Genomic DNA, 46,084 nt, shown 5'->3' with positions numbered 1-46,084 from the left:
CGCGCAGCGTATCCGGTATCACGCCGGACACGCTGTTCCCCTGCACGATGACGCTATAGCCGGTCGGCGAAGCGGGCACCCGGATGGCCCGCGAGCAGCCGGCGCTGGCCGGCTGCGGCAGCAGCGTAGCGGCCACCAGGGCCAGGATGGGCAAGGACATTTGCATCCGCCCATTCTACCTGCGGTAGCGTTTTGCCAAGAAGGACGAAGAGGGGCTTGGCAAAACGAATTTTGGTTTGTATAATTGCGGGCTCTTGGCCTGGTAGCTCAGTTGGTAGAGCAGAGGATTGAAAATCCTTGTGTCGGTGGTTCGATTCCGCCCCGGGCCACCAAGAACATATTCGACGCACGCCCACTCACGCAAGTGGGCGTTGTCGTTTCTGGCGTTCGTGCCATTCGAGGCAGTGCGCCGGCAAGAAAAATTCGCCGCGGGATGCCGAACTGCGCTATGGTGATGTTTTCATATTGCAACTTTTCGCATGAATGCTATCCTTCGCACCCTGGCAGTGGCCGCTTGCGTTGCAGTGCCGCTGGACGTCGCCGCCGCCGAGACCGGGGCCACGGCGCCGATTCCGCTCTCCACCTTCTTCAAGAAATCGGCCACCACCGGCGCCGCCCTGTCGCCCAACGGCCGCTTTGTCGCGCTGCGCATGCTGTCGGCGCATGGGCGCACGATGCTGACGGTGTTCGACGTGGCCACGCGCAAATCGCAGGCGATCGCCAACTTCCGCAATGCCGACATCGACATGTTCTCCTGGCTCAGCGACGAACGCCTGGTCTTCACCCTGGTCAACGTCGACCATGAAGGCGACGCCGGCAGGCCTGGCGCATACGCGGTCAACCGCGATGGCAAGGAGCGCATTTCCCTGACCGAGATCCTGGTAGCCAAGCGATCGTTCGCCGACAGCGATCCGGTCAATCACGATTATCCGACCCAGTTCTCCCGCCGTGGCTTCCCGCTCAGAAAAGGGGAAACCCTTGACGCCATCGAACATGATGGCGACGATGAAGCGTCGCTGGTAAGGCTCAACAGCCGCAATGCCCGCCGGTTCCCGGTCCGGGCGCCAAGCGGCACATACAACTGGCTGACCGATGCCGATGGCAATCTGCGCGTCGCCACCGCCAAGCGCGGTGGCCGCGTGCTCAACCTCTATCACGACAACGGCGACTGGCGCCAGCTCGACAGCCGCGACGCGCAGGCCGAATCCAGCTTCGATCCGCTGCTGTACGTGGACGGCGTGCTGTATGTCCGCTCGCGCAACGGCGGCGATGAAGCGCAGGTCTACCGCTACGACCTGGTGCACAACGCCATCGCGGCCAAGCCGCTGATCACCGCCCCCGGCTTCGACACGGACGGCTATTTCATCATCAGCGACAAGCAGATGCTGGGCTTCCGCTTCACCACCGACGCCGAGGTCACCGTCTGGTTCGACCAGCGGATGAAAGCGCTCCAGCAGGAGGTCGACCAGATCCTCCCCGGCATGGTGAACAACCTGTCGCGCGGCATTGCCAGCGAGACGCCCTATGTGCTGGTCGACGCGTATGCCGACGTGCGCAGCCACGCCTACATCCTCTACAACACTGAAACCAAGGAGCGCACGCTGCTGGGCCAATCCAAGCCGGACGTCGCCGCGGACCAGATGGCGCAGATGACGATGGTGCGCTACAAGGCGCGCGACGGCTTGCAGGTTCCCGCCTTCCTGACGCTGCCGAATACTGCCCAGCAGAAGAAGCTGCCCACGGTGGTGCTGCTCGGACCGGACGAAGAGCGCCGCAGCGCCAAGTGGGAGTGGAACGCCGAGGTGCAATTCCTCGCGTCGCGCGGCTATGCTGTACTGCAGCCCGAGCCGCGCGGCACCAAGGGCTACGGCAGCAAGCATTTCCAGGCGGGCGCGGGCCAGGCCGGGCGCGCGGCGCAGAACGACATCGCCGACGCCGTCAAATGGGCCGTGGCGGAGGGCCATACCGATCCGGCGCGCGTATGCATCGCGGGCACCGGCTACGGCGGCTACGCTGCCATGATGGCCTTGCTCAAACATGCGGACAGCTTCAAGTGCGGCATCAGCTGGTCCGGCATGACGGCGTACCGGAACAATCCGGACGACGCCGGCTTGAAGGACATCAAGCGGCCGGTGCTGCTAGCGTACGGCACCGGGGACGAGGCCGTCAGCTACAAGCAGGGGCTGGCGTTCTACCAGGCGCTCAAGGCCGGCAACCCGCAGGCCGAATGGCTGGAATACGCCCCGGCCGTCGAGGACTGGACGACGCAGAAGAACCGCATCGACCTGTGGCGCAATATCGAAAGCTTCCTGGCCAGGCACATCGGCGCCCAGTGACGCGTTAGCGCCGCGCCGGTATGGCATCAGCAGCGGCTGCCGCCGGTGCGGGAGAACAGCCGCCGCACCAGGTGGCCCTTCCACATCCACAATCCCATCAGCACGATGGCCGGGAAGAAGCCGTAGCGGATGGAGCCGGCGTAGCTGTGCAGCTGGTCAATCGGCCCGTAGATGTAGCCGGCGACCGGGATCGCCAGCAAGGCGTGGGTCCAGCGCAGCAGCGCGCGTTTGGTGGATTCGCCCATCATGCCGCCTCCTTCGCCACAAGCTGCTCCAGCTGCTTGAAGAAGTTCTGCCAGCCGTACTGGGCGCCCTGGTAGGCCTGCTCCTGGTCCAGCCGGAAGCCGGCTTGCTCCATCCTCAGGAGCGTGCCGCTGCCGGTGGCGTCCAGCGTCCAGGTGACCACCGTCTCCACGCCATAGGCAGACCAGGTGTAGGACAGCGTCTTCTGCGGCTCCACTTCCTCCACCTGGCACTCGACCGAGCCCCAGTCCGCGTTGAACTGGAACTTGTGGCCGGCCACCGGCTGGAAGTCGCTCTTCATCAGCCAGGCTTCGATCAGGTGCGGCTGGGTGAGCGCACGCCAGAGCTTTTCCGGTGGATGCGGAAACTCGCGTTCGACAACGACGGTACGGAGTTGTTGGGCAGCTTGGTTCATTATTGGTCCATCCTCTTTAAAAGGTCATCGAGATCGTCGAACCGGCTTTCCCAGAAGCGCGTCATCTGGTTGGTCCAGTCCTGCAGCGGAGCCAGCGCGTTGAGTTGCGCGCTGTAGTGGGTCTGGCGGCCCTGGTGCCGGTCCAGCACCAGGCCGGCCTGCTTCAATACCGCCAGGTGTTTGGAAACGGCCGGCTGCGAAATCTGCGCGTGCGCGGTCAGCCCGCCAACGGTCTGCTCGCCGCCGCTGCACAGCTGTTCAAAAATGGCCCGCCGGGTGGGATCGGAAAGTGCCCGGAAGAGCGCGTCGCGTGGGGTAGTCATCAGAATTCATAGCCAGTTAGTTATGGATTAACTATAGCCATGCGGTTATGGGTTGTCAAGCACGCGGGATGCCAAATTCGATATGGCGTAGGACAAATTTGTGATTAGACTGCCAGCTCGGTGCGGCCTACCATCGAGCCACCGCCCTTTCCAAGAGAATAAGAATGAAGAGACTACTTACCGCCCTGAGCCTTGCGGCCAGTGCGCCGCTGTGCCTGGCCGCCACGCCCTCCCCGGCCTCGGCGCCGGTCCGGCTGACCGTCGATGCGGCCCAGGTGAAGGGGCCGATGACTCCGATCTGGGCCTGGTTCGGGTACGACGAGCCCAACTACACTACCGCCCCCAACGGCAAGAAGCTGCTCAGCGATATCGCCGCCCTGAGCCCGGTGCCGGTCTACGTGCGCGCGCACAACCTGATGACCTCCGGCGACGGCAGCTACGCGCTGAAGTGGGGCTCGACCGGCATGTACAGCGAGGACAAGGACGGCAAGCCGATCTACAACTGGACCATCGTCGACCAGATCTTCGACACCTATGTCGAACGCAAGATGAAGCCGCTGGCGCAGATCGGCTTCATGCCGGAAGCGCTGTCGCAGCGTCCGCAGCCCTACCAGCACCGCTGGAAGCCGGGCACGCCTTACCAGGAAATCATGACCGGCTGGGCCACCCCGCCCAAGGACTACGACAAGTGGGCCGAGCTGATCTACCAGTGGGTCAAGCACTGCGTGGCGCGCTACGGGCAGCAGGAGGTGGAGAGCTGGTACTGGGAAGTGTGGAACGAGCCGGACGGCCACTATCTGATTGCGCCGGACCCCAAGCTGGAATACTTCAAGATGTACGACTACGCGGCCGACGCCGTCAAGCGCGCGCTGCCGACGGCGCGCATGGGCGGCCCGCACACGGCCGGCGCGGGGCGCTTCATGGACGATTTCCTGCAGCACGCGCTGTACGGCAAGAACTTCAAGACCGGCAAGACCGGCTCGCCGCTGGACTTCGTGGCCTTCCACGCCAAGGGCTCGCCCAAGGTGGCCGACGGCGTGGTGCAGATGGGCATGGGCATCCATTTCAAGCGCCTCGACTCCGGCTTCGCGCTGGTGGAAAAGTATCCCGAGCTGAAGGGCGTGCCGGTCATCATCGGCGAGTCGGATCCGGAAGGCTGCGCCGCCTGCGGCATGCAGACCAACCCGGAAAACGCTTACCGCAACGGCACCCTGTACTCGAGCTATACGGCAGCTTCCATCGCGCGCGAATTCGACCTGGCTGCGCGGCGCGGCGTCAACCTGATCGGCGCGGTGAACTGGTCGTTCGAGTTCGAGGACCAGCCGTGGTTCGCCGGCTTCCGCGACCTGGCCACCAACGGCGTGAACAAGCCGGTGCTGAACGTGTTCCGCATGTTCGGCATGATGCGCGGCGAGCGCGTGGCGGTGGGCGGCGACCAGGCCTACGACACGGCCGGCATCATGGCCAATGGTGTACGCGGCGCGCGCACCGACATCAATGCGCTGGCCAGCAAGGACCGGCGCAGCATTGCCGTCATGGTCTGGAACTACCATGACGACGACGTCATCGACGCCGGCTCGCCGGTGGAGCTGCGCATCGCCGGCATACCGGCCAGGCAGGTGCAGCTGCGCCACTACCGCATCGACCAGGACAACAGCAATTCCTACAGCGCCTGGAAGCGCATGGGATCGCCGGTCAGTCCAACCGCCGCGCAACTTGCCGAACTGCAGAAGGCCAGCGAACTGGCGCAGCTGGGCACGGCCGAAACACTGCAGACGCCGGACGGCAAGGCGACGCTCAAGATGCAGTTGCCGCGCCAGGCGGTGTCGCTGCTTACCCTTAGCTACTAGCGCTGGATCACCTGCGGCGCGCGGCTATACTGAAAAGGGCGGACACCGCGTTCGCCCTTTCCAGTGAAGGAGTTGATCATGACGCGCAAATTCATCGACTGCCGTGAGTTCCCGAGCGATACGCATTGCTCGGTTGCGATATCGGCCGACAGCGAGGAAGAGCTTTTGCAAGTTGCTGCGGAGCATGCAGTCTCGGTGCACGGCCATAGCGACACACCGGAACTGCGCGCGCAGCTGCGCCAGTTGTTCAGGGACGGCACGCCGCCGGAACACCAGCCCATGCCGGCGCAGCCCGCCGCGCCCGACGCCACGGCATCGCGCCCGCATTGAGCGCGGCTGCACGGGCAATCAGCGCTTGACGATCACCACCTCCAGATACTCGCCGGGCACGATCAGCGAGGCGGCGCCGGCCGTGTTGCATCGTTCGAGCAAGGCGGTCAGGTCGCGTTCCAGCGCCTGGGCGCCGGCCTCGTCGAGCGCGGCGAAGGCCTTGTGCACCGGACCGTAGAAATCGCGGAACATTTGCAGCCAGTGCGCGGCGGAAGCGTAGCGGAAGTTGAACACCTTGCGCTGTGCCTGGATGCTGGCCGCCTGCGCGCCGAACAACTCGTTCAGATAGCCCTCGGTGCCCCACATGGCCGGCGACTTCAGGCCGGCCGGCGGCGGCACGTGCTGCCCTATGGTCTTGAACAGTTGGCCGATGAAGCCTTCCGGCGTCCAGTTGGCCATGCCGATGCGGCCACCCGGCCGCAGCACGCGCAGCATCTCGCTGGAGGACTGCGCATGGTTGGGCGCAAACATGATGCCGAAAGTCGATAGCGCCGCGTCGAAGCTGGCGTCGCCGAACGGCAAGGCCTCGGCGTCGGCCACCTGGAATTCCACCGCCAGCCCCTCGGCGGCGGCGCGGGCGCGCCCTTTTTCCAGCAGCGCCGGCACATAGTCGGTGGAGGTCACTTTCGCAAAACGGTGCGCGGCGGCCAGCGTGGCGTTGCCGTTCCCCGCCGCGATATCGATTACCTGCTGTCCGGCGCGGATGTCGGCCGCCTCGGCCAGCGACTCGCCCACCATCTGCAGCGTCACGCCGATGACGGCGAAGTCGCCGCTGGCCCACGTTCCCTGCTGGCGCACCTTGATCGCCGCATAGTCTGGCTCGCTCATGATAGTCCCCTAGGTTAAAGAGGAAGCATAGTTGGCAAAACAGGATTTGCAAGCCGGTTCCAGGCAATGCGGCCCCTGCCTTAAAAGCCGCTTAAGCGGCCGGATTTCGTTTGGGAATTCAAGCGAACGGGTCTAATGTCTACGCAACAGGCAGCACCAATCCCAGCGGCTGCCTGGGCAAACGTAGTGCATTTATAACGTCATACCGATGACACGGCCCAGGAAGAGTTCGTATGCTAATTTCATTCAAATCCAAATCCTCCCCGGAGGTCTTGATGTACCAGGAACACGCCGAGCGCATTCTGCGGCTGCTGCACAAGAGCCCGCAGCGCGGCGTGATCACGGCGGCCGAAGCGAGCGAGGCACTGGCGCTGCTGGAGCAGGAGGTGGCCTACACCCGGCAGCACCCGGACCAGGACGTCGAACATGACGCCCATACGCCCGAGCAGGAACAAGGCGAGAGCACGGAACACGCGCTGCTGCAGCGGGTGAGCTTTTCCGCCCGCTCCTATCCGCTGCTGGAAATGCTGCGCTCGGCCAGCCGGGAAAACGAATACATCATGTGGGGGGTGTGAGGCGCGGCCAGCCGTCGCCGGAGCGCCCGATCCGGGCGCTCATCCTCAATAGGCGAAAAAGCATTTCATAGTGTGAAACACGCGCAAAAAAACCCCAGTGGAATTCATCTCATTTTTTGAAAGTTTGTTTCGCATCCTGAAATACGCAACTCAACACATTGAATTTAAACAAAAAAAATCTAGTTATATGTCTTATATAAGACTCTGGTGCGCCGCAATAAAAAGGCCTACTATTAATGCATGCGGTTTCACTTTCTTGCATTACTACCTAGGAGATTCACATGTCCAAGTACCAAGACGACATCAACGCCATCGGCGCCCTGAAAGAACAGCAAGGCAGCGCCTGGAACGCGATCAACCCGGAATCGGCCGCCCGCATGCGCGCCCAGAACAAGTTCAAGACCGGCCTGGACATCGCCAAGTACACCGCCAAGATCATGCGCGCCGACATGGCCGCCTATGACGCCGATCCGTCGAAGTACACGCAATCGCTGGGCTGCTGGCACGGTTTCATCGGCCAGCAAAAAATGATCTCCATCAAGAAGCACTTCAACAGCACCGACCGCCGCTACCTCTACCTGTCGGGCTGGATGGTTGCCGCGCTGCGCTCCGAGTTCGGCCCGCTGCCGGACCAGTCGATGCATGAGAAAACCGCCGTCTCGGCACTGATCAAGGAGCTGTACACCTTCCTGCGCCAGGCCGATGCACGCGAACTGGGCGGCCTGTTCCGCCAGCTGGACGCCGCCGAAGGCCCTGCCAAGGCCGCCATCCAGGAACAGATCGACAACCACGTGACCCACGTGGTGCCTATCATCGCCGACATCGACGCCGGTTTCGGCAACGCCGAAGCGACCTACCTGCTGGCCAAGCAGTTCATCGAAGCGGGCGCCTGCTGCATCCAGGTGGAGAACCAGGTGTCGGACGAGAAGCAGTGCGGCCACCAGGACGGCAAGGTCACCGTGCCGCACGAGGACTTCCTGGCCAAGATCCGCGCCATCCGCTACGCCTTCCTGGAACTGGGCGTGGACGACGGCATCATCGTGGCCCGCACCGACTCGCTGGGCGCCGGCCTGACCAAGCAGATCGCCGTGACCAAGCAGCCGGGCGACCTGGGCGACCAGTACAACTCCTTCCTCGATTGCGAAGAAGTGTCGGCCGACGCGCTGGGCAACGGCGACGTGATCATCAAGCGCGACGGCAAGCTGCTGCGTCCGAAGCGCCTGCCAAGCAACCTGTTCCAGTTCCGCGCCGGCACCGGCGAAGCGCGCTGCGTACTTGACAGCATCACCTCGCTGCAGAACGGCGCCGACCTGCTGTGGATTGAAACCGAAAAACCGCATATCGCCCAGATCGGCGGCATGGTCAGCGAAATCCGCAAGGTCATCCCGAACGCCAAGCTGGTGTACAACAACAGCCCGTCGTTCAACTGGACCCTGAACTTCCGCCAGCAGGTGTACGACGCGATGAAGGAAGCAGGCAAGGACGTGTCGGCCTACGAACGCAGCAAGCTGATGAGCGTGGAATACGACAGCACCGAACTGGCCGCCGCCGCCGACGAGAAGATCCGCACCTTCCAGGCCGACGCAGCCCGCGAAGCCGGCATCTTCCACCACCTGATCACGCTGCCGACCTACCACACCGCCGCGCTGTCGACCGACAACCTGGCCAAGGAATACTTCGGCGAGCAAGGCATGCTGGGCTACGTGGCCGGCGTGCAGCGCAAGGAAATCCGCCAGGGCATCGCCTGCGTCAAGCACCAGAACATGTCCGGCTCGGACATCGGCGATGACCACAAGGATTACTTCAGCGGTGAAGCGGCCCTGAAAGCGGCCGGTAAGGACAACACCATGAACCAGTTCTAAGCCGCAGCCAGTTTTAGTTTTACCCTCGCCCACAAGGCAAACGGTCGCAAGCCCCCGCGCTGTATCCAGCGCGGGGGCTTGTTCATTTCGGGGCTGCTTATTTCGGCCGGAACTGCTTGCGGTAAGCGGCCGGCGACAGCGCGAAAGCGGCCGTGAATTGCTGGCGCAGCGAGACGGTGGAGCCGAAGCCGGCGATTTCGGCGATGCGGTCGATGGCCTGGTCGCTGGTTTCCAGCAGGCGCTGGGCGGCGGCCAGGCGGTGGTTCAGCAGCCACTGGCTGACGGTGGCGCCGGTCTTGGCCTTGAAGCGGCGCGTGAAATTGCGCCGGCTCATGGCGGCGCGCTCGGCCAGCAGGTCCAGGCACAGCGGCTGGTCCAGGTGGGCCAGCGCCCACGCCAGCACGGCGCCCAGCTGGTCGCCATGGTCGGCCTTGGGCAGCGGCTGCTCGATGTACTGGGCCTGGCCGCCGTCACGGTGCGGCGCCACCACCATGCGGCGCGCCACGCGGTTGGCCACGTCGGCGCCGTGGTCGCAGCGCAGCAGGTGCAGGCAGCAGTCGATGGCCGCGGCGGTGCCGGCGGATGTGAGGATGTCGCCGTCGTCCACGTACAGCACTTTCTGGTCCAGCTTGACCTTGGGGTATTTGCGGGCGAAGTCCTCGCTCCATACCCAGTGGGTGGATGCGGCGCGGCCGTCCAGCAGGCCGGCTTCGGCCAGCACGAAAGCGCCCAGGCACAGGCCCACCACCCTGGCGCCGCGTGCGTGCGCCACGCGCAAGGCTTGCAGCAAGGCTTCCGACGGGCGTTCATCGGGATCGCGCCAGGCCGGCACGATGACGGTGTCGGCGCGCGCCAGCGCGGACAGGCCGTGCGGCACGTCGATGCTGAAGCCGGACATGGTGGGAATCAGGCCGGCCTGCTCGCCGCAGATCAGCAGTTCGTAGCGCGGTCCGCCCAGGCGGGCCAGGTCGTCGCCGAACACCATGCAGGGCACGGACAGGTGGAAGGGGCTGATGCCTTCGAAGGCAACGATGGCGACGCTGTGGCCGGCGGCTAAAGTGGATACAGGCATGGCCCGATCCTATCACATGTTGTCCTGCGGGACACTTTCGCGGCGCACGCCGCGGCGCGATACTGATCCCACTGCACAACCAACCAGGAGATCACATGAACCATCCCACCATCCGCACCATGGCCGGCGCCAGCGCCCCGCAAAGCATCGAAGCCAACAGCACCGCGCTGCTGGTGATCGATTTTCAGAATGAGTATTTCGGCGGCAGGATGCCGATCCCGGACGGCCTGGCCGCCCTGCGCAACACGCAGCGCCTGGTGGCGCACGCGGACCGCGCCGGCATGCCGGTGTTCCATATCCAGCATGTGACGCCGGCCGGCAGCCCTATCTTTGCGGAGGATGGCGACACGGTGCGGTTCCACAGCGAGTTGCAGCCCGCGCCGCACCATGCGGTGGTGAAGAAGTCGCAAGTGAGCGCCTTCCAGGGCACGGACCTGGACCAGCGCCTGAAGGCGGCCGGCGTGAAGACGCTGATCGTGTCGGGCCTGATGACCCATATGTGCGTGACCGGCGCCGCGCGCGACGCGGTGCCGCTGGGCTACGCCGTGATCGTGCCGGACGACGCCTGCGCCACGCGCGACCTGGACGGCCCGGGCGGCGCGCTGCCGCATGCAGTGCTGCACCGCGCCGCGCTGGCGGCCATCTCGGATGCTTTCGGCCCCGTCATGAGCACCGGGCAGGTGCTGGAGCTGCCGGTGCGTTAAGCTGCCTGCTTCAGGCTTACCACATCAAGTCGTCGGGAATCTTGAAGGCCGCGTACGGATCGTCCTCGTCGACTTCGGTGGTGGTCTGCTTCACGCGCACCACGAGGGACTCGTCGCGCTCGGCGATCTTGTCGGCGATCACGCGCGGCACCAGTTCCACCGCGCCGTTCAGGCACACGATCACCAGGCGGCCGGCGATCAGGTGGGCCTGCACTTCCGGCGACACGTAGATGCGCTCGATCTTGGTGCCGTGCGTGAAGTTGTAGGCCACGTCGCCCTTGCCCTTGTTCTGGCGGTTCTGCTGCACCATCTGCGCGATCTGCGCCTGGATCGCCTTCTGGGCGGCGGCCGCGTCGCGCTGGGCGTTCAACTCGCGAGCGCGCTCGGCTTGCTTGCGCTGCATTTCCTGCGCCGCCAGCCGTGCCTCGTCCACACTTTCGGTGCCGGTGCGGCGCTCTTCCTTCTTCTGCTTGCTCTTGTCCTGCTGGACTACCTTGACCTTCTTTTTATCGACCAGGCCGGCCTTGAGCAGTTGATCTGCCAACGAAACCATATTCATTACTCCCTACGAAAGACGCTAGCATAGCAAACCTTGGCGCCGTCCTTGACTTCCGGTTTGCTAGCACTAGGCTGAACACACCGGCTCTCTGCGGCACGACCATCCGCGACTGCTGTTGGACTGCCGGCTTATCAGGAGGCATGTCATGGGTATACAGGAAAACAAAAAGCTGGTGATGGACGGCTATCGCCTGTTCCAAACCGGGGATATCCGCAACCTGCTGGACCGCTACCACGACGATGCGGAGTGGATCGGGCCCGATTCGGAGTTTGTACCGTTCGCCGGCCGCTTCCACGGCAAGGCGGAGATTGCGCAGTTCTTCCAGAAGCTGGACCAGGCCGTGAAATCGGTCCGTTTCGAACCCAAACAGTTCATCGCCGAGGGCGACATGGTGGTGGTGACCGGCGAATCGACCTGGCTGGCCAGGCAGACCGGGCTCACCTATGACAGCCCCTGGGTCCACGTCTTTACCCTGCGCGAGGGCAAGGTAGAGCGCTTCCAATCCTATTACGACACCGCTGCCAGCGAGCGCGCGCTGCATGTCGGACAACCGGGCCAGGCCGCGAGCGCGGCCCAGTTGCATCACTAAACTATTGCTTCCGCCGAATATTGGTATTACATTGGTATTTTCAGATATTCGGAGGAAGCATGCAGCGCACAGCCCTGGCCGCCCTGGCCCTGGCGGCATTTTTGCCGCAGGCACAAGCACAGACGCAGGCCAGCCAGCCCTGGCCTGTCGCCAGCACCAGTCCGCAGCACGAGGACTATGGCGACCTGAAGCCCTTTGCAGAAGCCATCGGCCATGCCCGCATCGTCGCGCTGGGCGAACAGACCCATGGCGGGCGCGAAGAGTACCTTCTGAAAACGCGCCTGCTCAAATTCCTGCACGAGAAAATGGGCTTCGACGTGCTGCTGCTCGAGAGCGGCTTTTACGACATGGCGCGCCTGGCCGAACGCGTGGAGCGCGGCGAGAAGCTGGACGACATCGCGCCCGGCAATGTGTTCTTCATGTACGCCAACACCAGCGAAGGACGCGGCATGCTGCAGTACTTCGACCGCCAGCGGGCGCAGGGCAAGCCGATGGCGCTGGGCGGCATCGACAGCCAGCACACCGGCGAGACCAGCAAGAAGGAGTTGCTGCCACGCCTGCAGGCCTATCTGAAGACAGCCGCGCCGGCGCTGGCCGAAGGCGAAGCATGGCAGCGCTATTTGCAAGCAGCCCAGCCGCTGCTGGAGATGCAGCGCACGCCGCCGCCCGCCGAGGCGCGGGCAGCCTTCCGCCAACACGCCGCCGCGCTGCGCACTGCCCTGTGCCAGGCAGCACCTCCGGGCGCCGGCATGGGCGCGGCGGGCAGCGTGTTTAGCGGCCCGGCGTTCTGGTGCCAAGCCGTAAAGAGCGTGGACGCGCAAGCGGCCAGCTACTGGAGCGCGGACCACGACTACCAGCGCGACAACCAGATGGGCGACAACGCCATCTGGCTGGCGGACCGGCTCTACCCGGGCCGCAAGGTGGTGATCTGGGCGCACACGGTGCACACCGCGCGCGGCTTTCAGCGCACGCCGGTGAACCTGCAAGCGGGGGAAGTGATGCACCGCCACTGGGGCGCCGACTACAAGATCGTGCAGTTCAGCGGCGCCGGCGGCCGGATCCTGGACTTCGTGAGCAACCGTCCGCTGGCCCTGCCCGCCATACCGCCGGACAGCCTGGAAGCCAGCCTGGCCAAGCAGCCGCACGCCCTGCTCGGCCTGACCGCCGCCGCCCTGCCGCAGCCGCAGCAACCGCAGCCCCAGTTCAGCTACGAATACGAACTGCAGCGCGGCGGCCGGCTGGGCGTAAACTGGGACGTGCTGTTCTTCATCCGCCAGGTCACCCCCGTCAGCATGGCGCGCTAGACCCGCTCGATTCCTCTCAGTACTTGTACGTCAGCCCCAGCACGAAAGTGCGGCCGGAGTGGACGTACAGCAGCGTGTCGTTGCGCTGCAGGTCGCGGCCGTAGCGCAGCGGGGTATCGGTCAGGTTCTGGCCTTCCAGGCTCACGCGCAGCTTCGGCGTGAGGTTGTAGGACAGGCTGAAGTCGACACTGGTGGAGCCGTCCACCACCGTAAAGTCGTGCCCGGCCACGTCGCCCAGCACGTTCAGCAGGTAGGACGAGCGGTGCGCCGCCGAGACCCGCGCGCTGAACTTCGGATCTTCGTAGAACAGCGTGATGTTGTGCGCGTTCGGCGACAGGCCGGTGAAGTTGGCGGTCTTGCTGAGCAGCTCGTTGGCCGGCGTGTTCGGATTGTCCACCCGCGTCACGTAGGTGATCTTGGAATCGACGTGGGTGTAGTTGGCCAGCAGGCCGAAGTTGCTCCACACTCCCGGCAGGAAGCTGAACGGCGCCTGCAGGTTCACTTCGAAGCCGTTCAGCGGGCCGCCCGGCGTGTTGACCTTGCGGCCCACCGTCACCACGGTGTCCGGCAGCGTCGGGCAGGCCGGCGTGCCGCCGGTGATGCTGCAGCCGCCGCCGATCAGCACCGAATCGGGCAGGCCCAGCGAGGAGAACACGGCGCGCTCGGACACGCCCTGGATGAAGGTGTTGATCTCCTTGCGGAAGTAGCCCACCGACACCAGCGCATTCTTGGCGTAGTACCACTCGGCCTGCAGGTCATAGGTGCGGGCGCGGATCGGGTCCAGGTTGGGATTGCCGATGGTGACCGACTGGTTCTGCGTCGACAGGGTGGCCGACGGCGCCAGGTCGGTGTACTCGGGGCGCGACAGCGTCTTGCCGGCCGAGAAGCGCAGCATCACGTCCTTCGGCAGCGAAGCGGTAACGTTCAGCGCCGGCAGCACGTCGCGGTATTTGTGCTCGACCGTGGCCGGGGTCAGCACGCCGTTGGCGTTGATCAGCGCGAACGAAGTGGCCTTGGTTTCGGCGCCGCGCACGCCGACGTTGCCGCGCAGCCCGACCGGGCCGACGTCGTACTTGAAGTCGACCATGCCGTACAGCGCGTTGATGCCCTCTTCCACGCCGCGGTTGGCCTGGCCCAGGTAGTTGTACTCCGAGCCCGGCACTTTCGAGCAGTGGCATTCGATGTCGTACACGGCGCGGAACTTGTCCAGGTCCACGGCCGTCCACGAGGTGGGCACGCCGCTGCCGCCCAGGCCACGGCCGAAGCCGTCGATCTGGCGCGTGATGCTGGCCATGGTGGTGCCGGCCGGCAGCGCCAGGCCGTTGCCGCCCGAGCCGATCTCCACGTTGGTCCAGGTGTTCTTGCGGTTTGACAGGCCGCCGCGCAGCGTGATGTTGTCGTTGACCTCGAAGCTGGCGTTGATGGCGTTGGTGCGCAGCTTGTTCTTGGTGTGCAGGTAGCGGCCGACGAACTGGCCGTGGAAGGTACCGTCCGCCTCCTGCGGCGCGAAGGTGAACAGGTTGGGATTGGCCACGTCCATGCCGAAGTTCAAGGTCGGCACGTTGCGGTTGTTGCGGAAGTCGAACGCGAAGCCGTTCACGTTCGGCGTGTCGAACTGCACGGTGGCGCGCATCGGCTCGTCCAGGTCGGAGTTCGACACGCCGGTCAGGAAGTCCACCTTGAAGCGGTCGGTGATCTCGCGGCTGCCGGACAGCACTTGCTGGCGGAACAAGGTGGTGTACTTGTCCAGCAGGCCCTCGGTGCGGATGTCGACCGCGTTGAACTTGCCGTAGTCCCAGCTGCCGTTGCTGTCGAAGTGCGCATCGACGATGGACGACTGCGGCTTGCCGTTGGACTGGCCCAGCGTACGGCCGAAGGAAATGGCCGAGATATAGTTGTCGTAGCGGTCGTTCTCGAACTTGCCGCCCATGAAGTCCAGGTTCAGCTCGGTCTTGGTGTCCGGACGCCATTGCGCCGACGCGGTGATGCCGGTGCGCTCATAGTTGGTGAGCGAGCGGCGGTAGCGCGGAATGCGCGGCGCGAAGGCGCCCGAACCGGCGGCCGGACTGGCGACCGTGCCGCCGTAGTTGTCGGTGCGTCCCATCACGTCGTTGTAGGCGGCCAGGCTGGAGGTGCGCGGCACACCGGTGCCGCAGTGGGTGGCGGTGATGCCCTTGGACGGCGTGTTGACCGGGTTCTGCGGCGCGTAGCCCAGCGGCGAGCAGAAGCCGCCGTCCTGGCTGGCGCTCAGCAGTTCAACCGCCTCGTAGCCCTCTTCCTGGATGGTGCGCTTGGAGTAGGCCACCGAGGCCAGCGCGCCGATCTTGCCGATCGGCGTGTCCCAGCGGTCCGAGTACAGCGCGGTCACGCGCGGCTCGGCCTTGCGCGACAGCTCGTTCCAGGTGCCTTGCCCGCCCAGGCTGAAGGTCTGGCCCTTGAAGTCGAACGGGCGCGCGGTGCGCAGGTCCACGGTGGCGCCCAGCGAGCCTTCCTCCACACCGGCTTCGGAGGTCTTGCGCACTTCCAGGCTGTTGAACAGTTCCGAGGCGAACACGCTGAAGTCGAAACCGCGCCCGCGGTTGGTGCTGCCGTTGATGTCGGAGGCGCCGGTGGCGGTCACGCCCTCGATGCCGTTGATGCGCACCCGCGTAAAGCCCGCATTCAGCCCGCGCACCGTGATCTGCTTGCCTTCGCCGCCGTCGCCGCGCGTGAGCGAGACACCCGGCACGCGCTGCAGCGATTCGGCCAGGTTGGCGTCCGGGAATTTGGCGATGTCCTCGGCCTTGATCACGTCGACGATGCCGTCGCTGTTCTTCTTGGTGTTCAGCGCGCTGTTCAGGCTGGCGCGGAAACCGGTCACGACCACCACGTTGTCATCCGCCTTGGCTTCCTGCGCCTGGGCCTGCAGCGAGGCGGCCAGCGAGAACACGGCCAGGGCCATCAAGGTCGGCTTTAGTCCAGGAGAAGACGGTGAAGCGGGAGAGGCTGGAGGAGTGGTGATGCTACGGTGCCGGCTAGTCATTGTGTTTCCTTGTGATCTATTTTGTTCGGAAATGAGCGCGTCCCAACGCGATTGGGATCATATGCGGATTCATTTCGCCCGGCGCGCGGCGAGGTCAAATAGTCAACTTGTTGATTGAGGAAAAACTTGGCAGGGGCTCACGCCGCCGAGGCCGCACCCTGGTAGGGGCGTGCGTCGAGGGGGATGTCGATGACGAAGGTGGTGCCGTCCTGTGGGTTGCTTGCAACAACGATGCTGCCGCCGTGCGCCTCGGCTGCCTTGCGTGCGAACGGCAGGCCCACGCCCCAGCCCTGCACCCCGGCCTTGCCGCCCGCGGCGCGGCGGTACAGCTGGAAAATGCTCTCGCATTCGTCCGGCGAGATCGGGTCGCCGTCGTTGTGCACCGCGATGTTGGCGCGCTCGAAGCGGCTGCATACGCTCAGCTGTACCGGCGCGCCGGGGCGGCCGTACTTGATGGCGTTGCCGACCAGGTTTTCCATCGCGCGGCGCAGCGTCTCGCGGCACCAGTGGCCCTGCAGCGGCTGCTGCGGCAAGTCCAGCTCCACACGTTGCGCCGCGTCGATGGCGCCGGCCACTTCGCGCGCCAGCCCGGCCAGGTCGAACTCGGTGATGCGCAAGGCCAGCTTGCCGCAACCGCCGAAGACTATCCTGTCGAGCAGCTCGCGCGTCATGGTGTCGATTCTTTCAGCGCTGCGCAGGATGGTTTGCGCCAGCTGGCGCACGTCCTCGTCGCCGGCCATGCGCTCGATCAGCTCGGCAGCCATGCGCGCGTTCGACAGCGGCGTGCGCAGGTCGTGCGTGATGGCGGCGATGAACTGCTCGCGCAGCGCCGCTTGCACCGCAGCAAAAGCGTTGGCGCTGTCACGGACCATGTTGTCGATGCTGCCGGCGATCAGCGCGCGCTGTTCCAGGTCCAGCGGCGTACCGGCCTGTTCCATCTGCGCGAACAGCACCTGCTTAAACAGCTGCAACTCGTGGATCAGGGTGGTGATGTCGTAAGGCGTCAAGCGCGCGCGTTCGCCGCCGTGCTCGGCGGCCAGCACCACCAGGTCGCTGGTGGCGTGGGCGCGTTCCGGCTCCGTCAGCAGCATGGCCAGCGTATCGACAATGGCCGGCAGGGTGTTGGCCAGGATGGCCACGTGCAGCGGCACCGCCTTGGGCACGTTGATGCGCATCGCCTCCATCCACGCGTTCACCACTTCCTCGCGGCAGGCCATGAGGGCGCGCGTAGGCGGGGCCAAGCCGGGCTGGCCAGGATCGCTTGTGCCTGTCAGATTGGAACTCATGGCAGTAAATATAGCGCGGCCCAGCTCCGTGCGACGCCCGTTTGGTTGCCCGTTGCTGCGCTTGTTGCGGCGCATCAAGCCTGAATCTGGCTCGCGGCGCATTTGCAACGGCGGCCCTATTGATGCGCGGCGCCGATTGACCGCCGCCCGGCACGGGGGGATACTTGCTCATTGGATAGCGCTGATGGCATAGAGACATGACCGAACTGCATGCGTCACTCAAGTGCGCGCACAAATTCTCGCTGAACTGGGGCTACCTCAACGCCATCGCCAGCGGCGTGTCCGCCATCGACCTGGGAGCGCTGGCGCTGCGCAATCTGCACGACGCGCGCCAGTTCGTGCTGGAGTACGGCTTCGACCTGGCGCAGCCGGCCGCGCCCGCCATTATTGCCCGCGCGCACCGCGAAGCGGTGGGCTTCATCGCCAGCACCTTCCTGGAACCGGGCCAGGCCGCCCTGATTCCGCCCGAGGTGCGCACGCCGGACGACCCCTTGCAGCTGCTGGTGTACGCCTCGCGGCGCGGCCTGCAGGCGGACGCGCTGCGCATGTGGTCGTGCGCGGTGCTGAAGGTCATGCACGGCATTTTCTACATCGACAACAACCTCAAGCTGCGCCACTTCAACACCATCCGCGAACAGGTGTTCGCCTCGCTGGACGAAGTGATACGCAGCGACGGCGGCCAGTATTACCTGACGCACGGCGACACCTGCTTGCCGCTGCTGCACTTTGACCGCAAGAACAACAAGGGCCGCAACAGCATCCTGCTCAAGCTGCTGCAAAAGGCGGCCTACCTGGCGGCGGACGTGTACGACCACCTGGGCGTGCGGATGATCTTCAACACGCGCTTCGAGTGCCTGCTGGCCTTGCAGACCCTGCAGCGCGCGCACCTGCTGTCGGTCACCAACGTCGATTCGCAGCGCACCCGCAACACGCTGCTGGACATGGAGGCCGCCAAGGAGGTGTTCTGCAAGTACCGGCCCATGCTGGAACGCAGCGAGGCGTACCCTGCCGAACTGCTGCAGCGCATGGACCAGGAACTGCTGGCGCACTCGGAGCAGCAGACCCGCAGCGACAATCCGCACAGCGGCGAAGGCTTCAGCAGCATCCAGGTGACGGTGCGCAAAATGATCCATCTGCACGCCAGCGACGCCGGCGGCAGCAGCCTGCCCATTTTCGCCGCACAGGATGCCGCCGCGCAGGAATCGGCCGAGCCGGACTACGACGTCGGCTTCTTCTTCGAGTACGAGATCCAGCTGATGGACAAGGCCAGCCACGACCTCAGCCTGAGCGGGCCGGCCAGCCACGAAGCCTACAAGCGGCGCCAGGTGGAAACGGCGCGCCTGCGCGTGCTGGGCCGCGAACTGCTGCGCTGGATGGACGAGCACAGCGCGGCCGCCGTGGCATGAGCGGCGCCGCGATGCCACCAACCGCGCCTCCTGCCGTGCCGCCGGCGCAATTGCCTCTGCGGGCGCGGGCCGCGCTGGCCGCCACGCTGGCCTGCGGCCTGCTGTCCACGGCGGCGGCGGCCCCGCTGGTGCTGCGCACGGCGGCGCAGGACAACAATCCCCTGAAGTACGAGCTGAACGCCAAGCGCAAAGGCATCTGCGTGGACGTCATCAAGGCCGTCGAGCAGGTGTCGCCGGGGCTGCACCTGACCGGCTGGACCCAGCCCATGTCGCTGCCGCGCATCGAGTCGGCGCTGATGGAGGGCCAGCTCGACGTGTTCTGCGCGCTGATCCGCACCAAGGCGCGCGCGGCCAGGTTCACCTACATCGATATCCCGGTCTACACGGTGCGCCACAGGATCGCGGTGCGCGCCGACGACCAGGTGGCGATCCAGACACTGGACGAAATCCGCAAGCTGGGCCCGGGCAATGTGATCATCGTCTCCCGGGGCACGGCGCACGAAAGCCTGCTGCAAGGCGAGACCGGGCTGGAGCTCGACGCCAGCAGCCGCGACACCGAGGTGAACTTGCGCAAACTGCTGAACAAGCGCGGGCGCTTTTTTTACCACAGCGAAAGCTCGCTGCAGCGCACCATCGCGGACGAGCACCTGACCGGCATGATACGGCTGCTGCCCACCGTGTTCCGCGAGGAGGCGCTGTACTTCGTGGTCTCGCGCAAGCTGGCGCCGGCCGCCGCCGAACAGCTGCGGCAGGCGCTGCAAACGCTGGCCCAGCGCGGCGAGCTGCAGAAAATCCACGCCAGCTACAAGGACCGCTGAGCCATGCCGCACCTGCGCCCCCGCCTGTTCCTGTCCGTGTGCCTGCCCCTGGCCTGGCTCTCAGCAGCGCTGCCGTCCGTGGCGGCGCACGCCGCCGGCGCACGCCAGGCGGCGCCGCTGGTCATGTGCTACGAAGATGTGGAGCAGCGCCCGTGGAGTTCGCCCGACGGCACAGGCTTGAATTTCGAGTTGCTGCGGCGCGTGGAAAAGCAGCTGGGCGAGCGCTTCGTGTACGCCGCCAAGCCGTGGCGGCGCTGTATCGAGGAACTGCGCCTGGGCACGGTGGACGCGGTGATCGCCGCCGCCGATGACCAGGCCAGGCGCAGCTTCGGCGCCTATCCGCTGCTGGCCGACGGCAGCGCCGATCCGGCGCGCGCGCTGTATTCGGACAGCCACCACGTGTTCCTGCGCACGGGCGGGCGCGGCAGCTGGGACGGGCACACGCTGCAGGCGCCCAACCGGGAAGTGGCGGTACAGTCGGGCTACCTGATCGGCACCGTGCTGCGCGAGCGCGGCTACCGCCCGCGCGAACTGGTGAAGTCGGCCGACGACGCGCTGCGCCTGCTGCTGACCGGCATGTTCGACGTCGCCATCCTGCAGGGCATCGAAGCGAGCAAGCTGGTGCGCAACGACCCGCGCTTCCAGGGCCATATCACGCAGGCCGCGCAGCCCTACCGGGTGCTGGACCTGCACCTGGTCTTCAACCGCGCCACCTACCGCCGCAACGCGCAGCGCGCGGACGCCATCTGGCACGCCATCGCGGCGGTGCGCGGCTCGGCCGAATATCGCCGGCTGGCCGGCGAAGCGGGAGTGCAGGAACCGTAGCCGGACAAGCCATGGGAAGCTTGGCAAGCTGCCCTGTTTTCTTTTTTTGCAACTCCGCAGCCGTTCTTGGATACAATACCATCCCATGAACACCCCACCCGCACGGCCTTGATCGACGGCCGCCTCTCGCTGACCACGCCGGAAGGCACGCGCCTGCTGCTGACCCCGGCCGGACCGGCTCCGCGTGCCTGGGCCTGGGCGCTGGACGTGGCGCTGTGGCTGACTTTCATGGGCCTGGCCAGCTGGCTGCTGAGCGGACCGCGCATGGCGCAGGGGGTGCTGGCGGTGCTGGCCTTCGTCAGCTACTGGGGCTATCCCGTCATTTGCGAAGTCCATTTCCAGGGCCAGACGGTGGGCAAGCGCGCGCTCGGCCTGCAGGTCCGGCGCGACAACGGGCTGCCGGTGGGCTGGCGCGAATCGGCGCTGCGCAACCTGCTGCTGGTGGCCGACTTCCTGCCGCTGGCCTACGCCACCGGCCTGGCCTGCATGCTGTATGACCGCCAGTTCCGTCGCCTGGGCGACATCGTGGCCGGCACGCTGGTGGTGTACCGCGACCGGCCGCCGCCGCGTCCCGCGGTGCGCGAGGCGGCGCCGCTGCCGCTGCCCTTCCCGCTCACGTCCGCGCAGCAGCGCGCGCTGGCCGACCTGTTCGACCGCGAACAGGGCCTGCCGCCGGCGCGGCTGGAAGAACTGGGCAGCATCGCCGAGCCGCTCACCGGCCTCACCGGCGCGGCCTCGCTGGACCGCCTGCGTTCCTACGCAGCGGGACTGAAGCAATGAGGCCGGCTGCATGAAGCAAACCCAGTTTGAACAGCAGCACGCGCCGCTGTGGGAAGCGGTCGACGCCATCCTGCAGTACCGCTCGGACGACGCCGCCGCCCTGCCGTCGCTGTACCGCCGCCTGTGCCAGTGCCTGGCGCTGGCCGGCCAGCGCGGCTATTCCCCGGCCCTGACCGACTATCTGCACGCGCAGGCGGCAGCCTGCCACTTGCGCCTGTACGGCAGCGTGGCCGAGCGCCCGCGCGCCCTGCTGCAATGGATGCTGGTCGATTTCCCGTGCCGGGTGCGCGCCGAATGGCGCTTGCTGCTGCTGGCGGCGCTGGCGGTGTTCGGCGTGGCGCTGGCCCTGGGCCTGCTGGTGTGGCAGCAGCCGTACTGGGCGCACAGTTTCATCGATCCGGCGCAGCTGGAAAAATACCGCCAGATGTACAAGCCCGGCCGCATCGACATCGGGCGCGGGCAGGAAGGCGACCTGCAAATGTTCGGCCACTACATCTGGAACAACGTGTCGATCTGCTTCCGCACGTTCGCCGGCGGCATCTTCGGCGGCCTGCCGTCGCTGCTCAGCCTGGCCTTCAACGGCATGCACATGGGCGTGATCGCCAGCTGGCTGAGCATGGACCCGCTGACGCGCACCAATTTCTGGTCCTTCGTGGTGACCCACTCCAGCTTCGAGATCACCGGCCTGGTGCTGGCTGGCCTGTCCGGCATGCGCCTCGGGCTGGCGCTGATCGCCCCCGGGCGCCTGAGCCGGCGCCACGCGCTGTACGCCAGCAGCCGCGCCATGTTCCCGGTCATCGTGGGGGCGGCGATGCTGACCCTGCTGGCCGCCTTCGTGGAAGCGTTCTGGTCCGCCAGCGCGGCCGTGCCGCCGCAAGTGAAGTACGCGGTGGGCGGCGTGTGCTGGACGGCGGTGATCGCCTTCTTCCTGCTGGCCGGCCGCCGCAGCGGCGCGCATGGCCGGGGAGCACCGCATGCGGATTGACAAGCTGCAGATCGCGCTGCGGCCGCGCCCCGCGCCGCAGGCGCTGGACCTGGGCTTCGCGCTGCTGCGCGCGCACGCCGGGCCGGTGTACAAGACCTGGCTGGCGCTGTGGCTGCCCCTGTGCGCCCTGTCGCAGCTGCTGATCTGGGCCGCGCCCGGCTACGCGGCCTTGTGGATGTTCCTGCCCTGGTGGCTGCGGCCGCTGCTCGAACGCGGCCCGCTGTACGTGCTGTCGCGCCAGGTGTTCGGCGAGGACGTGACGTGGCGCCAGGCGCTGCGTGCCTGGCCGCGCCAGCTGGGCGGCGGCTGGTTCCGGCTGCTGACCTGGTGGCGTTTTTTCATGCCGGGACGCGGCCTGTACCAGCCGGTCTGGCAGCTCGAGCAGGCGCGCGGCGCCACTGCCAGCGAGCGCCGCAACGTCATCGGCCGCAACGGCACCGGCGCCGCCGCCTACCGCTTCGGCCTGGCCTGCGCCCACTTCGACGCGGTGCTGAATTTCGGCCTGGTGGCCCTGGTCGGGCTGTTCTTCAGCGAAGGCCCTGCCATCAATCCGCTGGCCGTCTTCGTCTCGGGCGGCAACGGCACCTGGCTCGACCTGGTGGTGATGGCCGCCTATACCGTCTCGGGCGGCATCGTGGGGCCGGTCTACACCGCCTGCTGCTTCACCCTGTACCTGAACCGGCGCGCCACGCTGGAAGCATGGGATATCGAGATCACGCTGCGCCAGATCCAGGCGCCGGCGGCGCGCCACCAGCCGCAGCAGGCCGCGCCTGCGCCGGCGGCAACGCCGGTATCGGCCCAGGCCGGCCGCGCCAGTCCGCAGCTGCTGGCCCTGCTGGCGGCGCTGGCCAGCGTGCTGCTGGCAGCTGCGCTGCTGTGCGCGCCGGCCGGCGCCGAACCGCTGCAAGCGGCCGCGCCGCCGCCCGCCGCAGCGCCGGGCGACCTGCAGTGCGAGCGGCCACGGCACCTGGAGGAGCAGATCGGCAAGCATGCGCCGGTGCGCAGCGCCGAACAGGCTGCGCTGCGCGCGGAACTGCGGCGGCTGTACAACAGCGACGACCTGCGCGGCTACAAGTGCGAGGACAGCTGGCACTTCAAGGATTTCGACGAAGCGGAGCAGAAACCGGAGCGCCCGCCCAAGCTGCCGGACCTGAGCGTGCTGGCCCTGGTCATCAAAGTACTGCTGATCGCCGGCGGCGTGGCCCTGGTGGCATGGCTGCTGTACCGCTATCGCGGCAAATTCGCGTGGCTGCTGCCGGCCCCGGCTATGCATGCCGCCACCGAGATCGCGGGATTGGACATCCGCGCCGAAAGCCTGCCCGGCGACGTGGCGGGAGCGGTGCGCCGCCTGTGGGACCAGGGCGACCGGCGCGGCGCGCTGGCCTTGCTGTACCGCGCCACCTTGTCGCGCCTGGTGCAGCAGGATGGCTTGCTGCTGGCGCAGGGCGCCACCGAGGGCGACTGCCTGCGCCTGGCGCAGCAGGCCGCCCTGCCTGCCGCGCGCTACCAGGTCGCCGCCACCGCCACCACGCTGTGGCTGAACGGCGCCTACGGTGCGCGCTGGCCCGATAGCGCCGCGCTGTACGCCGCCTGCGGCGCGTGGCGGGCGCAGTTTGAAGCACAGCCCGGCGCGCAGGCCGGCGGGCTGCCTGGCGGACCGTCCGCCGCGCACCTGGAGCGCCCATGAGCACCGCCAAGACAGCAGTCCCGCGCCGTCCGGGCCGAGGCGCGCGCACGCTGCTCGCCCTGGCTTGCGTGGGCGCGCTGGCCGGCAGCGTGTGGCTGTGGTACGCCGTCATGGAACATTCGCCGACTGCGGTGCCCTATGTGTCCCCGCTGGCCATCAACAACCCCATGCTGGCCGCCGGCACCCTGCTCACGCAGCACGGCTACAGCGTCGAGGTCGAGCAGCGGCTGAGCGGCGTGAGCCTGTCCCGGCTGCCGGCCGGCACGCTGATCCTGGCCGACAACGGCGGCCAGGTCGATCCGGTGCAGGCCGCGCAGCTGATGGACTGGGCCCGGCGCGGCAACACCGTGGTGCTGCAGCCCAAGTGGGTGCCGGTGCAGTACCGCGCGGAAGACAACGCGCGCCGCCCCGACAGCGGCAAACGCTTGTCGCCGCTGACCGAGCCGGACCCGCTGGGCGCGCGTTTCGGCGTTGGCCTGAGCTACCGCAACAAGCTGCGCGCCAACTGCGACACGGTCAATGGCGCCGCCGAGGCCCTGCCGCCGGAAGACGGCGAGGACGTGCCGGACGAGGACGAGCAGGCCGGCGAGGAAGCCGGCGACCAGGCAAGCGGCGCGGACGGCGCCCATGCCGGCGACGACGAAAACACCGCCACGGACAAGCCGAAGGACCTGCGCCAGCTGACCTGCGTGACCCTGCCCGGCGGCCAGTATCCGCTCGCGCTGGACACCGGCACCGAGGTGCTGCATACCCTGCGCGAGGTCCACCAGCCGCTGTGGAGCGATTTCGACGGCATGTCGGTGCGCGCCTACCGCGAAGGCCGGGGCCACGTCGTCATGGTATCGGACAATTATTTCAACAACCAGCGCCTGCCGCGCCTGGACCACGCCGAGCTGCTGCTGGGCGTGGCCGGCCTGAACCAGCAAGGCCGCAACGTGATGCTGGTGCTGCACGCCGACGCGGCGCCGTGGTACGCCATGCTGTGGCGCGCCGCGTGGATGCCGCTGACCGCGCTGGCGGTGCTGCTGGCGCTGCTGCTGTGGCGCGCCGGGCGCCGCTTCGGCCCGCTGCTGCCGCAGCCTTCCGGCGAGCGCCGCTCGCTGCTCGAGCACATCGAAGCGAGCGGCAACTGGCTATGGCGCGCCAAAGGCGGCCGCGGGGTGCTGCTGGCCGCCGCCCGCCAGGAAACCGAGGCGCTGCTGCGGCGCCGCGCGCCGGAGCTGCTGCAGCTTGGCGACGACGAGAAAGCGGCGCGCCTGGCGCGCCTGTGCAATACCCAGCAGATCGACATGCGCGGCGCCCTGTACGGCCCGGCCGCGTCCCATCCGGCCGCGTTCACGCGCCAGATCCAGCTACTCCAACAAGTGAGAATCCATTATGAGCGACAGTAACCAGGCGGTCTCCAACGACGACCGCGCAGCCGACAGCACGGTAGCCGGCGCAGCCGGCGGCAGCGACATCAGCCCGGAGCGCCTGCAGCAGGCGCTCGACATCGCGCGCCGCATGGCCGAGGAAATCCGCCGCGCCGTGGTCGGCCAGCAGGAGGTGATCGACCAGGTGCTGGCCTGCATGCTGGCCGGCGGCCACGTGCTGGTGGAAGGCGTGCCGGGGCTGGGCAAGACGCTGCTGGTGCGGGCGCTGGCCAAGACCTTCGCCGGCGAATTCTCGCGCATCCAGTTCACGCCCGACCTGATGCCGGCCGACGTGATGGGGCACGCCGTGTTCGACCTGAAGAACCAGACCTTCAGCGTGCGCAAGGGTCCGGTGTTCGCCAACCTGTTGCTGGCCGACGAGATCAACCGCGCGCCGGCCAAAACCCAGTCCGCGCTGCTCGAGGCGATGCAGGAAAGCCAGGTCACCATCGAAGGCGAGGCGCACGCGCTGGCGCCGCCGTTCATGGTGCTGGCCACCCAGAATCCGCTGGAGAACGAGGGCACCTACCCGCTGCCCGAGGCGCAGCTGGACCGCTTCCTGATCAAGGTGCGCATCGCCTACCCGAGCGAAAGCGAGGAGCAGGCCATGCTGCAAACGGTGACCCGCAACCGCGTGGGCGACGGCCTGGACGTGGCCGCCGTGGCCACGCTGGTCAAGCCGGAAACCGTGCTGGCGCTGCAGCAGCTGGTGGCCCGCATCCGGGTCGACGACAGCGTGGCCAACTACGCGGTGCGCCTGGTGCGCGCCACGCGCGACTGGCCCGGCATCGCCATCGGCGCCGGCCCGCGCGGCAGCATCGCGCTGGTGCGCATGGCGCGCGCCATGGCGCTGCTGGGCGGGCGCGACTACGTGACGCCGGACGACATCAAGCAGGCCAGCCTGCCGGTGCTGCGGCACCGCATCGCCATCTCGCCGGAAAGCGAGCTCGATGGCCTGAACAGCGACCAGCTGCTGGCGGCGCTGGTGCAGCAGATCGCCGCGCCGCGCGCATGACGCCTTCGCGCCGCCTGCTGCTGCTGGTGCTGGCCTGGGCCGGCTTCGGCGCCGCCGCCAGCGCGGCGCTGGTGTTCGCCGCGGCGCCCGCGGCGGGACTCGCCACGGCCTTGGCCGGCGCCTGGTGGCTGGCCGGCGCCGCGCTGCTGGCCGCCGCGCTGGCCGACGCCTGGCAGTCGCTGCGCGCGCCGCCGCTGCGCCTGGAACGCCAGCTGCCCGGCGTGCTGCCGGTGGAGCTGTGGCACGGCGTGACGCTGACGGTGCATAACGGCGGCGCGCGCGCGCTGCGCCTGGACCTGTTCGACGACTACCCGGCCGCGTGGGCCATGGAGGGCATGCCGCACGCCTGCACCGTGGACGGCGGCGCCTTCGTGTCGGTGGCCTACCGCGTCAAGCCCGACCGGCGCGGCAACGCGCGCTTCGGCCAGCCGCACGTGCGCATCGCCACGCCGTGGGGCCTGTGGCAGCGCACCCGGCGCATCGGGCCGCAGCAGGAGGTGAAGGTGTTTCCCGACTATTCGCGCCTGCTGGGCCAGACCCTGCAGGCGACCGACCGCCGCGCGCCGGCGGCCGGCGCCATCCGCAAGCGGCGGCGCGGCGAGGGCACCGACTTCCGCCAGCTGCGCGAATACCGCCAGGGCGACAGCCTGCGCTCGATCGACTGGAAGGCCACGGCGCGACAGCGCAAGCCCATCGCCCGCGAGTACCAGGAGGAGCGCGACCAGCAGGTGGTGTTCCTGCTCGACTGCGGCCGGCGCATGCTGGCCCGCGAGCAAGGCGGCGGCGGACCTGGCGGCAGCGAGCCTGGCAGCCATTTCGACCACGCGCTGCAAGCGGTGCTGACCTTGGGCTTCGTGGCGCAGAAACAGGGCGATTCGGTGGGTTTGATGTGCTTCGGCGGGGCCGCAGCCGAGGGGCGCTGGCTGGCGCCGGCCAAGGGCCGGGCCGGCTTCGACCGCCTGCTGGCAGGGGTGTACGACGTGCAGCCGGATGAAACCGCGCCCGACTACACGCAGGCGGCCGGCGCGCTGATGAAGAAACTGTCCAAGCGCGCCTTCGTGGTCCTGATCACCAACCTGCGCGACGAGGACGACCAGGCCATGCGCAGCGCCTGCGAACTGCTCGGCACGCGCCACATGGTGCTGTGCGCCAGCCTGCGCGAACAGGCGCTGGACCGCGCCGCCGCCGCGCCGGTGACCGGCTTCCAGGACGCGCTGCGCCAGCCGGCCGCCATGCTGTACCTGCAGCAGCGGCGCGAAGCGATACGGCGCCTGGGCCTGCGCGCCAACGCGCTGGTGGACGTGGCGCCCGGCCAGCTGGGTGCTTCACTGATCGGGCGCTACCTGGACATCAAGGAAAGCGGGCAGCTGTAGGCCGGCTTACAGGCCCTGGCTGCCCTGCGCGGCCTGCGCGCGCTCCTTGTACTGCTGGTAGGCCGGCACGCCGAAGGCGGCCATGATGCCGATCATGGTCACGATGCACAGCAGGGGTACCACCAGGCCGAAGATCTTGACCATCAGCGTGTTGGCCGAGGGCGCGGCGCCGAAATCGTTGCCGCCCTCGTCGCCGCGCGCGAACAGCAGGTACAGCGAAACGATGATGTTTACCAGCGGCACCCACAGCAGCAGCGAGAACCAGCCGGAGCGGTTGACGTCGTTGAAGCGGCGCTTGGCCAGCACGAAGCTGAACACCAGCAGCGGCAAATACATCAGGGTGCTGATGGCCACGATGGCGTCCGGGTTGTCCGACAGGATGCCGGCCGCGCCCAGCACGCCCATGACGATGGTCACCGGCAGCATGTTCAGGATGGAGACCAGGAACAGGTAAGCCATGTAGCGCAGGCGGCCGATGCGGCCGCGCCAGGCCCACAGTTTCGGCTCGTAGCTGTCCTTGCCGGCATCCATGCCGGACAAGACGGCGCCGGGCGCCGAGTAGGGATTGGAAGTGTTCACGGTGATGCTCTCCTGGTGGGTGTGGGTTAAAGTTACAAAGTTAAAACAAAAGGAAATCTGCAATGGACGCACAACAACTGGTCTACTTCATCAGCGCCCTGCTCTCGCTGGGCGCGGCGCTGCTGATGGCGCTGGTCCTGTTCGACCGCCTGGCGCCTGCCGCCGCCGCCCGCGCCGGCATCGGGCTGGAGCGGCTGCGCTCCGGCCTGCGCCTGCGCCAGGCCAGCGTGCCCGGCTTCGGCATGCCCTACCTGGAAGGCGGCCGCGGCGACACCCTGGTGCTGGTGCACGGCTTCGCCGGCGACAAGGACAACTTCACCCGCATGGCGCGCTTTCTCACGCCGCACTACCGCGTGATCTGTCCCGACCTGCCCGGCTTCGGCGACGCCGGGCGCGACCCGCAGGCCGGCTACGGCATCGCCGAACAGGCCGAACGCCTGCGCGCGCTGCTCGACCAGCTCGCCCCGGGCAAGGTGCACCTGGGCGGCAACTCCATGGGCGGCTTCATCGCCGCGCAATTTGCCGCCGCCCACCCGGAGCGCGTGGCCAGCCTGTGGCTGCTGGACGCGGCCGGCACGGACGCCTCGCACAGCTCGGCCGTGCTGCAGCACTACGAGGCCAGCGGCGACATGCCGCTGCTGGTGCGCGAGGAGCAGGATTACGCCAACCTGGTCGACGCCTGCACCGCCGAGCGCCCTTTCGTGCCGCACTCGGTGCTCACCGCGCTGGGCCGGCGCGCGGCGGCCGACTTCGCGCTGCACACGGCCATCCTGCGCCAGGTGTCGGCCTCGCCGGTGCTGCAGCCGCAGCCGCACTACGCCGCCATCCCGGCGCTGGTGGTGTGGGGCGAGCAGGACCGGATACTGCACCCGTCCGGCGCGGCCGCCTTCGCCCAGCTGTTCCCGCGCAGCCGCACCGTGATGATGCCGGGCGTGGGCCACCTGCCGATGCTGGAAGCGCCCAGGCGCACCGCGCAGGATTACCTGGACTTCCGCCGCACCATCGCGTGAGGCTGGCGTGAGGCCTACTTGTCGGTGACGGTGAATTCGCCGAACTCCTTGAGCTGTTCGGCGACGGCGGCCTTGTCGCCCACCACCACGATGGACTGGCTCTCCGGCGCGAAATACTTCCGGCCCATCTCGCGCACCTGCGCAGCGCTCACTTTCTGAATCTTCGGCACGAAGCTGCCGAGGAATTCGGGCGGCAGGCCCACCAGCCAGTTGCCGGCCAGGGTGGCGGCCACCGAGCCCTGCAGCTGGTTGGTGATCAGGTAGGAGCCAGCCACGTAGCGCTTGTTCATGCTCATCTCCTCGTCCCCCACCAGCTCCGTGCCCAGCTTGCGGTACTCCTTGAAGTACTCGCCCAGCGCGGCGCCGGTCACTTCGTTGCGCACGTCCGCGCCGCCGATGATGGCGCCGCCGTTGCGGCTCATGCGCGCCCCGGCCGAGGCGCCGTAGGTGTAGCCCTTCTCTTCGCGCAGGTTGAGGTTGACGCGGCTGCTGAAGCCGCCACCCAGGATGGTGCTGGCCAGGCGCAGCGGCACATGATCCTCGACGCTGGCGGCGGCGCCGGGACGGCCCAGGCGCAGGGTCGACTGCACGCTGCCGGCGCGCTCGAGCAGCAGGCGCTGCGGCGGCGCGGCGGCCGGCGCCGCCGGCGTTTCCGGCAGCGCCGGGCCGCTGGCCTTCCAGCTGCCGAAGGCCGCTGCGGCCAGCTTCATGGCCTCGGCTTCCTTGATGCGGCCGGTGATCACCAGCAGGCTGCGCTCGGGGCGGAAGCGCTTGGCGTGTTCGGCGCGCAGCAGCGCCGCGTCGGTGCTGTTGATCGATTCGGCGGTGGCGGTGGTGCGGCTGTACGGATGGTCGCCGTACACGGCGCGCGAGATGGCGCGGTCGGCGCGGAAGCCGGGACGCGCCTCGGCCGCCTTCAGCGCCTGCAGGGCGTTGGTCTTGGCCAGCTTGACTTCCTCGTCCGGGAAGGCCGGTTCGCGCGCCACTTCGGCCAGCAGGGCCGCCATCGGAGCGGCACTGGAGGCCAGCGCGTTGCCGTAGACGGTGATGCCGTCGTTGGAGGTGGAGGCGGCCACGCTGCCGCCCATGCCCTGCGCCGCTTCGGCAATGGCGCGCGAGTCGCGCCTGGCGGTGCCTTCGTTGAGCAGGTTGGCCAGCAGGCTGGCCATGGCCGGGTGCCGGGCGTCGTCGGCGGCGTAGCCGGCGCCGCGCACGGCCAGCACGAAGTCCACCCGCGGCAGGCCGGCGCGCGGCACCACCCACACTTCCAGGCCGTTGGCCAGGGTCTTCCTGCCGATCTTGGGCACCGGCAGCGGCTTGTCGGCGCCGTACGGCGGCACCGGGGATGCAGCGGGCGCCGCTGCGGTGGCGGCGGCAGTCTGGGCGTGCAGCATGGGGGCGCACAACGTGGAGATGGCCACGGCCAGTATCAGTTTCTTCATGGTGCTGTCCTTATTTCGTGCCGGTCGTGGCGGGTGCGGGGGCGGCCGGTGCCGGGGCGGCGGCCGGGGCGGCGGGCGCCTCCTTCGGCGCCGGCTTGCGGTCGATCACGGTGCGGTTGGCCGGGGTCAGGTAAGTGGCCGCCACGCGCTGGATGTCTTCCGACTTCACGCCGTCGATCCAGTCCGGGATCCGGTTGACCACCTTGGCGTCGCCCCACAGCGTTTGCAGCTTGGCCAGCGTGTCGGCGCGGTTCATATAGCTTTCCAGCTTGTTGTACCAGTCGGCCAGCATGGCGGTCTTGACGCGCTGCAGGGTGGCCGCGTCCACGCCGTCCTTGACCACCTTGGCGATTTCCTCGTCCATGGCGGCCAGCACCGCGTCGGCATTGCTGGTCGGCTTGTACATGCTGAATACGGTAAACAGGGTCGGGCCGTCGTATTCCCACGGGCCGGTCAGGCCGTACAGCGGCGACAGGTTCAGCGCCAGCTGACGGCCCTTGACCAGGCCCTGGTACAGGCGCGAGGCGTCGCCGCCGGCCAGCAGTTCGCCCAGCACGGCCATCGGCGCCTGGTCCCTGCTGCCGCGGTCCGGCATTTTCCAGGCCGCCGCCAGCGCCGGCACCTGCGCCAGCGTGTCGCTCTGCTGCACCCGCTTCTCGGCCGTGTTCAAGCCTTCGCTGAAGTCGCCGAAGGCCGGCGTGGCGCGTTTCGGGATGGCGCCGAAGTATTTCTTGGCCAGCGCATAGCCCTGCTGCGGCGTGACGTCGCCGGCGATGGCCAGCACCGCGTTGTTGGGGCCGTAGTAGTCGCGGTGGAAGGCGCGCACGTCGTCCAGGCTGGCGCCTTCCAGATCCTGGAAGCTGCCGTAGCCGTCGTGGTTGTTCTCCCACTTCTGGAACGCGTGCTGGCCGATGTCGATCCACATGAAGCCGCCGTACGGCTGATTTTTCACGTTGACGCGGATCTCCTCCTTGACCACGTCCTGCTGGTTCTTCAGCGTTTTCTCGTTGAAATCCAGGGTCTTCATGCGGTCCGCCTCCAGCCACAGGATGGCGTCCAGCGCGGAGGCCGGCGCGGTCTCGATGTAGTTGGTGAAGTCGGCGCGGGTCGAGCCGTTGTTGCGGCCGCCGCCGGCGGTGATGGTCTTGTCGAACACGCCCTTGGGCGCGTTCGGCGTGCCCTGGAACATCAGATGCTCGAACAGGTGGGCAAAGCCGGTGCGGTTCTTCGGCTCCAGTCGCATGCCGACCTTGTACACCACGCTCACGCCGACGGTGGGCGAGCTGTGGTCTTCGGTGACGATGACGGTCAAGCCGTTGTCGAGCTTGTTGACGTGCACCGGCACGTCCCAGCGGTCGGTGCTGGCCGCTTGCGCGGACAGCGTGAGCAGGGCGGCGGCCAGCAGGGCGGGAATTTGGCGCATGCGCATAGGGTTCAACCTTTCTGATAGGGATAGAGCGTTCGGCTTTTTTGCCGAATCAGCAATTTTGCCTGTTGCGTCGCAAAAGATACTCACCAATTATTGCGAATGCCATCTTTTTTTTTCAGCGTTTTTTTTCAGCTAAGATATACCCACATCCACAACGTTCGGAGGTGCGCCCATGAAACGACGGCTGATGCTACTAACTCTTGGTACCTCCCTGCTGCTGGCGCGCCTGCCGGCGCACGCCGCCGAACGCGGCACGGCCGAGGAAGCCATGGCCATGGCGAAGAAGGCCATCGCCTACCTGAAAGCCAACGGCAGGGAAAAGGCCTTCGCCGAGATCAACGATCCGCGCGGCCAGTTCACCGACCGCGACCTGTACGTGGTGGTATATGACCTGAACGGCAAAAACCTGGCGCACGGCCAGAACGCGCGCATGATAGGCAAGGACCTGATCGACATCCGCGACGGCGACGGCAAGTACTACATGCGCGAGCGCATCGAGATCATCAAGACCAAGGGCAAGGGCTGGCAGGACTACAAATTCCTCGATCCGCTGACCAAGAAGATCGAGCCGAAATCGATGTACATCGAAAAATACGAAGACCTGATCGTCGGCTGCGGCATCTACAAACCGGATTGACGGGACCGCGGCTCGCCTTCCAAACCGTGACAGCATGCGGGTTTGCAGGTAACATGTCTGGTAAGCAACAACACCAAGAATAATCATGTTACTCGCCACGAAGGAGGGCTGCGATTGCCAGCGCTAAACGACGTCGCGCACTGGCGCGGCCAGATCTTTAAGCGCATCCTGCAATTCGTCCTCGGGCTGGGCGTGGTGACGGCCGTGCCCAGCATCCTGCTGAGCATCTCCGAGAACCTGTGGTCGGTGGTGGTGCTGGACGTGGTGGCGCTGGTGTGGATCTTCGGCATCCTGCGCCTGCCCGGCATCTCCTACGGCGCGCGGGTGCTCAACTTCCTGGCCGTGACCTTCATTTTCGGCGTCGGCCTGCTGGTCAAGGTGGGACCGGTCAGCCAGATCTACCTGATGGCAGTGCCAGTGCTGGCCGCGCTGCTGCTCGGCCTGCGCGCCGGCCTGTGGGCGCTGGCGCTCGACACTGTGGCGCTGCTGGTGATCGGCTTCTACACCAACACCATCCCCGACCTGCAAGGGCTGGAGCTGACCGCCTTCCTCAAATGGAGCGTGATCACCTCCAACTACCTGTTCATCACGGCGGTGCTGACGCTGTCCTGCGGCGTGCTGCTGCAGCGGCTGGAGACATCCATCAGCGACCTGCGCGCCACCGCCGCCTCGCTGGAGCAGGGGCAGCAGGAGCTGACGGCGCTGAACGCCGAACTGCGCCTGACGGCGGCCGCCGTGGCGCGCCTGAACGACATGGTCAGCATCGCCGAGGTGGCGGGCACCGAGCAGCGCATCATCTTCGTCAACCGCGCCTTCGAGCGGCGCAGCGGCTACAACCGCGACGCCATGCTGGGCGGCAGCCTGCGCCTGCTGCAAGGGCCGGAGACGGCCACCGGCACGCTGGACCGCATCAACCAGGCCATGGCGCGCAGCGAAGCGGTGCGCGCCGAGCTGCTGAACTACACGCGCTACGGCGAGCCGTACTGGGTCGAGCGCGAGCTGGTGCCGATCTCCGACGAGGGCGGCACCAACACGCACTGGGTGGCCGTGGAACGCGACATCACCGAGCGCAAGAAGTCCGAGGACGACATCCACCGCCTGGCCTACTTCGACGTGCTGACCGGCCTGCCGAACCGGCGCCTGCTGATGGACCGCATCGACAAGCTGCTGGCCAGCTCGGAACGCAACAGCCAGTACAGCGCAGTGATGTTCATCGACCTGGACAACTTCAAGTACATCAACGACGCGCGCGGCCACGCCACCGGCGACGCGCTGCTGAAGAACGCGGCCGCGCGGCTGGCGCAGCTGATGCGCAAGGCCGACACGGTGGCGCGCATCGGCGGCGACGAGTTCGTGGTGCTGCTGGCGCACCTGAGCGGCGTGTACGCGACGGCCGCCCATTCGGCGCTGGTGGTGGCCGAGAAGATCCGCGCCACCATCGCGGAAGACTTCGTGATCGACGGCCAGAGCTACAGCAGCTCGGCCAGCATCGGCGTGACGTTGCTGCCCAAGGGCGCGGCGGGCGCATCGGGCGAGCAGAACGCGCAGGACCTGCTGCGCGAGGCGGACATCGCCATGTACCGCGCCAAGGCCGACGGGCGCAACGGCATCGCCTTCTTCGAGGCGGCCATGCAGGCCGAGGTGGAGCAGCGCCTGAACCTGGAGCGCGACCTGGCGCTGGCCATCGAGCAGCGCGAACTGGCCATGCACTACCAGGCGCAAGTCGACTGCGACGGCAAGATCATCGGCGCCGAACTGCTGATGCGCTGGCAGCGCGCCGACGGCAGCTGGGTGTCGCCGGCGCAGTTCATTCCGCTGGCCGAGGAGTCGGGCCAGATCCTGGCGCTGGGCGCGTGGGCCATGCGCCAGGCCTGCGACGCGGTGCTGCGCCTGAAGGCGGCCGGACATGCGCTGCCGCTGTCGGTCAACGTCAGCCCGAGCCAGTTCCGGCAGCCGCAGTTCGTCGAACAGGTGCGCGCGCTGCTGGCCGAAACCGGCGCGCCGGCCGAGCTGCTGATCTTCGAGGTGACCGAAGGGCTGCTGGTGGAAAAACTGGAGGACACGGTGCTGCGCATGCGCCAGCTGGCCGCGCTGGGCATCCGCTTCTCGATCGACGATTTCGGCACCGGCTATTCCAGCCTGGCCTACCTGAAGAAGATGCCGCTGTACGAACTGAAGATCGACCGCAGCTTCATCCAGGACACGCCGGCCGACGCGTCGGTGACGGCCATCGTGCAAACCATCCTGGCGATGGCGCACCACCTGGGCCTGAAGGTGGTGGCCGAGGGCGTGGAGACGCAGGCGCAGGCGGACTTCCTCATCAACAGCGACTGCCACGGCATGCAGGGCTACCTGTACGCCCGCCCCGCCCCGCTGGACGCGCTGCTGGCGCGGCTGGCAGGTTGAGCGGAGACTGCGCATGGAATTGATCCTTGCCGCCGTGGCTGTGCTGATAGGCGCACTGGCGTACTCGCTGCGCGCCGCCGGCACCAAGCCGGTCAAGGGCAGCGATTTCTACGTGGTCTCGCGCGACGGCCGCGTGCTGCGCACGCGCGGGCCGCAGGTGAAATGCCTGCGCGCGCTGGCCATGCCGGAAGGCCTGCGCGTCACGCTCAGCAACGGCAGCCGCACCGGCCAGTTTTTCGTGCACGACCTGGTGGCCGAAGCCCACCTGCCCAACCCGGCCCGCCATAGCCGCGTGCGCCACAAGGACGGCAACAAGCGCAACAACGCGGTGGCCAACCTGGAGTGGTACTAAGAAAAAACCCCGCAGCCGCGGGGTTCTAAACTGCCTACTTCCTGGTGTAGGTGTTGAGCCAGTCCAGCACCGTGTGGTGCCATTGCACCGAGTTGGCGGGCTTCAGCACCCAGTGGTTCTCGTCCGGGAACACCAGCAGCTTGCTGTCGACGCCCTGGCGCTGCAGCGCGGTGAACGTGCCCAGCGCTTGCGCGGTCGGGATGCGGAAGTCCAGGTCGCCCTGGATCACCAGCATCGGCGTCTTCCACTTGGCCACGTGGTGCACCGGGTTGAACTTCTCGTGCGACTCCACGGCCTTGTAGTAAGGGCCGCCGTATTCCCACTCGGTAAACCAGATTTCCTCGGTCGAGTAGGCCATGCCGCGGATGTCGAACACGCCGTCGTGGTTGACGATGCACTTGAAGCCGTCGGACCAGTTGCCTTCGATCCAGTTCATCATGTAGCCGCCATAGGACGCGCCCAGCGCGCAGCTGCGCTCGCGGTCCAGCCACGGGAACTTGGCCGCTGCCGCTTCCATGCCCTTTTTCAGGTCTTCCAGCGGCTTGCCGCCCCAGTCGCCGCTGATCGAATCGGTGAAGGCCTGGCCGTAGCCGGTGGAGCCGTGGAAGTCGATGAAGACGGTGGCGTAGCCGGCGCCGGCGTACACCTGCGGGTTCCAGCGGTAGCTCCAGGAGTTGCCGAAGCTGCCCTGCGGGCCGCCGTGCACCAGGAAGGCGATCGGATATTTCTGGCCCGGCTGCGCGTTCCACGGCTTCATCACATGGCCGTACACCGTGTCGCCGTTGGCGCCCTTGAAGGAGAACTGCTCGTACTCGCCGAAGCGCACGTCGGCCAGCGCGGCCTCGTTCACATTGGTCAGCTTGTCGGCCTTCGATGGTGCGCCGAGCTTGAACTTGTACAGCTGCGCGCCCGCAGCGAGCGAGGCTTGCGCCATCACCACCGTGTCGCGCGCCACGCTGAAGGCGGACACGTAGCCCAGGCCGGAGACGGCGCTGGCTTTGCCGCTGGCGGCGTCGATGCTGAACAGGCGGTGCTGGCCGACGTCGTCGGCAGTGGCCAGCAGGGACTTGCCGTCCGGCGCCCAGCGGTAGTCGGACACGGAACGGTCCCAGGCGCCGGTCAGCGCGCGCTTCTTGCCGGTGGCCACGTCCATCAGCACCAGGTGGAAGCGGTCCGCTTCGAAGGTCGGACGCTGCATGGCGGTGTAGGCCAGCGTTTTGCCGTCCGGCGAGAACTGCGCCTTGGTGTCCCAGGCCGGATTCTCGGCGGTCAGGTTGCGCGGCGCGCCGCCGGTGGCGGGCACGCTGTAGAGGTCGAAGTTGGTCGACCAGGCTTCGGTCTTGCCGGCCACGCGGGCCGAGAACACCACCGTCTTGCCGTCCGGGCTGAACTGGTACTCCTCGTGGTCGCCGAAGGGCTTGGACGGCACGTCGCCGTCGATGGTGCCGCTCAGGCTGACCGGCGCGGCGCTGACCTTGCCGGCCGCGTCGATCGGCGCGGTGTACAGCACGTTGTTGCGGCCGTCCTTCCAGGTATCCCAGTGGCGCACGAACAGGCGGTCGTAGACCTTGCCGGTGGCCTTGTCCTTGGCTTGCGCTTCCAGGCGCGCCTTGCTGCAGGCCAGGTCGGCGCAGTCGCGGAACACGGCCAGGCTCATGGCCAGGCGGTCGCCCTGCGGCGACAGGCGGAAGTTTTCCACGTCCACCGGCAGATCGGTCACGCGCGCCGCTTCGCCGCCCGACAGCGGCAGGCGCCACACCTGGTTGCTGCCGCTGCGGGCCGACAGGAAGAAGACCGCGTCGCCGGCCGGCGACCATTCAGGGTCGGTGCTGCTGGCGTCGGCCTGGGTCAGGCGCACCGGCGCCGGCTTGGCCGCGCGCAGGTCCAGCATCCACAGCTGGGTGTTGCCGCGGTTCTTGTCCATATTCGTGGTGCGCACCGTGTACACCACTTTCGACGCGTCCGGCGACAGCAGCGGGCTGCCGACGCGTTCCATTTTCACCAGGTCTTCCACGGTAAAGCCGCGCGGGGCGGCTTGTGCGTGCTGAGCACCGGACGCGGCAAGCGCGGCCGCCAATACCAGCAGACGTAATTTCATGCGGTTATCTCCGACATCGTTATAAAAAAGGCCAGCTTGTGGCTGGCGCAGTCGGACATGATACCAAGATTCGCGGACGAAAGAGGGCCGCCGGCTCCCGCAGGAGCCGGCGGAAAAGGGAGACACTCCGGACGGCGGACACGCCCGGGGCTTGCTACAAAAATCGCTAGCGCAGCGACACCAGCAGGTACTGCACCGGCTGGCCGGCGATGGCGGGCTGCCTGGCGAGCAGCAGTTCGCCGCCCATCTCGCCGCTGGATTTCGGTTCGAAACGCATCTGCACGCTGCGGTCCAGCGCCACGAAGCTGTGCTTGCCCGTGCCGACGATTTCGGTGCGTTCCCCATCGTCCAGCTGCGCATACATGCGCCGGCCCTGGGAGCTCAGCTGCAGCAGGCCGCCGTTGCTCAAGTCGTAGGCGCCCTTGTAGGCGCCGAAATCGATCGCATACGCGGGCAGCCGGCGCGCCGGCACCTCGATGCTCAGCGGTGCGCTGGCGGGGATGGTCACCGTCTCCAGCACTTGCGGATTCTGTTCGCTCGGCGGGTTCTGCACGCTCTGCGCCACGGCGGCGGCGCCGCAGGCCAGGCCCAGCAACGCGAACAACAGCAGGTTTTTCATGATGCTCTCCTTGCGGCTCGCGCGGTGCGCTTTCGCGCCCCGCTAAGATTCAATATAGCGAGCTTTCGCCGCAGCGAGATAGTATTTTTCTCGCCCCCGCGCGGGGTACATAGCGCCCTTGCATAGGGCCCCGCAGGCTTGCGCTACAATGACAGGCACACCCGTTTCCCACTTCCATCACGCCCATGAATATCGCATTCGAAACGCCGGACCAGCCCGACATCATCGCCCTCATCGCCGACCTGGACGCTTACCAGTTGACGCTGTATCCGCCGGAAAGCGTGTACGCGCTGGACCTGGCGTCGCTGAAGCAGCCCAATGTGCTGTTCGCGGTGGCGCGCGATGCCGACGGCGCGGCGGTGGGCTGCGGCGCGATGGTGGTGACGCCGGAGTTCGCCGAAGTCAAACGCATGTATGTGCGGCCGGAAGCGCGCGGCCGGGGCCTGGCCAAGCGCGTGCTGACGCTGCTGGAGCAGGAGGCGGCACAGCGCGGCAGCACGCTGTACACGCTGGAAACCGGGCCGTCGCAGCCGGAGGCGATCGCGCTGTACCAGCGGCTGGGCTACCAGCGCTGCGGCCCCTACGGCAACTACCGCGACGATCCGCTCAGCGTCTTCATGCGCAAGGCGGTGCAGTGATGGCGCAGCCGGCGCAGGCACAGGACAGCCTGATCGAGTTGCGCGACCTGGCGCGCGCCTTCGCGGCCGAGCGCGACTGGGGCCAGTTCCACACGCCGAAAAACCTGGCCATGGCGCTGACGGTGGAGGCGGCCGAGCTGGCCGAGCATTTCCAGTGGCTGGCCACCGGCGCCGAGCACGAGCTGGACCAACGCAAGCGCGAGGGTATCCGGCACGAACTGGCCGACGTGATGCTGTACCTGGTCCAGCTGGCCGACAAGACCGGCGTGGACCTGCGCAGCGCGGTGCTGGAAAAGATGGAACTGAACCGCGCCAAGTACCCGGCCGCGCAAGTGCGCGGCGACGCCCGCAAGTACACCGAGTACTGAGGCCGGCGGGCTACGGCAGCGCCAGCGCCTTGCGGATTTCGGCGTAGACCAGCTGCCACGCCGGCGAGGTGGCCGCCACTTCGTCGTAGTGGCTGGCGTTGGGCAGCACCACCACCTCGGCCGCGTCGCCGGCGGCCCGGGCGCGGCGCGCGTAGTCCTGCGCCACGCGCACCGGCGAGACCGTGTCCAGCTCCCCGGTAATCAGCACCGTGCGCACGCCGGCCGGCAGCAGCTCGGCAGGCGACGTATCGGCAAACACGTCCGGCCGCCCGGCGCCCGGCAGGCCGGTCAGCTGCACCATGTCGCGCTCGCAGCTGGTCTTGATCAGCTGCTCCTCGTTGCGCAAATCGGCCAGCCCGCCCAGGCTGATCACGTGCGGGATGGCCAGCGGCGCGGCGCGCCACGCGGGGCTGGACTGCGGCAGCATGTGGCGCGACGCGGCCCATTGCGCCAGGTGGCCGCCGGCCGAGTGGCCCACCGCCGCCACGCGCGTCAGGTCCAGCCGGTGCGCCGCCGCTTCCTGCCGCAGCCGGTCCACGGCCGTGGCCACGTCCTGGTACATGCCGGGGTAGCCGCCGCCCTCCTCGTCCACCCGGCGGTACTCCACGTTCCACACGGCGATGCCGTTTTTGATCAGCTCCCCCGCCATGTTGTGCATCTGCGCGATGCCGCCGAAATGCACGGTCCAGCAGCCGCCATGGATCAGGATCACCACCGGAAACGGCCCCGGCCCGGCGGGCTTGAACAGCTCGACGAACTGCGACGGCGCGCCGCCATAGGCGATGTGCAAGTCCGGCTTGGGGCCGGACAGCGCCAGGTAGTCCTGCAGCGTCATGGGGGCGGCGGCGTGGGAGGAAGCGGCAGCGCCGGCGGCGCCGGCGATGGCGGCGGCGCACAGGGTCTTGCGGAGGTTGGTCAGCATGGGCGATCCATAAAAAAACGGGGCAAGGCGCAGCATACCGCGCCTCGCCCCGCCTGTCATGCGGCCTTAGAACTTATAGCTGGCGCGCGCGTAGTAGTAGCCGCCATTGATGCCGAACGGCGAAAACGACGGATAAACCGTCACGGCCGAGTTGTCCAGGTTGGCGCGGTACACCGCCAGCAGCTGGGCGTTCACCTGGTCCGGATACTTGTTGAACAGGTTGTTGCCGCCGGCCGACAAGGTCCAGCCGTTGCTCATGCGGTAGCTCACCTCCAGGTCGGTGATGGCGGTGACGCCGATCTCCGTCTTGTAGTAGTCCGCGCCGTCCGGCGTGCCCCACTCGGACGACTTGCCGTAGATTGCTTCGCGCAGGTTGACGCTCCAGGCGCCCTTCTTCCACAAGGCGCCCAGGTTGATGCGCGCCTTCGGCGAGGCGGTCTCGATGTCCGAGATGGCGGTCCTGTCGAGCAGGGTCTGCGGCCGCAGCTGCACCGGCGCCTGGTTCACCTTGATGACGGTGACCTTGTTGTAATTGGCGGCGGCCGACCAGTCCACACGGCCGTAGTCGCCGTAGTTGCTGTTTACCGTGGCCACGAACTCCAGCCCGCGCGAACGGGTGTTGACGGCGTTGGAGAAGATGTTGATGCCGGTCTGCACCACCGTCGGGTCGAGCACGTTGCCGTTGGCGAGGATGGCCGCCGTCACCGCCGGCGAGTTGTCGGCGCCGCCGGAGCCGTACAGCGAGCCGCTGCCGACGATGCGGTCGCGGATCGTGATCTGATAGGCGTCCAGCGTGAGCGCGACGTTGCTGGCCGGGTTAAGCACCAGGCCGGCGCTGAAGTTGGTGGACTTCTCCGGCTTCAGGCCGTTTACCCCCACCAGCGCGGCGCCCGGCGAGTTGGGCGCCAGCTGCACGAAGGCGCTGCGCGGCGACACATTGGTGGCCGAGTAGTACTGCTCGGCCAGCGTCGGCGCGCGGAAGCCGTTGCTGACGGTGCCGCGCAGGGCGAAGGCGGGCGAGAAGTCGTAGCGGCTGGTGACCTTGCCCACCTTGGCGTTGCCGAAGTCGCTGAAGTGCTCGTAGCGCGCGGCCAGGTCGACCGTCAGCGCGTCCACCGGGAACACGATCAGGTTGGCGTACACCGCCTTGTTGTTGCGGTCGTGCTTGCCGGCGTCGGTCAGCGAGAAGCCGGGATAGGACTGCGAGCCTTCCTTGTAGCGCGAGAATTCGTCGCCCGCCTGGATCTCGTACTTGTCCACGCGGTGCTCCAGGCCGAGCGCGAAGGTGGCCGGCCTGGAACCGGCCAGGCTCAGTTCGCGGCTGAAGTCCAGGTTGTTGGTCCACTGGCCGGCAATGAAGGCGCCGGCCGCGAACACGGTCGGCGTGAAGCCCTTGTCCTGGTACAGCGACACGTTGGCCGAGTCCTCGACGCCGATTTCGGCCTTGTCGCGGCCATAGGTGGTGCTCAGTTCCCAGTTCCAGGCGCCACCCAGCTTGCCCTTCATGCCGGCGGTGAGTGCGTAGTCCTGGTCCTTGATGGTTTCCTTGGGGCTGAAGCCCAGCGGGTAGACCTGCGGCAGCCGGTCCGGCATGCGGTAGTTCTCGTAGGCGCGCGCCTCCTTGCGGCCCACCGTGCCGAAGGCGTACAGCGAGGTGTCGTCGTCGATGTCGTAGCCGGCGTTCAGGCCGAACACGGTCAGGTGGTATTGCGCGTCGCCGCTGATCTTGTTCAGGTGGGGATAGCCGGGCGCCTGCAGCAGCGGCAGGCGCTTGAGGTTGGCCGGATCCACTACGCGCGGATCGAGGCCGCCGCGGTTGGTGAAGTCGTGGTATTTCGATTCGGCGCTCAGGCTGACGAAGGCTTTTTCGAATGGCTCGAAGCCGACGTTGCCCATGGCGTCGGCGGTCTTGCCGCCGCCATCAGAGAAGCCGCCGCCGTTGACGTTGACGCTGCCGCCCTTGCTGTTGGACTTGAGGATGATGTTGATGACGCCGGCGATGGCGTCGGTGCCGTACTGGGCGGCCGCGCCGTCCTGCAGCACTTCGATGTGGTCGATCATGGCGACCGGGATGTAGCTCAGGTCGGCCGCCGCGCCGCCCTGGAACGGCCCGCCCAGCACCGCCAGGTTGGAGGTGCCGTGGCGGCGCTTGCCGTTTACCAGCACCAAGGTGTTGTTCGGGCTCAGGCCGCGCAGGCGGGCCGACAGGGTGAGGTTGGCGGTATCCCCGCCGAAGGCCTGGGCCGTGAAGGACGGCAGGTTCTGCGCCAGCGCCTGCATCAGGTCGGGCTGGCCGGTGCGGGCCAGCGAGGCGTTGTCCAGCACCTGGATGGGCGAGGCGCTGTTTTCCACTTTCAGCCCGCTGGCGCGGGTGCCTGTGACGATCACCGCGCCGGCCGACGAGGGCGTGACGGCGGCGCCGGCCACCGCGTCGGCTTGCACCCCGCTGGCCGCCGCGGCCGCAGCGTCATCCACCGCATACGACAATCCCGAGTACAGCACCATGATGGCTGCTGCGCATGCTTTCAGTCTGGCCTTCTGCATAACGATACCCCTTCAATGTTGTATTGGCTTTTTTACGCTTATTTTTTTGCGGCGACGACTTCGATTTCCACCAGCCAGCCCGGCACGTTCAGCGCGGCCACCTGCATCACGGCGCGCGCGGGCAGGTTGGGCTGGGCGCCGCCGAAGTACTGGGTGTAGGCCTCCATGAAACCCTTGACGTCGGCACGGCCGCCCTTGGCCGGATCGCCCACCAGGAACACCTGCATCTTCACCACGTCGCCCATGGCCAGGTTCATGCCCTTGAGGATCTCGTCTATCTTCTTGAGCACGCCCATGGTCTGGGTCCTGGTGTCGCCGTAGGCGGCCAGCGAGTCGGGCGCGGCGGCCTTGTCGATCACGGGCGGCACCTGGCCGCTGATGAAGTGGATGGTGGCGCTCGGCGGCAAGGTCACCGCCTGGGCGATGGGGAAGTCCGAACCGGGAATCTTGTGGCGGATGATGTCCTGCGCCTGCGCCGGCGCGATCATGGACGTGGACAGCAGCGCCAGCATGGCGCAGGCATTCGATACGGTAGCTTTGTACATGGTCTCTTTCAGTGTTTGTTGGACATCTGGCCGTTCGCGAATTGCGGCACGCCGAGCTGGCCGCGCAGCGCGCCTATTTGCTCTCCCTTCAATGGCGGCGCCTTGTTGCCCCAGGCGCTGCGGGCAAAACTGAGCACGGCGGCGATGTCGTCGTCGCTCAGGCTGGCGCTGAAGTCGGGCATGCCGCCGCGCCCCTGCAGCAGCACCATGGCCACGTCCGGCGCGGGCCCCTGCACCAGCGGATTGCCCGCCAGCGCCGGGAAGGCGCCGGGTATGCCCTTGCCGCTGGCCTGGTGGCAGGCGGCGCAGTTCTTCTGGAACAGCGCCTTGCCGTCGGCGCGCGCTTGCGGCGCCGCTGCCAGGGCGGCGATGGCGGATGCGGCCAGCATCGTGCTTGCCAAAAGACGCTTCATGCGCTGGCCCTTTCATGGATCTTGGCCAGCTGCTGCCAGGCCGATTCGATGGCCCCGGCCTGCCAGCCGGTCAGATAGCTCAGGTGCTCTCCGGCCAGCAGCACGCGGCCCTCGCCTTCCAGCAGCACCGGATAGGCGTGCTTGCGGCTCTCGTCATTCCAGTCGGCCCAGCCTCCCAGGTTGTACTGGACCCGGTGCCAGGCCACGGAAAAGGCGCTCTCGAACGATTCGCGGTAGGCGGGGAAGATCTTTTCGCCCGCCGCCACGGCGAATTCGGCGCGTTCGCCGGGTGTCATGGCGCTCACTTCGATGGCCGAGGTCTGGTAGTTGTAGTAGCCCAGCAGCACGCCCTTCTGCTTCTGCCAGCTCGACGAGGGCAGCGAAATGGTGTTGATGCCCTTGATGTCGGTCAGCACGTGGCCGCCGTAGATCTGGTCGTCCTCTTCCCAGAAGCGGCGCTTCATCTGCAGGCCGATCTTGCCGACCGGCGCGTAGGCCACCTGCTTGATGGCGGCCTTGAATTTGGGCGAGAAGTCGGTGTCGATCATGCGCAGCACGGACAGCGGGATGGTGCACAGGCAGTAATCGGCGTTCACGGTGGTGAACTTGCCGCTGGCGGTGTCCTTGTAGGTCACCGCCACATGCTTTTCGCCGTGGCGTATGGTCTGCACCTCGGCGCGGTAGCGGATGTTCTTCCCGATGCGCTTTTCAAACGCTTTCGCAATCTGGTCCATGCCGCCCACCGGCTGGAACATGGTGTTCTGCATGGGGAAGTCCTGCACGGCGCTGTAGATATTGCCGACCTTCGATTCCAGCAGCTCCTTGAAGCCGAGCGGGTCGGACTCCTTGCCGGCGCCGGGCATCATGCCGGCGCCGGGGTTGACCGCGTAGCCGCGGCCGCTGCGCCCCTTGTAGCGCAGGTCGCCGGCGTCCAGCTGGCCCTCGTGCGCCAGGTAGTCCAGCAGCAGGCGCTGGTCCTGCTCGGTCAGCGCCTGGTCGATCTGTTTCGACTTGACCGACTTGGCCAGCAGCTCGGCCACGTGGCCGCGCATGTCGGCCTTGATCTGCGCCGGCCGCAGGCGCTGCCGGGCCAGCGGGCCGCCGTTCTCCAGGTAGACGATGGAATGGTCGTTATCGTTGACCATCACCTCCAGCGGCACTTCGAACAGCCGCGTGTAGTGCAGCGTGGACTGGTGGTGCAGCGGAATGCGCCACGGGCCGTGGTTGATGTAGTGGCCCTGGTCGAAGCTGCAGCGCTGCTCCTCGCCGCCCAGCTCCGTCAGCGCGAACCCCTTGCGCGCGGTCTGGCAGCGGCCGCCGGCGAAGGCGCGCGCTTCCAGCACCTGGCACTGGTATCCCAGCTTGCCAAGCTCGAAGGCGGCGGTCATGCCGGCCAGGCCCGCCCCCAGGATCACCACCTTCTTGCCCTTGCCGCTGCCGCCCAGCACGGGCGGCGCGGACATCGTCGACTCGATGCCCATGCCCCAGGCACTCATCGTGTTCAGCATCAGACCCGTGCCGCCGACTGCTGCGGCGCGGTACAAGAAATCTCTCCTGCTTATCATCGGCAACCTCCTGGTAGTTGGAACTACCCTGAGGACTTAGCAATCGCCGTGCCAATAAATCATAAATGTAATATACATATACGAAATAAAATAAAGATGCGGACGGCCGGGCAAACAATGTGGCTGCGTGGCGGCGTCGCGCCAGAGCGGCGCGTTGGCGGCGCTTCGGCGGCGGCGCGGCGGCGGCGAACGGACTCTTTTCGGGCGCGTGCAACTCTATTTTGCAGCGCAGCATAAGTTTGTGCAGGACGATAAAAAAGGCCGTGACGGGTAAGCGTCCGGCCTGTTGCTATCGATGTGCTATCGATGTGCTATCGATGTGCTATTTTGATGCGGCGCACCATCCCGATGCGCCGGCAGGGTGAAGCGCTAGCCGGCCAGCGCAGCCACCATGCGCTCGAAGCTGGCGTACTGGCCGGGCGGGGCGACGTGCTGGCGCGCCAGGAAGTCGCCGGCGCGCAGCCGCGCCACTTCGGCCGACGACAGGCGGCGGTGCGCCACGCTGCGCTCGGCGATATGGCAGGCGTGGAAGTGCATCGGCGCTTGCGGGTCGAGCAGGTAGATGGTGTCCAGGCTGGCGCTGTCGCAGGCCACCTTGACGTGCCACTGGCCGCGCTGGGCGGCGCGCTCGAACCAGCGCCCTTCCTGGGCCCGCGCGCAGCTGTAGTAGGTGCCGTGCAGGCAGATGCCTTCGGCCGTGACCACCGCATCGTGCACTGGCAGCAGGCTGCAATGCACCAGCTCCTCGGCGTACTGGCGCAGCGCCGTACCGCGCTGCGCCACGCCCCAGTCCCACAGCTGCTGCGGCGTGTAGCCGTCCGCCTGGCGCGCGTGGTTGTAGGCCAGCACGCTGCCGATGACGACGCGGGTGAACTGTTCCAGGTCCAGCACCGCGTCCAGGCGGCCGCACGGCAGCAG

Annotated in this window: 41 protein-coding genes, 1 tRNA gene and 1 pseudogene; 24 read left to right on the top strand and 19 right to left on the bottom strand. The window is 67.2% G+C overall.

Going from position 1 to position 46,084, the window contains the following annotated elements; translation table 11 throughout:
- The first annotated feature begins 256 nt into the window (after positions 1 to 256).
- Together AC6H42_RS16330 and AC6H42_RS16325 are read left to right on the top strand one after the other, a co-directional pair.
- Positions 257 to 332: transfer RNA gene (locus tag AC6H42_RS16330), tRNA-Phe, on the top strand.
- A 147-nt stretch (positions 333 to 479) separates the two neighbouring features.
- Positions 480 to 2,336 (top strand): alpha/beta hydrolase family protein, encoded by a 1,857-nt coding sequence (locus AC6H42_RS16325; protein ID WP_497548486.1) that lies wholly within the window; start codon positions 480 to 482, stop codon positions 2,334 to 2,336.
- Between the two features lie 26 nt (positions 2,337 to 2,362).
- Here AC6H42_RS16325 and AC6H42_RS16320 read toward each other — a convergent pair whose 3' ends face one another.
- The 3 genes from AC6H42_RS16320 to AC6H42_RS16310 are packed head-to-tail and all read right to left on the bottom strand — an operon-like array spanning position 2,363 to position 3,317.
- Positions 2,363 to 2,584 (bottom strand): hypothetical protein, encoded by a 222-nt coding sequence (locus AC6H42_RS16320; RefSeq protein WP_057158148.1) that lies wholly within the window; start codon positions 2,582 to 2,584, stop codon positions 2,363 to 2,365.
- The gene (locus AC6H42_RS16315; RefSeq protein WP_497548485.1) at positions 2,581 to 2,994 is read right to left on the bottom strand and encodes an SRPBCC family protein; all 414 of its coding nucleotides are present in this window, start codon (positions 2,992 to 2,994) and stop codon (positions 2,581 to 2,583) included. The genes AC6H42_RS16320 and AC6H42_RS16315 overlap by 4 nt, the downstream gene beginning before the upstream one ends.
- Positions 2,994 to 3,317 carry an ArsR/SmtB family transcription factor gene (locus AC6H42_RS16310; protein WP_057158150.1) on the bottom strand — a complete coding sequence of 108 codons (324 nt, stop codon included), beginning with the start codon at positions 3,315 to 3,317 and terminating at the stop codon, positions 2,994 to 2,996. Before AC6H42_RS16310 ends, AC6H42_RS16315 begins: the two co-directional genes overlap by 1 nt.
- Positions 3,318 to 3,481: 164 nt before the next feature.
- Between AC6H42_RS16310 and AC6H42_RS16305 the strand changes: the two genes are divergently transcribed.
- Entirely contained in the window at positions 3,482 to 5,167 is a 1,686-nt protein-coding gene (locus AC6H42_RS16305; protein ID WP_497548484.1) for a GH39 family glycosyl hydrolase, read from the top strand.
- 78 nt (positions 5,168 to 5,245) lie between these two features.
- On the top strand, positions 5,246 to 5,497 hold the full coding sequence (locus tag AC6H42_RS16300; protein WP_057158152.1) for a DUF1059 domain-containing protein: 252 nt from the start codon (positions 5,246 to 5,248) through the stop codon (positions 5,495 to 5,497).
- Between the two features lie 18 nt (positions 5,498 to 5,515).
- On the opposite strand, the gene AC6H42_RS16295 is transcribed toward AC6H42_RS16300, so the two are convergent.
- Positions 5,516 to 6,325, bottom strand: coding sequence for a class I SAM-dependent methyltransferase (locus tag AC6H42_RS16295; RefSeq protein ID WP_057158153.1), 810 nt, complete (start codon positions 6,323 to 6,325; stop codon positions 5,516 to 5,518).
- Positions 6,326 to 6,558: 233 nt separating this feature from the next.
- Between AC6H42_RS16295 and AC6H42_RS16290 the strand changes: the two genes are divergently transcribed.
- A complete protein-coding gene (locus tag AC6H42_RS16290; RefSeq protein ID WP_057158154.1) occupies positions 6,559 to 6,900 on the top strand; it encodes a DUF1840 domain-containing protein in 342 nt (113 codons plus the stop codon).
- 281 nt (positions 6,901 to 7,181) lie between these two features.
- Positions 7,182 to 8,762 (top strand): isocitrate lyase, encoded by a 1,581-nt coding sequence (locus AC6H42_RS16285; RefSeq protein WP_497548483.1) that lies wholly within the window; start codon positions 7,182 to 7,184, stop codon positions 8,760 to 8,762.
- Positions 8,763 to 8,859: 97 nt separating this feature from the next.
- On the opposite strand, the gene AC6H42_RS16280 is transcribed toward AC6H42_RS16285, so the two are convergent.
- Positions 8,860 to 9,834 carry a GlxA family transcriptional regulator gene (locus AC6H42_RS16280; protein ID WP_057158156.1) on the bottom strand — a complete coding sequence of 325 codons (975 nt, stop codon included), beginning with the start codon at positions 9,832 to 9,834 and terminating at the stop codon, positions 8,860 to 8,862.
- A gap of 95 nt (positions 9,835 to 9,929) precedes the next feature.
- Between AC6H42_RS16280 and AC6H42_RS16275 the strand changes: the two genes are divergently transcribed.
- Complete coding sequence (locus AC6H42_RS16275; protein WP_057158157.1) at positions 9,930 to 10,538, top strand: cysteine hydrolase family protein; 609 nt, start codon at positions 9,930 to 9,932, stop codon at positions 10,536 to 10,538.
- A 16-nt stretch (positions 10,539 to 10,554) separates the two neighbouring features.
- Here the strand turns inward: AC6H42_RS16275 and AC6H42_RS16270 are convergent, their stop codons facing one another.
- Positions 10,555 to 11,091 carry a DUF2058 domain-containing protein gene (locus AC6H42_RS16270; protein ID WP_057158158.1) on the bottom strand — a complete coding sequence of 179 codons (537 nt, stop codon included), beginning with the start codon at positions 11,089 to 11,091 and terminating at the stop codon, positions 10,555 to 10,557.
- Between the two features lie 151 nt (positions 11,092 to 11,242).
- Between AC6H42_RS16270 and AC6H42_RS16265 the strand changes: the two genes are divergently transcribed.
- Positions 11,243 to 11,686, top strand: a complete 444-nt coding sequence (locus AC6H42_RS16265) for a nuclear transport factor 2 family protein (protein ID WP_057158159.1) — start codon at positions 11,243 to 11,245, stop codon at positions 11,684 to 11,686.
- A gap of 59 nt (positions 11,687 to 11,745) precedes the next feature.
- A complete protein-coding gene (locus AC6H42_RS16260; RefSeq protein ID WP_497548482.1) occupies positions 11,746 to 12,990 on the top strand; it encodes an erythromycin esterase family protein in 1,245 nt (414 codons plus the stop codon).
- 16 nt (positions 12,991 to 13,006) lie between these two features.
- On the opposite strand, the gene AC6H42_RS16255 is transcribed toward AC6H42_RS16260, so the two are convergent.
- The gene (locus AC6H42_RS16255) at positions 13,007 to 15,931 is read right to left on the bottom strand and encodes a TonB-dependent receptor (RefSeq protein WP_057158161.1); all 2,925 of its coding nucleotides are present in this window, start codon (positions 15,929 to 15,931) and stop codon (positions 13,007 to 13,009) included.
- Positions 15,932 to 16,149: 218 nt separating this feature from the next.
- Complete coding sequence (locus tag AC6H42_RS16250; protein ID WP_057158162.1) at positions 16,150 to 17,229, bottom strand: sensor histidine kinase; 1,080 nt, start codon at positions 17,227 to 17,229, stop codon at positions 16,150 to 16,152.
- Positions 17,230 to 17,495: 266 nt separating this feature from the next.
- Here AC6H42_RS16250 and AC6H42_RS16245 point away from each other — a divergent pair, with 266 nt between their 5' ends.
- From AC6H42_RS16245 to AC6H42_RS16205, 9 genes are all read left to right on the top strand, one after another.
- The gene (locus AC6H42_RS16245) at positions 17,496 to 18,704 is read left to right on the top strand and encodes a TIGR04552 family protein (protein ID WP_057158163.1); all 1,209 of its coding nucleotides are present in this window, start codon (positions 17,496 to 17,498) and stop codon (positions 18,702 to 18,704) included.
- Between the two features lie 11 nt (positions 18,705 to 18,715).
- The gene (locus tag AC6H42_RS16240) at positions 18,716 to 19,522 is read left to right on the top strand and encodes a substrate-binding periplasmic protein (protein WP_157201166.1); all 807 of its coding nucleotides are present in this window, start codon (positions 18,716 to 18,718) and stop codon (positions 19,520 to 19,522) included.
- A 3-nt stretch (positions 19,523 to 19,525) separates the two neighbouring features.
- Positions 19,526 to 20,347, top strand: coding sequence for a substrate-binding periplasmic protein (locus AC6H42_RS16235; RefSeq protein ID WP_497548481.1), 822 nt, complete (start codon positions 19,526 to 19,528; stop codon positions 20,345 to 20,347).
- A gap of 66 nt (positions 20,348 to 20,413) precedes the next feature.
- Positions 20,414 to 21,127, top strand: coding sequence for an RDD family protein (locus AC6H42_RS16230; RefSeq protein WP_157201167.1), 714 nt, complete (start codon positions 20,414 to 20,416; stop codon positions 21,125 to 21,127).
- A gap of 10 nt (positions 21,128 to 21,137) precedes the next feature.
- Positions 21,138 to 22,112: a stage II sporulation protein M gene (locus tag AC6H42_RS16225; protein WP_497548480.1), complete on the top strand. Its 975-nt coding sequence runs from the start codon at positions 21,138 to 21,140 to the stop codon at positions 22,110 to 22,112.
- Positions 22,102 to 23,799 carry a hypothetical protein gene (locus AC6H42_RS16220; RefSeq protein ID WP_497548479.1) on the top strand — a complete coding sequence of 566 codons (1,698 nt, stop codon included), beginning with the start codon at positions 22,102 to 22,104 and terminating at the stop codon, positions 23,797 to 23,799. Before AC6H42_RS16225 ends, AC6H42_RS16220 begins: the two co-directional genes overlap by 11 nt.
- The gene (locus tag AC6H42_RS16215) at positions 23,796 to 25,190 is read left to right on the top strand and encodes a DUF4350 domain-containing protein (protein ID WP_057158169.1); all 1,395 of its coding nucleotides are present in this window, start codon (positions 23,796 to 23,798) and stop codon (positions 25,188 to 25,190) included. The genes AC6H42_RS16220 and AC6H42_RS16215 overlap by 4 nt, the downstream gene beginning before the upstream one ends.
- Positions 25,177 to 26,226, top strand: coding sequence for an AAA family ATPase (locus tag AC6H42_RS16210; RefSeq protein WP_057158170.1), 1,050 nt, complete (start codon positions 25,177 to 25,179; stop codon positions 26,224 to 26,226). Before AC6H42_RS16215 ends, AC6H42_RS16210 begins: the two co-directional genes overlap by 14 nt.
- The gene (locus AC6H42_RS16205; protein WP_057158171.1) at positions 26,223 to 27,599 is read left to right on the top strand and encodes a DUF58 domain-containing protein; all 1,377 of its coding nucleotides are present in this window, start codon (positions 26,223 to 26,225) and stop codon (positions 27,597 to 27,599) included. The genes AC6H42_RS16210 and AC6H42_RS16205 overlap by 4 nt, the downstream gene beginning before the upstream one ends.
- Positions 27,600 to 27,605: 6 nt before the next feature.
- Here the strand turns inward: AC6H42_RS16205 and AC6H42_RS16200 are convergent, their stop codons facing one another.
- Positions 27,606 to 28,178, bottom strand: a complete 573-nt coding sequence (locus AC6H42_RS16200) for a DUF805 domain-containing protein (protein WP_057158172.1) — start codon at positions 28,176 to 28,178, stop codon at positions 27,606 to 27,608.
- A gap of 62 nt (positions 28,179 to 28,240) precedes the next feature.
- Here AC6H42_RS16200 and AC6H42_RS16195 point away from each other — a divergent pair, with 62 nt between their 5' ends.
- Positions 28,241 to 29,188, top strand: coding sequence for an alpha/beta fold hydrolase (locus AC6H42_RS16195; protein ID WP_057158173.1), 948 nt, complete (start codon positions 28,241 to 28,243; stop codon positions 29,186 to 29,188).
- A 14-nt stretch (positions 29,189 to 29,202) separates the two neighbouring features.
- Here the strand turns inward: AC6H42_RS16195 and AC6H42_RS16190 are convergent, their stop codons facing one another.
- Together AC6H42_RS16190 and AC6H42_RS16185 are read right to left on the bottom strand one after the other, a co-directional pair.
- Positions 29,203 to 30,630 carry a M16 family metallopeptidase gene (locus AC6H42_RS16190; protein WP_057158174.1) on the bottom strand — a complete coding sequence of 476 codons (1,428 nt, stop codon included), beginning with the start codon at positions 30,628 to 30,630 and terminating at the stop codon, positions 29,203 to 29,205.
- A gap of 10 nt (positions 30,631 to 30,640) precedes the next feature.
- On the bottom strand, positions 30,641 to 32,059 hold the full coding sequence (locus AC6H42_RS16185; protein WP_497548478.1) for a M16 family metallopeptidase: 1,419 nt from the start codon (positions 32,057 to 32,059) through the stop codon (positions 30,641 to 30,643).
- A gap of 172 nt (positions 32,060 to 32,231) precedes the next feature.
- Here AC6H42_RS16185 and AC6H42_RS16180 point away from each other — a divergent pair, with 172 nt between their 5' ends.
- The 3 genes from AC6H42_RS16180 (at position 32,232) to AC6H42_RS16170 (ending at position 35,454) form a co-directional block, all read left to right on the top strand.
- Positions 32,232 to 32,696 carry a cache domain-containing protein gene (locus AC6H42_RS16180; RefSeq protein WP_057158176.1) on the top strand — a complete coding sequence of 155 codons (465 nt, stop codon included), beginning with the start codon at positions 32,232 to 32,234 and terminating at the stop codon, positions 32,694 to 32,696.
- A 114-nt stretch (positions 32,697 to 32,810) separates the two neighbouring features.
- Positions 32,811 to 35,102 carry a putative bifunctional diguanylate cyclase/phosphodiesterase gene (locus AC6H42_RS16175; RefSeq protein ID WP_057158177.1) on the top strand — a complete coding sequence of 764 codons (2,292 nt, stop codon included), beginning with the start codon at positions 32,811 to 32,813 and terminating at the stop codon, positions 35,100 to 35,102.
- A 13-nt stretch (positions 35,103 to 35,115) separates the two neighbouring features.
- The gene (locus AC6H42_RS16170; RefSeq protein ID WP_057158178.1) at positions 35,116 to 35,454 is read left to right on the top strand and encodes an HNH endonuclease family protein; all 339 of its coding nucleotides are present in this window, start codon (positions 35,116 to 35,118) and stop codon (positions 35,452 to 35,454) included.
- 34 nt (positions 35,455 to 35,488) lie between these two features.
- Here AC6H42_RS16170 and AC6H42_RS16165 read toward each other — a convergent pair whose 3' ends face one another.
- Positions 35,489 to 37,552, bottom strand: a complete 2,064-nt coding sequence (locus AC6H42_RS16165) for a S9 family peptidase (protein ID WP_497548477.1) — start codon at positions 37,550 to 37,552, stop codon at positions 35,489 to 35,491.
- A gap of 166 nt (positions 37,553 to 37,718) precedes the next feature.
- The gene (locus AC6H42_RS16160; RefSeq protein ID WP_057158180.1) at positions 37,719 to 38,171 is read right to left on the bottom strand and encodes a hypothetical protein; all 453 of its coding nucleotides are present in this window, start codon (positions 38,169 to 38,171) and stop codon (positions 37,719 to 37,721) included.
- Positions 38,172 to 38,356: 185 nt separating this feature from the next.
- Between AC6H42_RS16160 and AC6H42_RS16155 the strand changes: the two genes are divergently transcribed.
- Both AC6H42_RS16155 and AC6H42_RS16150 read left to right on the top strand, forming a co-directional pair.
- Positions 38,357 to 38,809 (top strand): GNAT family N-acetyltransferase, encoded by a 453-nt coding sequence (locus tag AC6H42_RS16155; RefSeq protein WP_497548476.1) that lies wholly within the window; start codon positions 38,357 to 38,359, stop codon positions 38,807 to 38,809.
- A complete protein-coding gene (locus AC6H42_RS16150) occupies positions 38,809 to 39,177 on the top strand; it encodes a nucleotide pyrophosphohydrolase (protein ID WP_057158182.1) in 369 nt (122 codons plus the stop codon). The genes AC6H42_RS16155 and AC6H42_RS16150 overlap by 1 nt, the downstream gene beginning before the upstream one ends.
- Positions 39,178 to 39,187: 10 nt before the next feature.
- Here the strand turns inward: AC6H42_RS16150 and AC6H42_RS16145 are convergent, their stop codons facing one another.
- From AC6H42_RS16145 to AC6H42_RS16120, 6 genes and pseudogenes are all read right to left on the bottom strand, one after another.
- Positions 39,188 to 40,099, bottom strand: coding sequence for an alpha/beta hydrolase family protein (locus AC6H42_RS16145; RefSeq protein WP_082552190.1), 912 nt, complete (start codon positions 40,097 to 40,099; stop codon positions 39,188 to 39,190).
- A gap of 66 nt (positions 40,100 to 40,165) precedes the next feature.
- Positions 40,166 to 42,643, bottom strand: a complete 2,478-nt coding sequence (locus AC6H42_RS16140) for a TonB-dependent receptor plug domain-containing protein (protein ID WP_497548475.1) — start codon at positions 42,641 to 42,643, stop codon at positions 40,166 to 40,168.
- Positions 42,644 to 42,681: 38 nt separating this feature from the next.
- On the bottom strand, positions 42,682 to 43,155 hold the full coding sequence (locus AC6H42_RS16135; RefSeq protein ID WP_200954113.1) for a RidA family protein: 474 nt from the start codon (positions 43,153 to 43,155) through the stop codon (positions 42,682 to 42,684).
- Between the two features lie 41 nt (positions 43,156 to 43,196).
- Positions 43,197 to 43,577 carry a c-type cytochrome gene (locus AC6H42_RS16130; RefSeq protein ID WP_229418360.1) on the bottom strand — a complete coding sequence of 127 codons (381 nt, stop codon included), beginning with the start codon at positions 43,575 to 43,577 and terminating at the stop codon, positions 43,197 to 43,199.
- 20 nt (positions 43,578 to 43,597) lie between these two features.
- On the bottom strand, positions 43,598 to 45,166 hold the full coding sequence (locus AC6H42_RS16125; protein WP_057158186.1) for a flavin monoamine oxidase family protein: 1,569 nt from the start codon (positions 45,164 to 45,166) through the stop codon (positions 43,598 to 43,600).
- A 369-nt stretch (positions 45,167 to 45,535) separates the two neighbouring features.
- Positions 45,536 to 46,084: pseudogene (locus AC6H42_RS16120) on the bottom strand (hypothetical protein); the annotation flags it as partial.

Source organism: Massilia sp. NBRC 108631 (assembly GCF_059704565.1).
Note: the sequence above shows the minus strand (reverse complement) of the source record. Positions and strands in the feature narration are given on the sequence as shown.

Bases quoted from the DNA above. Each gene is read 5' to 3' on its own strand.
- AC6H42_RS16170 (WP_057158178.1), top strand. From the start codon at position 35,116: ATGGAATTGATCCTTGCCGCCGTGGCTGTGCTGATAGGCGCACTGGCG.
- AC6H42_RS16220 (WP_497548479.1), top strand. From the start codon at position 22,102: ATGCGGATTGACAAGCTGCAGATCGCGCTGCGGCCGCGCCCCGCGCCG.
- AC6H42_RS16185 (WP_497548478.1), bottom strand. From the start codon at position 32,059: ATGCGCATGCGCCAAATTCCCGCCCTGCTGGCCGCCGCCCTGCTCACG.
- AC6H42_RS16285 (WP_497548483.1), top strand. From the start codon at position 7,182: ATGTCCAAGTACCAAGACGACATCAACGCCATCGGCGCCCTGAAAGAA.
- AC6H42_RS16235 (WP_497548481.1), top strand. From the start codon at position 19,526: ATGCCGCACCTGCGCCCCCGCCTGTTCCTGTCCGTGTGCCTGCCCCTG.
- AC6H42_RS16295 (WP_057158153.1), bottom strand. From the start codon at position 6,325: ATGAGCGAGCCAGACTATGCGGCGATCAAGGTGCGCCAGCAGGGAACG.
- AC6H42_RS16135 (WP_200954113.1), bottom strand. From the start codon at position 43,155: ATGCTGGCGCTGCTGTCCACGTCCATGATCGCGCCGGCGCAGGCGCAG.
- AC6H42_RS16190 (WP_057158174.1), bottom strand. From the start codon at position 30,630: ATGAAGAAACTGATACTGGCCGTGGCCATCTCCACGTTGTGCGCCCCC.
- AC6H42_RS16140 (WP_497548475.1), bottom strand. From the start codon at position 42,643: ATGCAGAAGGCCAGACTGAAAGCATGCGCAGCAGCCATCATGGTGCTG.
- AC6H42_RS16205 (WP_057158171.1), top strand. From the start codon at position 26,223: ATGACGCCTTCGCGCCGCCTGCTGCTGCTGGTGCTGGCCTGGGCCGGC.
- AC6H42_RS16245 (WP_057158163.1), top strand. From the start codon at position 17,496: ATGACCGAACTGCATGCGTCACTCAAGTGCGCGCACAAATTCTCGCTG.
- AC6H42_RS16210 (WP_057158170.1), top strand. From the start codon at position 25,177: ATGAGCGACAGTAACCAGGCGGTCTCCAACGACGACCGCGCAGCCGAC.
- AC6H42_RS16275 (WP_057158157.1), top strand. From the start codon at position 9,930: ATGAACCATCCCACCATCCGCACCATGGCCGGCGCCAGCGCCCCGCAA.
- AC6H42_RS16155 (WP_497548476.1), top strand. From the start codon at position 38,357: ATGAATATCGCATTCGAAACGCCGGACCAGCCCGACATCATCGCCCTC.
- AC6H42_RS16255 (WP_057158161.1), bottom strand. From the start codon at position 15,931: ATGGCCCTGGCCGTGTTCTCGCTGGCCGCCTCGCTGCAGGCCCAGGCG.
- AC6H42_RS16280 (WP_057158156.1), bottom strand. From the start codon at position 9,834: ATGCCTGTATCCACTTTAGCCGCCGGCCACAGCGTCGCCATCGTTGCC.
- AC6H42_RS16240 (WP_157201166.1), top strand. From the start codon at position 18,716: ATGCCACCAACCGCGCCTCCTGCCGTGCCGCCGGCGCAATTGCCTCTG.
- AC6H42_RS16160 (WP_057158180.1), bottom strand. From the start codon at position 38,171: ATGAAAAACCTGCTGTTGTTCGCGTTGCTGGGCCTGGCCTGCGGCGCC.
- AC6H42_RS16125 (WP_057158186.1), bottom strand. From the start codon at position 45,166: ATGATAAGCAGGAGAGATTTCTTGTACCGCGCCGCAGCAGTCGGCGGC.
- AC6H42_RS16325 (WP_497548486.1), top strand. From the start codon at position 480: ATGAATGCTATCCTTCGCACCCTGGCAGTGGCCGCTTGCGTTGCAGTG.
- AC6H42_RS16320 (WP_057158148.1), bottom strand. From the start codon at position 2,584: ATGATGGGCGAATCCACCAAACGCGCGCTGCTGCGCTGGACCCACGCC.
- AC6H42_RS16145 (WP_082552190.1), bottom strand. From the start codon at position 40,099: ATGCTGACCAACCTCCGCAAGACCCTGTGCGCCGCCGCCATCGCCGGC.
- AC6H42_RS16300 (WP_057158152.1), top strand. From the start codon at position 5,246: ATGACGCGCAAATTCATCGACTGCCGTGAGTTCCCGAGCGATACGCAT.
- AC6H42_RS16195 (WP_057158173.1), top strand. From the start codon at position 28,241: ATGGACGCACAACAACTGGTCTACTTCATCAGCGCCCTGCTCTCGCTG.
- AC6H42_RS16270 (WP_057158158.1), bottom strand. From the start codon at position 11,091: ATGGTTTCGTTGGCAGATCAACTGCTCAAGGCCGGCCTGGTCGATAAA.
- AC6H42_RS16265 (WP_057158159.1), top strand. From the start codon at position 11,243: ATGGGTATACAGGAAAACAAAAAGCTGGTGATGGACGGCTATCGCCTG.
- AC6H42_RS16215 (WP_057158169.1), top strand. From the start codon at position 23,796: ATGAGCACCGCCAAGACAGCAGTCCCGCGCCGTCCGGGCCGAGGCGCG.
- AC6H42_RS16225 (WP_497548480.1), top strand. From the start codon at position 21,138: ATGAAGCAAACCCAGTTTGAACAGCAGCACGCGCCGCTGTGGGAAGCG.
- AC6H42_RS16305 (WP_497548484.1), top strand. From the start codon at position 3,482: ATGAAGAGACTACTTACCGCCCTGAGCCTTGCGGCCAGTGCGCCGCTG.
- AC6H42_RS16130 (WP_229418360.1), bottom strand. From the start codon at position 43,577: ATGCTGGCCGCATCCGCCATCGCCGCCCTGGCAGCGGCGCCGCAAGCG.
- AC6H42_RS16310 (WP_057158150.1), bottom strand. From the start codon at position 3,317: ATGACTACCCCACGCGACGCGCTCTTCCGGGCACTTTCCGATCCCACC.
- AC6H42_RS16180 (WP_057158176.1), top strand. From the start codon at position 32,232: ATGAAACGACGGCTGATGCTACTAACTCTTGGTACCTCCCTGCTGCTG.
- AC6H42_RS16165 (WP_497548477.1), bottom strand. From the start codon at position 37,552: ATGAAATTACGTCTGCTGGTATTGGCGGCCGCGCTTGCCGCGTCCGGT.
- AC6H42_RS16260 (WP_497548482.1), top strand. From the start codon at position 11,746: ATGCAGCGCACAGCCCTGGCCGCCCTGGCCCTGGCGGCATTTTTGCCG.
- AC6H42_RS16250 (WP_057158162.1), bottom strand. From the start codon at position 17,229: ATGGCCTGCCGCGAGGAAGTGGTGAACGCGTGGATGGAGGCGATGCGC.
- AC6H42_RS16315 (WP_497548485.1), bottom strand. From the start codon at position 2,994: ATGAACCAAGCTGCCCAACAACTCCGTACCGTCGTTGTCGAACGCGAG.
- AC6H42_RS16290 (WP_057158154.1), top strand. From the start codon at position 6,559: ATGCTAATTTCATTCAAATCCAAATCCTCCCCGGAGGTCTTGATGTAC.
- AC6H42_RS16150 (WP_057158182.1), top strand. From the start codon at position 38,809: ATGGCGCAGCCGGCGCAGGCACAGGACAGCCTGATCGAGTTGCGCGAC.